The sequence below is a fragment of the Nitrosospira briensis genome, assembly GCF_900115125.1.
GTDB classification, from domain to species: domain Bacteria; phylum Pseudomonadota; class Gammaproteobacteria; order Burkholderiales; family Nitrosomonadaceae; genus Nitrosospira; species Nitrosospira briensis_A.
This window is the reverse complement of sequence record NZ_FOVJ01000001.1, coordinates 683039-740709: the sequence shown is the minus strand read 5'-3', so window position 1 is coordinate 740709 and position 57671 is coordinate 683039. Positions and strand designations below refer to the sequence as shown.

50 protein-coding genes (2 of these 50 running past the window's edge) are annotated in these 57671 nt (G+C 53.6%); 31 read left to right on the top strand and 19 right to left on the bottom strand.

Annotated elements, in window-relative coordinates; all coding sequences use genetic code 11:
- The 5 genes in view from BMZ14_RS03320 to BMZ14_RS03300 are tightly spaced (at most 14 nt apart) and all read left to right on the top strand, a layout consistent with a single transcriptional unit that may run on beyond the window.
- Positions 1-102, top strand: partial view of a hypothetical protein gene (locus BMZ14_RS03320; RefSeq protein WP_074794619.1) — the 3' portion only. It extends 336 nt beyond the left edge of the window; the window shows 102 of its 438 coding nt (coding positions 337-438); its start codon lies beyond the left edge, outside the window; its stop codon occupies positions 100-102.
- A gap of 14 nt (positions 103-116) precedes the next feature.
- Complete coding sequence (locus BMZ14_RS03315; protein ID WP_074794617.1) at positions 117-1640, top strand: hypothetical protein; 1524 nt, start codon at positions 117-119, stop codon at positions 1638-1640.
- Entirely contained in the window at positions 1641-2267 is a 627-nt protein-coding gene (locus tag BMZ14_RS03310) for a GNAT family N-acetyltransferase (RefSeq protein WP_074794614.1), read from the top strand.
- Positions 2245-3387 carry a hypothetical protein gene (locus tag BMZ14_RS03305; protein ID WP_074794612.1) on the top strand — a complete coding sequence of 381 codons (1143 nt, stop codon included), beginning with the start codon at positions 2245-2247 and terminating at the stop codon, positions 3385-3387. Before BMZ14_RS03310 ends, BMZ14_RS03305 begins: the two co-directional genes overlap by 23 nt.
- Positions 3380-4141 carry a hypothetical protein gene (locus tag BMZ14_RS03300; RefSeq protein WP_074794610.1) on the top strand — a complete coding sequence of 254 codons (762 nt, stop codon included), beginning with the start codon at positions 3380-3382 and terminating at the stop codon, positions 4139-4141. The genes BMZ14_RS03305 and BMZ14_RS03300 overlap by 8 nt, the downstream gene beginning before the upstream one ends.
- A gap of 182 nt (positions 4142-4323) precedes the next feature.
- Here BMZ14_RS03300 and BMZ14_RS03295 read toward each other — a convergent pair whose 3' ends face one another.
- The 3 genes from BMZ14_RS03295 to BMZ14_RS03285 all read right to left on the bottom strand — a co-directional run bounded on the left by BMZ14_RS03295 (position 4324) and on the right by BMZ14_RS03285 (position 8280).
- Positions 4324-5421 (bottom strand): hypothetical protein, encoded by a 1098-nt coding sequence (locus BMZ14_RS03295; protein ID WP_074794608.1) that lies wholly within the window; start codon positions 5419-5421, stop codon positions 4324-4326.
- Positions 5422-5869: 448 nt separating this feature from the next.
- Positions 5870-7027: a glycosyltransferase family 4 protein gene (locus BMZ14_RS03290; RefSeq protein ID WP_074794606.1), complete on the bottom strand. Its 1158-nt coding sequence runs from the start codon at positions 7025-7027 to the stop codon at positions 5870-5872.
- Positions 7027-8280 carry an O-antigen ligase family protein gene (locus BMZ14_RS03285; RefSeq protein ID WP_074794601.1) on the bottom strand — a complete coding sequence of 418 codons (1254 nt, stop codon included), beginning with the start codon at positions 8278-8280 and terminating at the stop codon, positions 7027-7029. The genes BMZ14_RS03290 and BMZ14_RS03285 overlap by 1 nt, the downstream gene beginning before the upstream one ends.
- A 163-nt stretch (positions 8281-8443) precedes the next feature.
- On the opposite strand from BMZ14_RS03285, the gene BMZ14_RS03280 reads away from it, so the two are divergent.
- Entirely contained in the window at positions 8444-8851 is a 408-nt protein-coding gene (locus tag BMZ14_RS03280; RefSeq protein ID WP_074794599.1) for a hypothetical protein, read from the top strand.
- A gap of 208 nt (positions 8852-9059) precedes the next feature.
- On the opposite strand, the gene BMZ14_RS03275 is transcribed toward BMZ14_RS03280, so the two are convergent.
- Positions 9060-9314, bottom strand: coding sequence for a hypothetical protein (locus BMZ14_RS03275; protein ID WP_074794597.1), 255 nt, complete (start codon positions 9312-9314; stop codon positions 9060-9062).
- 204 nt (positions 9315-9518) lie between these two features.
- Between BMZ14_RS03275 and BMZ14_RS03270 the strand changes: the two genes are divergently transcribed.
- On the top strand, positions 9519-11750 hold the full coding sequence (locus BMZ14_RS03270; protein WP_256208350.1) for a TonB-dependent receptor family protein: 2232 nt from the start codon (positions 9519-9521) through the stop codon (positions 11748-11750).
- A gap of 64 nt (positions 11751-11814) precedes the next feature.
- Here the strand turns inward: BMZ14_RS03270 and BMZ14_RS03265 are convergent, their stop codons facing one another.
- From BMZ14_RS03265 to BMZ14_RS03255, 3 genes are all read right to left on the bottom strand, one after another.
- The gene (locus BMZ14_RS03265) at positions 11815-12768 is read right to left on the bottom strand and encodes an aldo/keto reductase (protein ID WP_218144963.1); all 954 of its coding nucleotides are present in this window, start codon (positions 12766-12768) and stop codon (positions 11815-11817) included.
- 169 nt (positions 12769-12937) lie between these two features.
- Entirely contained in the window at positions 12938-15997 is a 3060-nt protein-coding gene (locus tag BMZ14_RS03260) for a choice-of-anchor D domain-containing protein (protein WP_074794591.1), read from the bottom strand.
- Positions 15998-16479: 482 nt separating this feature from the next.
- A complete protein-coding gene (locus BMZ14_RS03255) occupies positions 16480-16821 on the bottom strand; it encodes a putative signal transducing protein (RefSeq protein ID WP_074794584.1) in 342 nt (113 codons plus the stop codon).
- A 192-nt stretch (positions 16822-17013) separates the two neighbouring features.
- On the opposite strand from BMZ14_RS03255, the gene BMZ14_RS03250 reads away from it, so the two are divergent.
- Positions 17014-17820 (top strand): OBAP family protein, encoded by an 807-nt coding sequence (locus BMZ14_RS03250; protein WP_256208349.1) that lies wholly within the window; start codon positions 17014-17016, stop codon positions 17818-17820.
- Between the two features lie 373 nt (positions 17821-18193).
- Positions 18194-19117 carry a universal stress protein gene (locus BMZ14_RS03240; RefSeq protein WP_074794579.1) on the top strand — a complete coding sequence of 308 codons (924 nt, stop codon included), beginning with the start codon at positions 18194-18196 and terminating at the stop codon, positions 19115-19117.
- 61 nt (positions 19118-19178) lie between these two features.
- Here the strand turns inward: BMZ14_RS03240 and BMZ14_RS03235 are convergent, their stop codons facing one another.
- On the bottom strand, positions 19179-20357 hold the full coding sequence (locus tag BMZ14_RS03235) for an esterase-like activity of phytase family protein (protein ID WP_074794576.1): 1179 nt from the start codon (positions 20355-20357) through the stop codon (positions 19179-19181).
- Between the two features lie 78 nt (positions 20358-20435).
- Between BMZ14_RS03235 and BMZ14_RS03230 the strand changes: the two genes are divergently transcribed.
- The 7 genes from BMZ14_RS03230 to BMZ14_RS15230 all read left to right on the top strand — a co-directional run bounded on the left by BMZ14_RS03230 (position 20436) and on the right by BMZ14_RS15230 (position 26301).
- Positions 20436-21299, top strand: a complete 864-nt coding sequence (locus BMZ14_RS03230) for a hypothetical protein (protein WP_074794565.1) — start codon at positions 20436-20438, stop codon at positions 21297-21299.
- 3 nt (positions 21300-21302) lie between these two features.
- Entirely contained in the window at positions 21303-21722 is a 420-nt protein-coding gene (locus BMZ14_RS03225) for a hypothetical protein (protein ID WP_074794562.1), read from the top strand.
- 261 nt (positions 21723-21983) lie between these two features.
- Positions 21984-22727 carry a hypothetical protein gene (locus BMZ14_RS03220; RefSeq protein ID WP_074794559.1) on the top strand — a complete coding sequence of 248 codons (744 nt, stop codon included), beginning with the start codon at positions 21984-21986 and terminating at the stop codon, positions 22725-22727.
- 87 nt (positions 22728-22814) lie between these two features.
- Entirely contained in the window at positions 22815-23297 is a 483-nt protein-coding gene (locus BMZ14_RS03215) for a hypothetical protein (RefSeq protein WP_074794555.1), read from the top strand.
- Positions 23294-24196: a tyrosinase family protein gene (locus BMZ14_RS03210; RefSeq protein WP_074794552.1), complete on the top strand. Its 903-nt coding sequence runs from the start codon at positions 23294-23296 to the stop codon at positions 24194-24196. The genes BMZ14_RS03215 and BMZ14_RS03210 overlap by 4 nt, the downstream gene beginning before the upstream one ends.
- A gap of 104 nt (positions 24197-24300) precedes the next feature.
- Positions 24301-25461: an AMP-binding protein gene (locus BMZ14_RS15235; protein WP_218144962.1), complete on the top strand. Its 1161-nt coding sequence runs from the start codon at positions 24301-24303 to the stop codon at positions 25459-25461.
- 6 nt (positions 25462-25467) lie between these two features.
- Positions 25468-26301, top strand: coding sequence for an AMP-binding protein (locus BMZ14_RS15230; RefSeq protein WP_218144961.1), 834 nt, complete (start codon positions 25468-25470; stop codon positions 26299-26301).
- A 119-nt stretch (positions 26302-26420) separates the two neighbouring features.
- On the opposite strand, the gene BMZ14_RS03200 is transcribed toward BMZ14_RS15230, so the two are convergent.
- Complete coding sequence (locus BMZ14_RS03200; RefSeq protein ID WP_074794549.1) at positions 26421-26717, bottom strand: hypothetical protein; 297 nt, start codon at positions 26715-26717, stop codon at positions 26421-26423.
- A 341-nt stretch (positions 26718-27058) separates the two neighbouring features.
- Positions 27059-27679 carry a DVUA0089 family protein gene (locus BMZ14_RS15360; RefSeq protein ID WP_177186895.1) on the bottom strand — a complete coding sequence of 207 codons (621 nt, stop codon included), beginning with the start codon at positions 27677-27679 and terminating at the stop codon, positions 27059-27061.
- A gap of 485 nt (positions 27680-28164) precedes the next feature.
- Between BMZ14_RS15360 and BMZ14_RS03190 the strand changes: the two genes are divergently transcribed.
- A complete protein-coding gene (locus BMZ14_RS03190; RefSeq protein WP_074795524.1) occupies positions 28165-28398 on the top strand; it encodes a hypothetical protein in 234 nt (77 codons plus the stop codon).
- A 45-nt stretch (positions 28399-28443) separates the two neighbouring features.
- Here the strand turns inward: BMZ14_RS03190 and BMZ14_RS03185 are convergent, their stop codons facing one another.
- Together BMZ14_RS03185 and BMZ14_RS03180 are read right to left on the bottom strand one after the other, a co-directional pair.
- Positions 28444-29061, bottom strand: coding sequence for a DUF2238 domain-containing protein (locus tag BMZ14_RS03185; RefSeq protein ID WP_074794542.1), 618 nt, complete (start codon positions 29059-29061; stop codon positions 28444-28446).
- Entirely contained in the window at positions 29058-29690 is a 633-nt protein-coding gene (locus BMZ14_RS03180) for a DUF2238 domain-containing protein (RefSeq protein ID WP_083396597.1), read from the bottom strand. The genes BMZ14_RS03185 and BMZ14_RS03180 overlap by 4 nt, the downstream gene beginning before the upstream one ends.
- Before the next feature lie 522 nt (positions 29691-30212).
- Between BMZ14_RS03180 and BMZ14_RS03175 the strand changes: the two genes are divergently transcribed.
- Entirely contained in the window at positions 30213-32633 is a 2421-nt protein-coding gene (locus tag BMZ14_RS03175) for an Agd3-related carbohydrate deacetylase (protein ID WP_256208347.1), read from the top strand.
- A gap of 48 nt (positions 32634-32681) precedes the next feature.
- Here BMZ14_RS03175 and BMZ14_RS03170 read toward each other — a convergent pair whose 3' ends face one another.
- Complete coding sequence (locus tag BMZ14_RS03170) at positions 32682-33881, bottom strand: cupin-like domain-containing protein (protein WP_074794540.1); 1200 nt, start codon at positions 33879-33881, stop codon at positions 32682-32684.
- Between the two features lie 417 nt (positions 33882-34298).
- Entirely contained in the window at positions 34299-36257 is a 1959-nt protein-coding gene (locus BMZ14_RS03165) for a DNA repair helicase YoaA (RefSeq protein ID WP_074795520.1), read from the bottom strand.
- A 282-nt stretch (positions 36258-36539) separates the two neighbouring features.
- Between BMZ14_RS03165 and BMZ14_RS14990 the strand changes: the two genes are divergently transcribed.
- Positions 36540-36731 carry a hypothetical protein gene (locus tag BMZ14_RS14990; RefSeq protein ID WP_177186894.1) on the top strand — a complete coding sequence of 64 codons (192 nt, stop codon included), beginning with the start codon at positions 36540-36542 and terminating at the stop codon, positions 36729-36731.
- Positions 36732-36887: 156 nt separating this feature from the next.
- On the opposite strand, the gene BMZ14_RS03155 is transcribed toward BMZ14_RS14990, so the two are convergent.
- Together BMZ14_RS03155 and ppk2 are read right to left on the bottom strand one after the other, a co-directional pair.
- Positions 36888-37331, bottom strand: coding sequence for a hypothetical protein (locus tag BMZ14_RS03155; RefSeq protein ID WP_074795518.1), 444 nt, complete (start codon positions 37329-37331; stop codon positions 36888-36890).
- Between the two features lie 600 nt (positions 37332-37931).
- A complete protein-coding gene (gene ppk2, locus BMZ14_RS03150; protein ID WP_074794531.1) occupies positions 37932-38747 on the bottom strand; it encodes a polyphosphate kinase 2 in 816 nt (271 codons plus the stop codon).
- A gap of 138 nt (positions 38748-38885) precedes the next feature.
- On the opposite strand from ppk2, the gene BMZ14_RS03145 reads away from it, so the two are divergent.
- The 4 genes from BMZ14_RS03145 (at position 38886) to BMZ14_RS03130 (ending at position 45468) form a co-directional block, all read left to right on the top strand.
- On the top strand, positions 38886-39278 hold the full coding sequence (locus BMZ14_RS03145; protein WP_074794528.1) for a hypothetical protein: 393 nt from the start codon (positions 38886-38888) through the stop codon (positions 39276-39278).
- Positions 39279-39624: 346 nt separating this feature from the next.
- Positions 39625-41037: a TolC family protein gene (locus BMZ14_RS03140; RefSeq protein ID WP_256208346.1), complete on the top strand. Its 1413-nt coding sequence runs from the start codon at positions 39625-39627 to the stop codon at positions 41035-41037.
- A complete protein-coding gene (locus BMZ14_RS03135) occupies positions 41034-42323 on the top strand; it encodes an efflux RND transporter periplasmic adaptor subunit (protein ID WP_083396596.1) in 1290 nt (429 codons plus the stop codon). The genes BMZ14_RS03140 and BMZ14_RS03135 overlap by 4 nt, the downstream gene beginning before the upstream one ends.
- Position 42324: 1 nt before the next feature.
- Positions 42325-45468 carry an efflux RND transporter permease subunit gene (locus BMZ14_RS03130; protein WP_074794522.1) on the top strand — a complete coding sequence of 1048 codons (3144 nt, stop codon included), beginning with the start codon at positions 42325-42327 and terminating at the stop codon, positions 45466-45468.
- A gap of 25 nt (positions 45469-45493) precedes the next feature.
- Here BMZ14_RS03130 and BMZ14_RS03125 read toward each other — a convergent pair whose 3' ends face one another.
- Positions 45494-46510 carry a PstS family phosphate ABC transporter substrate-binding protein gene (locus BMZ14_RS03125; protein WP_074794519.1) on the bottom strand — a complete coding sequence of 339 codons (1017 nt, stop codon included), beginning with the start codon at positions 46508-46510 and terminating at the stop codon, positions 45494-45496.
- A gap of 369 nt (positions 46511-46879) precedes the next feature.
- Between BMZ14_RS03125 and BMZ14_RS03120 the strand changes: the two genes are divergently transcribed.
- The 3 genes from BMZ14_RS03120 to BMZ14_RS15355 all read left to right on the top strand — a co-directional run bounded on the left by BMZ14_RS03120 (position 46880) and on the right by BMZ14_RS15355 (position 49864).
- Positions 46880-49132, top strand: a complete 2253-nt coding sequence (locus BMZ14_RS03120) for a copper-transporting P-type ATPase (RefSeq protein WP_074794516.1) — start codon at positions 46880-46882, stop codon at positions 49130-49132.
- A 56-nt stretch (positions 49133-49188) separates the two neighbouring features.
- Positions 49189-49542: a hypothetical protein gene (locus BMZ14_RS03115; RefSeq protein ID WP_074794514.1), complete on the top strand. Its 354-nt coding sequence runs from the start codon at positions 49189-49191 to the stop codon at positions 49540-49542.
- Between the two features lie 94 nt (positions 49543-49636).
- Positions 49637-49864: a GDCCVxC domain-containing (seleno)protein gene (locus BMZ14_RS15355; RefSeq protein WP_074795516.1), complete on the top strand. Its 228-nt coding sequence runs from the start codon at positions 49637-49639 to the stop codon at positions 49862-49864.
- 44 nt (positions 49865-49908) lie between these two features.
- Here the strand turns inward: BMZ14_RS15355 and BMZ14_RS03105 are convergent, their stop codons facing one another.
- The gene (locus tag BMZ14_RS03105; RefSeq protein WP_074794511.1) at positions 49909-50487 is read right to left on the bottom strand and encodes a hypothetical protein; all 579 of its coding nucleotides are present in this window, start codon (positions 50485-50487) and stop codon (positions 49909-49911) included.
- A 360-nt stretch (positions 50488-50847) separates the two neighbouring features.
- Here BMZ14_RS03105 and BMZ14_RS03100 point away from each other — a divergent pair, with 360 nt between their 5' ends.
- The 4 genes from BMZ14_RS03100 (at position 50848) to BMZ14_RS03085 (ending at position 53482) form a co-directional block, all read left to right on the top strand.
- Positions 50848-51225, top strand: a complete 378-nt coding sequence (locus BMZ14_RS03100; protein ID WP_074794508.1) for a winged helix-turn-helix transcriptional regulator — start codon at positions 50848-50850, stop codon at positions 51223-51225.
- Between the two features lie 101 nt (positions 51226-51326).
- Positions 51327-51908, top strand: a complete 582-nt coding sequence (locus BMZ14_RS03095) for a sugar O-acetyltransferase (protein WP_256208345.1) — start codon at positions 51327-51329, stop codon at positions 51906-51908.
- Positions 51909-51955: 47 nt separating this feature from the next.
- A complete protein-coding gene (locus tag BMZ14_RS03090) occupies positions 51956-52393 on the top strand; it encodes a DUF3293 domain-containing protein (protein WP_074794502.1) in 438 nt (145 codons plus the stop codon).
- A 147-nt stretch (positions 52394-52540) separates the two neighbouring features.
- Positions 52541-53482 carry a D-hexose-6-phosphate mutarotase gene (locus tag BMZ14_RS03085; protein WP_074794499.1) on the top strand — a complete coding sequence of 314 codons (942 nt, stop codon included), beginning with the start codon at positions 52541-52543 and terminating at the stop codon, positions 53480-53482.
- A gap of 19 nt (positions 53483-53501) precedes the next feature.
- Here BMZ14_RS03085 and hrpA read toward each other — a convergent pair whose 3' ends face one another.
- Positions 53502-57383, bottom strand: coding sequence for an ATP-dependent RNA helicase HrpA (gene hrpA, locus BMZ14_RS03080; protein WP_074794496.1), 3882 nt, complete (start codon positions 57381-57383; stop codon positions 53502-53504).
- 265 nt (positions 57384-57648) lie between these two features.
- Between hrpA and BMZ14_RS03075 the strand changes: the two genes are divergently transcribed.
- A protein-coding gene (locus BMZ14_RS03075; protein WP_074794493.1) for a SpvB/TcaC N-terminal domain-containing protein crosses the window boundary here: on the top strand, positions 57649-57671 show its beginning. The gene runs 7777 nt beyond the window's last position; only the first 23 of its 7800 coding nucleotides appear in the window; the start codon lies at positions 57649-57651; the stop codon falls past the right edge of the window.

The following is a 57671-nucleotide window of genomic DNA, read 5'->3' as shown; positions in this document are numbered from 1 at the left end:
CCTATCACTCGCTACCTGAAGCTGGTCGTAAAAAATGATATGGGCGTGCCGCTGAGTTCAGGGAATATTTACATGGCGGATATTATCGGCGTTTCCAACTAAAAAACACGTAAAACATGGCCGTGATAACCCTGCCAAACCGGCTCAAAAACCAGCCTCAGTATGCGGCGCCAATCGATTATGCCGGACTTGCCAAAGGCGTACGGATACTGTGGAACCCCGCTGCAGGGCCGGTTGATCTCGTAACAGGCCGCGTCTGGATACCCGGAGGCAATGCCGCAATTGCAACCACCCAGAGGGGGCGCGCATTCTCATTCGACGGGGCTGACGACTATTACGGTTATACGGGCTACCCGGAGATTACCGGCAATACAGGCTCCTTCTTTATGTGGTGCCCCACTGTAGGTGCTGCTGACACCCATGGGCATGCTTTATTCGGCGCATCATCTCCTGTCGGATTCGCGCACCAGATCAATCCCGGTCTGCAAGTGCATATCAGTTCCACTCCAGCCAGTATCGGCACGCTACCGTCCTGGTTCAAAACTAAAAACCGGAGCATTGTATTGGCGTCCGGGGGCACCGCGGCAACATGCAAAGCCTTTCTCGACGGGACAGATAGCGGGTTAAAATGGGCCGGACCCCCCGTCGCATGGGGAGCGGGGAACAAGAATTTTAATCTTGGGCGGTACTCCGGTGGAACATTATGGGACTTTAGCGGGACGATACTGATAGCCGGATACACCGATACCGTTTGGGGTGAAGCTGAATCCAGGGCATTCCATGAAAATCCATGGCAGTTATTAAAGACCCGGGCAAGAAAGTTGTGGAGCAGCAGCGGATCGGCGCATATTTTAACTGGCGCAAGCTCAATTCAGCCAAATGAAAGCAACGCGATAACAATCGCCCAGCATCACGTTCTGGCTGGGTCTGTACCGGCCCAGGTTGGCGAGAGCAGTGTCGAGGCCATTACTCAAGATCAGATTCTCGCCGTTGTGCCGGGTTCTCAGGTCAACGCGTCGAGCGCTGGCGCTATTACAGCTGACCTTTCCTTTGCCGCCGAGCCGAGCCATCAGATCAATGCGTTTGAAACGGGCGCGATAAGGCAGGCTCATGGGTTGCTGGTTATAGGGCCAACGCAAGAGAGCATGTCCTCTGCATCCGGGGTAATTCAGGGACACGGTCTTGTTGCCCTGGCAACCGTCCAGGCGAACACAAGCGGTACAGGCCCCCTGTATATCGGCAAAGGAGGCCTGGCAGGGGCGCCATCCATACAAGCCAACACTGCCGGAAATGGATCTGTCGCTCAGACATATATTCTTGTTGCCGCCGCGTCGCGCCAGCTTAATAAAGCCGGCATCAGTACGATCAGCAATGCCATCGTAGTTGAGGCATCGCTGATTTCAGGCATTGTCGAAGCGTTTCGCATCAAGAAACCGGGCATACCGCCCGGAACACCGGAATGGCTCAAAACGATGATCGAGATACTGATTGGAAGGCGGGGAAACAAGGTAGCAGTACCCAAGTTCCAGGCGTTGACGTTTTCCGCTACACCCACCAGGGCAGAGTGCGAGGCGCTTTATCGCTACACAAACGCCGTGCGCGATTCGCTCGAGCAACTCATCACCAGAATGGACAGCTAATTGAATACCGAACTGATTGCCTTGCTCAAGGCAAATATTGGCTTGCCCTTATCGCCGGAGCTGGCTGCCGACCTCTGCATCGCGGCAGGGCGGCTCGAAACGCTGGTACAGGCAAGCGACATTGGGAAGATCGAGCCGGAACACCATGAAGGTTTTACATTCGCGATCGAGCGCATTGGAGACATCACGGACGAAATAAAACCCTTGCACCGAGCGCATTGGAATGAGACAGAAGTGCACCGGCATAACCTGCCTTTCAACCCTGATTACGAAACATTTTGCCGTTATGAGCGGGCCGGGCGCTACGTTCTCCTGACCCTGAGGCAGGACGGCAAGTTGCTGGGGAACTGCGCGATGTATCTCGATAAAAGCACGCATACGCGAACCATCATTGCCACGGAAGACACGCTCTACCTATTGCCCGAAGCCCGCAAGGGGAGGGCGGCAAGCCGTTTCGTTGCCTACGTCGAGAATGCGATGCGCGTACTGGGCGCAACAGAAATCAACATTACCGTGAAGACGGTAAACAAGGCCTGCCGGTTCTTCCGGTTGCTTGGCTATCGTCATGTTGAAAACGGATTGACCAAAATATTGGAGACAGAAGATGTGCAGCTCGAAACCGCCTAAACCCGATCCGTTGATCGGCCAGGCAGCAAAGCAGAATGCCGACATCGGGCAGCAGCAGCTTGACGTAGCGAAACAACAACTGGAATGGGAGAAGGACCGCGCCAGAGTACAGGACCCGCTGATTCAAAAGGTCATCGACCGGCAAATCGCATCCGGCGAGGCGAATGCCGCGCGGGCGGAGTCACAATGGCAGATTTATCGTGACCTGTTTGCGCCGGTTGAAGAGCGTATGGTCAAGGACGCCAACGAGTTTGACTCGCCGGAGCGAAAAGACCGGATGGCGGCGGAAGCGGGAGGCACCATTGCACGAGGGTATCAAGGCGCACTGGAATCGAACCAGCGGGCGATGGCCCGCATGGGAGTCAACCCGAATTCAGGCAGATTTCAGGCTTTGGCGCATGAGCTTAACCTGGGGCTTGCCAAGGATACGGCAGGCGCCATGAACAAGGCACGGTGGGATACGGAGCTGCAAGGCATGGCGATGCGGCAAGGCGCGGCGCAATTCGGACGCAGCATGCCCACCACCGGGATAGCAACCGATGCGGCGGCGTTAAATGCCGGTAACTCAGCCACAGGGAATTTCACCACCAAAGCGGGATTGCATAATGCCGGGATGAATGCGGCACAAAACTGGTTCGGTGGAGCTCTCACGTCAAATAACTCTGCCGGCAACATGATGCTGAATCAGTACCAGGGGCAGCTAGGGGCCTGGCAGCAACAACAGCAAAACCAGGCAGCGGCGCTTAGCGGATTGGGAAGTCTGGCTGGGACGCTGGGCGGGGCTTACCTGATGGGCCCGGGGCTCCGCGAAGGCGGCGTCATCAAGGACAGCAGTATTTATAGATTCCAACCCGGCCGTTGTGACTGCGGCTTGTCTTTCCTCAAACGAAAGGGCTACACGGAAGGGGGCATGATAGAAGGCCCTGGCACCGGCGACAGCGATTCTATCCAAGGAACCATCGAAGGTACCCGGCCAATCCGCTTATCCAATGGAGAAGCAGTGCTGAACAAGAAAGCGGTGGTGTTGGTGGGAGAGGATTTTATCCATCGAATCAATAGCGGGAGTCTGGCTACGTTAAAGCGTACCGACAAGAAAAATGAGGAGATTGAGCATGGCTAAGGGATTCAGCGGGCTCGGTGCGTTTGCGGGAGGGCTCGCAGAAGGACTGCGTACCGGCCAGGAAATGGGTTTGCGACGGCAATATGTCGGCAGGAAGGCAAAAGCCGATGAACGGGATGCAGAATTCCATCAGGCGAAAATGGACGAGATTGACTACAACAAAGAGAAGCGCGCCCGGCTGCGGGCCGCCAATGACGAGATAGTCGCCGGCTGGCTGAATGCCGGGCAGCGCCCTGGTCAATACAGCACGCAAGCCAAGCCTGTTCGGTTAGCTCCTGGGCTGAGCGCTATATCAGCGCAAACGCCCACAGTCGTGGACACAAGGGCGGCGGGGCTTGCCGGCGTGGACAAGCCAGTAGCGCAAGCGCAGCGGTCAACATCGTCTGACGAGATGATCGGCAAGCGCATGTTGATCGGCAATCTCCTGGAAGACCCGGATGAGCTTTCCCGCATGGCAAGCGTCTACCGGAAGCATGGCCTTCTGGAGGAGATGGCCCCATGGATGAGTCAGGCCTATACGGCAAAGAAAAAACGAATACCCGATGCGATGCATTTATTGCTAAATGGGGACGTAAAAGGAGCGAGAGCGATTTTGAGAAAAGGAGGGGTGAGCCTGGAGGATGACCCAGTGCAAGTGAAGCGTAATGATCGGCAACAAAATGTATGGAAATTCAGATTTGAGGATGGACGGGAAGAAGATATCAATTTGAGGGAATTTGCGACAAAATTTTTTCCCTCGTCAACACTCCGCTGAATAGACCAGTAACTTCCTTAACATGCCTTTCTTGCGCACAGGACTCGCTGCCCCAATACGGGCAGCCTCGTTTAACCTTCGATCAAACTCGGGTTTTTTATTCTGAGGCTACCAGTGTCATAATAAACAACATAATCCGAATTGATATCGATTGTTGGCTAGTGAGTGGAAGTATTCCGTTCCTACCCCAACTTTGCTGCTCGATCCAGCGCTTTTAATCGGGTTATGACTGTTAAACTCCAAATGAAGATTAAGGAAGCGGAAAAAACGAAAAACCGGAAATGACTTGTAGGGAATAGAAGCATATGCGCGGCAGTAAATACAAACGGCAGGCTAAAAAAACAGTAGAAATCCGCGTTGCACCACCTAAGCTGGTCTTGATCTTGATTTAGCCAAAATAAATAAGTAGCTAGCGCATAGACCACGATATGAGGATGGGAAATTAGACTACGCAACAGTAATACGTATGGCATCAAATAGTCTCTGGGCTGATCAGAAAAAACGATAGTTGCCGGGTATGGGTTAAGGGAACCGATAAAAGTAAAGTTAAAAAGCGTAAGGTAACCGTAGTTTCCGCTCACACTGTTAATTGCGATATAAATAGCAACAGCACTCAAAACTGAAAATAATGAAATAAACCTGTCCCCTTGACGATACGTGAATATCATTAAAAGCCCTGAAAGCAATATGAAATCGGTCCTAATCAACGGAAGGATAGCCGCTAAAACAAATACCCATTTTCGTTTTCTAATTAAACTATATATTGCTAGAAGCGAAAAAAAACAAGCCATTGCGTCGGGCGTGGAAAGCCTCGCTATTTCGTCGTATCCCGTTAACCCAACAACAAACGGGAGTATTCCAATGGGAACAGTAGTTTCTGAAATAATTAAGCTTAGTATTAGGACGGACAACGAAGCGAAGATAGCGCTGATCACATACGTTGCTTTCGTGTAACTCAAGCCGAAATGTTTAAACAACCGGATTAATTCGATATATCCAAATCTGATTGAATAGAATGGGATTTGTTGCTCCAAAGAGGACGGGGCGCTAAATACGGTTTCTCGATAGCCCCCTGTTACTAGTTTTGTAAATACTTTATTACTTACCTGCTTTTTTATTTCCCCATACGTTACCCGAGTTAGGTCTGAACCTCTATAACCGTCCCTGTGATATGCAGTGGCCACATACGCAACCATATCCCAGTTGTGCGCAGGCGCCATGATTCCATATATAAGGATCGCTATAGTAGTTGCAATAACGATTAAAAATTTAAATGCCATGAAAGGTTCCGAGAGGTTTTATCCACGTATCTTGAGTTAACATAACCGATACAGTCAAAAGTAATGCGTCTAGCTAAACCCGTTTCATCGCTTGAATGGCTCTTAGGTTTTCCGGTTGGTCGGCACGGAGCGAGAGGGATGTTTGTCTGCAGAAGGCACGCCCTTAACGTACTTTGCCTAGCGCTTAATTGCGTAGCGCGTTAGTAACGTTAACTACGCCAGATCTAAATACAGAATAAAGATATATAACAAGATAACGGGAAGCAGCGAAGGGATTAAGCAATCCTAACTGCATCTGATAATACAGAACGATCTGCTAAGCCTTTGGTAGCGAGACCGAGAAGAGGGAAGAGCAGGTTAATAGCACATCTGTTCGTGAAGACCGCACTGACCCAAAAGCTGGCAAGAAGTATATTCAATACTTGAGCCTGCTTAAAGACGTGAAAATTCATATTTTTTTTTCGTTAGCCAACACTTCTCTAAAAAGGCTAAGCACTTCCTTAGCATAGCGCTCTTGAGTAAAGCGGTCGGCTGCCCAGATACGCGCAGCGGTACCTAGCCTTGATCTTTCCTCTATGTTTTCATATAGATATTGTATTTTATCGGCAAGCTCAATATGACTACCAGCTTCGTACAGTAGACCCGTTCTTCCATCCTGGATCAATTCGGTCGTACCCCCGCTATTTGATGTGCCAATAACTGGCTTTCCCGCAAGCATCGCTTCTACTGTTGATCGCCCGAAAGCTTCCCAACGGGAACACACTAGCATGACATCGGCTATTCGAATAAATTGCGCTGGATTCTCTGCGTATCCGATAAATCTTACGCTCTGTTCCAACCGAAGGCTTTTTACTAGCTGGTGCAGTGTTTCGCGGAACCGCCTACTACCATCTCCTACGAGAAGGAGCTCAATATCAATTCCCCGACCCACTAATTCAGCCAGCGCACGAATGGCGTCATCCTGACCTTTTCCAACATGGAGAGAACCGACTATTACACAGCTGAAAACCGGGTTGATGCCGGGATATCGTTCTACATTCTCAAGCATACCGCGTAGTGTCACCGCTTGATAAATTTTACGCATCCTATGCTGGTTAATATACTGTGCGTAATCCTTAAATACGGCGTCGGAGTTGGCTATAAAAACGGTGGAAAGGCGATTTATCAAGTAGGTTGTTCGATGTTTCCCTAGATCGAAAAGTAGATTAGGATCGCGAAATCCGAATTCGTGCAAATGCCAGACATGCGGGAGATGTGCTACACGTGCCGCCAAGGCACCAGCACCGATGGCTATGGTATTGGAAATTACGATATCGCACTTCCATCTTGTAATAGTGCGCGCCATCGAAATTGCCATTAACACTGCTTTAGCTGTTCGTGTAATACGGCCTAGCATCCACCGATGACGGGAACCAACCATCCAGCGGGGGTAGTGGATTATTTTCCACTCGACGTTCAAGCGGTCGAGTGCTGCTAATATTGGTCCCTTCTTTGGAACGAGGACTCGGCACTCGATGCCTTCGGCAATCAATCCCTGTAACAACTCGAGCATGGCTAATTCCGCCCCGCCTCTACCCCCCGTATGAGATACGAAACAAACTCGCATTAGGCAGCTGTACGACATGTTTCTGTTTGCCGAATAACTGTTTTATGTGCCTTATGCCAACTTATACCGATGGCGGTAATGACAAGGAGCAGATAAAACGTTTGCCGGAAAAAAACGAGATTATCGGTCAGGCCCGAGAGAAAAATAAAACAGATCAATGCAGCTCCCAAGATTGCTAACCGATGTGCTTTGAAAGTTTGAAACCAACCCCATAACAAGAAAGCATAAGCCAAAAAGCCAAGCAAGCCGATGTGCATTCCGATTTCAATCCAATCGTTATGGTAATGGTAAGTTGGCGAAAAGCCTTGCAACTCCTTGTAGAGGCCACCCTTGTAGGTCTCGATGTTTTTATCGAAATAGGCTGCCGCCATACCCGTACCATGGCCTAAAAACGGGCGTTCCGCAATCCCGTGTATGCCTATGTCCCATAGGGCAAGACGATAACCCAGACTGGTGTCGTACCGCCCTAGTTTAGACATTTCCAAGTCGCGCTCAGCTTGCGCCAGCCTTTCATGGAAGCTAGTGCTATTGTATCCAAATACCCCAATTACGATGGCTAGGGACACCATAACGGCGAGAAGTGTTCGGATTTCTTTTTTATGAAGCAGCAAAAGTAAAAGCGTAGATGATAAAAGGGTGGCAATGAGAATTCCACGAGCATTCTGATTCAACTGGATGAACAGTAAAGAAACTACTAGTAGCCATAAGAATGACTGTGTTTTACGGTTTTCGCTTTTGCTAGAAAGATAAAGGGCCAGTAAAACTCCAATCCCAAGCATTGAGGAGAAATGCAGATAAGGCATTCCGAGAGGCGGAATACCTTGTACTCCCAAGATTTTCCACTGATAAACGCCCATTATCAGAGCGCCAAAATAACCAGTGAGCAAACCGCCAATTGCCCACAGTAATCGCTCTTTATTCAAAAGGGATAAATAAGGGATAAAAACCAGGAATGCGAAGTATCGCCGCCAAACCTTGAATCCAAGCTTAGGGGATTCGCTCCAGAGAATTCCCAAGGCAAGGACAAAACACAGAACAAGCAGGGCGACAACCAGCGGCTCATTCATTATCTGCCTGAACCGGCCCAAACCTCCGTCCAGAATCCAGGCTAATGGCAGGAGGTAGTAGCCGTAAAAGCTCAATCCCTTGTGCCACAGGGCAATGCCGAAAAAGAGCAGTGCGGATTTCGCCAGCAGGTCGCGCCATGTAAAGCCGCTTTGCGAAAGACCAGCCGAGGTGCGGAACGTAGACACGCTTTGGGAATGTGGTTTTGTAAACCGGCTATGTTAGCGTATATGTATTGATGGCGGATATTCCTTCTTGCTTGATCCGGACGCCAATAACTTGCTAAATTTCTGCTGCGGCATCTTCTGATCCTGTATTCAACAATATTCCCATAAACGGAGGCAATACCTTATGAAAGGAATCATTCTTCTCGCCGCTTCTGCCGCGCTCGCTACCACATTCACGGCAAGTGCCGGCATTCTGAAAGACGGCAGTTGGTCGGCCAGTGGATGCGGAACCATGCCTGAAGCGCCGGTTATCGACTCAAGTAGCGCAGAGGCCTTCAACCAGAGCATTGGCAAGTTAAACGATTGGCAGCAACAAATACAAACTTACCATGATTGTATGGTGAAAGAAGCCAATGCAGACAGCTCAGCCATTAACCAGGCAGCAACGCAAGAGCAGGCGAAAATAAACGAGGCGGTAGAAAAGATGAATAAGGAGGTTACCGCTGCAAAGAAAAAGGCAGAGCAACGCTCACCTTCTTCCCCTTCCATGGCTCCTCCGATTGGGTCCATGCCGGGTGGCGCAGGTTACTAATGAGGGCATTACCGTGTAGCGGGTCGATATAGCGAGTGGTATAGACCAGCAGCCCCAGGTCAGTTTTAATATTCGTACCCTGCGCCTTCTTATTCACCCCCCTCGCAAGGTGAATAAGAGGGCGAATAAGCGCCGGCAAAAAAATCAGACCGTTCGTGGCCTATGCGCTGTATCGGCGCCTTAGGCTCATTTGCGCAAGAGGCTGATATCAGCCAAAGGGCACTACTGTGCGCTCGATGGTTGCCTTCGTTGTAAGCAGCCTGACCTCGACAGTATGCGCAAGCTCGTCTATAAGCCCTGCCGATGCGCCGTGGCCGCTTCTTCTGGTGACGTTGGCAATAGCCTGAAGATCCGCATGGAGACGTACGGGGTCGATTTGCCAGCCCAGAGCAGTGACAAGGGCTTTCAATGCGTCTGTATGAGCTTCAGCGGTTTGGGTATCGTTAAGCGCCGGGGTTGTCATGGTTTTGTCTCCATTGCAAATGAGACTCGATCGTATCTTAACTGTGATTCGCTGTAAAGACTTTGGAGACAAGGTTATATAAGGTTTACATTCAGCTGTACGGGCGGTATCTCGATCCCTGCCCGTACCTGGCAGCGCAGGTTGATAGATGTGTGACAGTAGAGCTATTATGCCGTGATGTATCGGCGTGAAAAGCAAAAGACATTGAAAGCGCCGCCCCCGCTACCGGTTGCCGTTGTCGTTCTCCTGCCTGTCCTGGTTTCGGCATCGGGCTACGCCTTTGCACAGCCGGGCGCCGAGTTGACCGCTCCATCTGCCGCTCAGCAGGACCCATCCCCGGCAAGTGTTCTGCCGATCCTTGACCCTGTTGTCATTAGCGGCACCCGCATTGAACGATCGAGTTTTTCATTGCCCATGTCTGTTGATGTGGTGGAAGCGTTGGTTATCCAGGAAGCGCAGCCGCGAGTCAATTTATCTGAGGCACTATCTCGCGTTCCCGGCCTGGTCATCCAAAACCGGCAAAATTACGCACAGGATTTACAGGTTTCGAGCCGTGGCTTTGGCGCACGCTCCACGTTTGGCATTCGCGGCATACGCATCATCGTCGACGAAATTCCTGCCAGCATGCCGGACGGGCAGGGCCAGGCAGCCAACATCAATCTTGGTTCGGCTAAACGCATCGAAGTATTACGCGGCCCCTTCTCCGCTATCTATGGCAATGCCTCAGGCGGGGTGATACAGGCATTCACGGAGGATGGTCCCGCGGCAACGACGCTATCCGGTTCGGTGCTCGGGGGCAGCTATGGCACAATTCGCGGCGAGGTCAAGCTGGGCGGCTCGCTCGGCGGAACAGGCGGTGCGGATGGAGCACGCGGAACGGCAGGGCCGTTCAACTACGTAGTCGACGTTTCCCGTTTTCAGACAGATGGCTACCGAAGGCATAGTGCGGCCACCCGCTATCAGGCGAACGCAAAACTGACTTACCAATTTAATGATGACTCCAGACTTACCTTGATAGTCAACGAGCTGCATCAAGGCAATACACAGGATCCACTGGGCCTTACCCGCGCCCAGGTGCTCGCGAACCCTCGCCAGGTGGATTCAAGCGCTACCACCTTCAACACCCGTAAAAGCATCGACAATACGCAGGGCGGTCTTGTTTATGAATATAGATTTTCTGCCGCCAACACTATCAAGCTGATCGGGTATGGGGGAACGCGGCGAATCGAGCAGTTTCTTGCCGTACCGCTCGGGGCGCAAATCCCGGTTACCAGTTCCGGGGGCGTGATAGATCTGGATAGAGAATTTGGCGGGCTGGGCCTGCGATGGATGCATCGGAGTGGCGGTTCGCGGCCGCTGACGCTGAGTGCGGGTGTCGATTATGAGATATCCAGGGAGCGGCGCAAGGGATTCGAGAATTTCTCCGGCACAACATTGGGTGTGCGCGGTAATCTTCGCCGCAACGAGAATGATACGGTCACCAGTTTCAGTCAGTATGCGCAGGCCGAGTGGAAATTCACGCCATCCTGGTCACTCTCTGCGGGGGTGCGTCATACGGAAGTAAAATTCAAATCAGAAGATTTCTTTATTCGTACAGGCAACGGAGGCAACGGCGATGATAGCGGCAGCATGACCTTCCGCAATGTACTTCCGGTAATGGGGCTGCTGTACAGGGCGACGGACAGACTCAATCTGTACGTCAGCGGGGGAACGGGTTTCGAGACCCCTACATTTACCGAATTTGCCTACAGGCCCGACGGTGCATCCGGCCTGAATTTCGGACTTCGGCCGAGCAAGAGCCGCAATGTCGAAGCAGGTGTCAAGTGGCTGGCCACAGATAATACGCGTGTAAACCTTGCGCTTTTCGAGACCCATGTTACCGGTGAAATCCTGCCTGCAACCAATTCGGGAGGCCGCGCTACATTTCAAAACGCAGCCGACACCAGACGTCGCGGAGTAGAACTTTCAGCGGACCATCGTTTTAATGCTGACCTTTCCGCTTATTTATCCTACACCTATCTCGATGCCAAATTTCAGGATTCCTTCACCTATAGCCCAAGGGCGACGCTACCGCCGGTAACTGTCGCAGCAGGCAATTTTCTTCCAGGCGTTCCACGCAACACTGCCTATGGAGAAATTGCGTGGCGGCGCGGGTTGCCAGGTTTTTCGGCGGTAGTGGAAGCAATCTATCGAGACAAGATTTTCGTTAATGATGTCAACGCCGAGGCCGCCAAACAGTATGCCATGGCCAATGTCCGGCTCGTTTATTCTCATCAGATCGGGCGCTGGAAGTTCAGCGAATTCGTGCGCGTAGACAACGTAACCGGTACGCGGTATGTGGGGTCCGTGATCGTAAATGAAGGCAACGGCCGTTTTTATGAACCGGCGCCAGGGCGAAACTTCATCGTGGGTCTGAACGCGAGTTATGCTTTTTAGCGCGTGCTATGCGTGCAAATACCGTTGGGAAGATGCCTCACCGCTTAAAGTACCCTTGTGGCTTCTAGTCGCTTGCCGCAGTCAACAGTTCAATATCCGAAGCAGAGAGGGTGAGGTCCACAGCCCGGATAAGGCTTTCAAGCTGCTGAATATTCGTTGCACTGGCAATCGGTGCGGTAACGCCTTCGCGAGCTATCAACCAAGCCAGTGCCACTTCGGCCGGTGCTGCGTTATGAGCTTTCGCCACGTTATCGAGCGCGTCCAGGATGCGAAAGCCGCGATCATTCAGATATTTGCTTGCGCCTTGACCGCGAACACTTTTCCCGAGATCGTCATGGGAACGATATTTACCGGACAGGAAGCCGGATGCCAGACTGTAATAAGTGATAACTCCCAAGCCTTCTCCGATACACAAATCACGCAACTCCCTTTCGTAGCCACTGCGGTCATACAGGTTGTATTCTGGCTCCAGAACTTCATAGCGTGCGAATCCCTGATCCGCTGCAACCGTTAATGCTTCGTGCAACTGATTTGCGCTGTAGTTGGACGCGCCAATTGCTTTTACCTTGCCTTGCTGGATGAGTTTGTCGTAAGCACGCAATGTTTCCTCGATCGGCGTTTCGGTATCCGGTTTGTGGCTCAGGTAAAGATCGATGTAATCCGTTTGCAGCCGGCGCAAGGAATCTTCAACCGCTGTCATGATGTACTTGGCCGACAGGCCCTGCTTATCTTCCGCAAGCCTTGAGCCTACCTTGGTGATGATGATGATTTTCTCGCGGCGGGCTGGCAAGATTTTCAACCAGTTGCCTATTATCGTTTCCGATTCGCCGCCCTGATTGCCATGCACCCACGTGGAGTAGGCATCAGCGGTGTCGATGGCATTGAAACCTGCGTCGACGAAACGGTCAAGAAGTGCGAAAGATGTTTGTTGATCAACAGTCCAGCCAAACACATTGCCGCCAAAAACCAGCGGTGCGATTTCAAGGCCCGTTCGGCCGAGCATGCGTCTGTTCATCATGACCTCCTGCCGTGCCGTTCAAGAGCCGGCAATTCCAAGCAACCGGGAGAAAAACGCCGCAGTCCTGTTGCGCACGAGATAGGTATTGAGATCGAGCGTCATTTCAGCATTTCATCGGCAGGGGAGTGAGACCCGGCCGCAAGAGCTTTGTCTCGTGAGATACCTGGGGTTAATAATCATCCTCCCCTTCATGTCGACCGTTATCGTCATCGTCATCACAACAGTCCTCATAGCACTCTGGAGAGCAACATTCGGCATGGCGCTTTTCGCAGCATCCGTTGCGACACGCCTCACAGTGTTGCTTGCAGCTGCAATCGCTCCAAATTGTGTAAGCCATCACCTCCAGAATCTTGATGGGAGTAATGGGATCATCACTGGTAACGACCAGTTCGGAACACTTCGAACATTTTTCGGTGGCCTTGTAGCGAATGACGATGCCTAAGCAAGCGCCGGGGTGCAGGGTCGCTGGGAAGGGATTATTGACCAACTTCAAGTGGCGGCTCTTCCGCTTGAATGCAACGCTCGTCACGTGCAATTTGCAATCGCCGGTATTACAGATCGAGATGGTGCGCTCCGCAGTACAACAGGCCCTTACCGCGCCGAAACACAGCGATCCAGTAATTGCGAGCTTGCCAGCAGGTGCCTCGCCTGAGACGTCGATTGTGTGTGGACTGACTGGATCATCGCTGATCACTGTGAGCGTGGCAGACTTGGGACCGAAGCTGCCTGGCTCAAAGCGGATGGGTACAGGCAGAAAGTTTCCGGCTCCGATGGTTACCGGGTAGGACAACACTTGTGGGACGACGAACTCACCAGAGGAGGAAGTAATGCTGTTAACCGAGAGAGTGCATTTGCCGCTATTGCTCAAGATCAGCGGTTCATCCACGAAAGAGCCCACACAAACTCTCCCAAAGTTACCGGCGTTCGCGGCCACCAGAACCAGGCGAGGCGCCGGCGCATCCCCGGTGACGTCAATGGTGTGCGGACTGGCAGGGTCATCACTGATCACCGAAAGTGTGGCGGCTTTGGGTCCAAAGTTCGTCGGTTGAAAGCGGATGATTACATTAATGGAATCTTGGGGCCCGACAACGAGCGGATAAGAGATGACACTTGGCGTCAGGAAATCAGGCGAGGACGAGTTGATGCCGGATATTTCCAATGACGCAGACGAACTCCTGTTATTGATGGTCAGCATTTGGTCAGCAAACGACCCCAGACAGACATCGCCAAAATTACCATCGTCCGCAATGGCGGTTGCAAGTGGGTCGAGGATATCCGCGGTAACCACGACAGCGTAACCTTGCCCAGGGTTACCGACATTGACCTCCGTACCGATCACGCGGATCGCCCAGTCGCCGGTCGTCGGTGCGGTGATGAGCGCCATCTCCACATTGTTGAGAGTATCCGGCGCTCCGCCAGTGACTGACACCCCTCCTGCAAAGACATTGCCACGGAAGGTTTGAGTGCGGTCTGGTGACAGCACTTCCAGATCCAGGTTGTTGACGACCGGGCTGGCACTGGCTGCGGCGCCGGGTGGCTCGCTCCAAACCAGGGTTACCTTCAGGGGCTGGGTGCTGGTTGCGACGTCGACATGATATTCGTGCGTATCCCCGGTGAAGAGTCCACTGGCATGACGGATGTCCCATACACGGAGATCGCTCGCACTACCGGGAAAGGAAAGGGCGTTGTCAAGTTGCACCAGGCCCCAGCCTTCCAGATTACTGGGATATCCCGCGACGCCGGTCATGTCGATGGTTGAGTTGAGCAGCAGCGCTTTAAGCAGCGCCCCAGAAGGGACGAAGGCATGTTGTGGTTGAGGTGTCCCGGTGGGATACCAACCTTCGGCAAAGTACTGACGCGCCAAAATAGCGGCAGCTGCGGTGTGCGGCGTCGCGTAGCTCGTAGCGCATGCGGAGCGGGGACCAGTTCCACAAGCCGTACTTACAGTTGCCGACTGGATGCCACATCCCGGAGCCATCAAGTCCGGCTTGCTCCGCCCATCGGCTGTGGGTCCGGGGTTTCCGTCGCCAAAATTCATCTCGCTAGGGTCGGCCTGGCTTGCGCCAACGCAAATCGCATTCTTGGCTGTGCCTGGCGGTCCCTGTTCCTCACCGTTGTTACCCGCCGAACCAAGCACGAGGTGATCCTCGTTGTTCCAGGTAAAGGTATCAACGTCCGCTGCCGTTTGGTTGTATGTTGCCGGGTTGCCGCTACCAGCCGTGTTGTCGTGCCAACTGTTGGTATGAACAACAGCGCCCATGGTCGCAGCTGCGTTCAGCTCGGCCAGCATTGAATTGATGCCCGGGATATCGTTATTGTTCCCACAGACCAGTCGCGCTGCCCACGCGCCTCCGCGGCGGCCTGCAGCACCAGGATTGTTAAAATCATCCCCTGCTGCGCAGCCGGAAGTGAAGGTGGCGTGACCACCCGCGGCAGACCCGGAGGCGTTGCGAATCTGTAATATCTTGCGGTGAGCCAAACCCGGAGTGTTATTTACCGGGTCCTGGAAGAAGCAGTGGTTGATGTCAGGAGGAGCGCTGTCGATCAGACCAATAACCTGTCCTTCGCCGTGCAACCCTTGATTCCAGATTACGGGGTTATTCGCGGTTCCGGACTGGATCGTGCCGGCGGCATTGACGTTGTCCTCGATATGCTCTGCCACCTCCTCTATCCACCGGACCGAATCAAGCTGCGCGATCTTCGGCAGCAGATCCAGCGACTGCACGATGAAGAGCGCTTGCGCGGTTCCCCCGATCTTGCGATCGTCGATAATCCGTATTTGGGATGCCCCCAGCTTCTCCAGTGTCTCGGCTATGTTTTGGAGGTCCGCCTCGGGAAAGAGCAAGACATGCAGCCAATAGCCGGCGATTTCTTTACGCTCCGGGGTTCGAAAACCCCGTTCCCCTATGCCAGGTGCTATTTTGAACGCTGGATGAAAGGGAACGGATGCACGAAACAACGGGTCAGCTGACAGCTTTCCAAGGGTTTCGGCAGTCATCTCTTCCAGATACGCATACTTAGGAATATAGACAGTAAGTTTCAGCCCGTATCGATTCTGGATGTGAGTCCGCTCCTCGCGCGTCAGGGACTTCTTGAACTGCACGATGGTAGGGGCACAGCCTTTCGGTATCTTCTTGATTCGTAATTCTTCAGGGACATCAGGTTTCTCCGTGAGCGGGTCGAACGAGAAGCTTGTCAGCCGGACGGGTCGTCTCTCATGATCTTGCATGGTTTACCTCCTTAAGCATTCAACACTTACATACCGCTATCGGTGGCCACCTCGTAATACAGTGAAGGGCAACCTGACTCTATATCTGGAGACAGTCTTACGCCCTAACTCCCACACCTGCTCCCTGACCGGACGTTGGTGGATCGCGCCCAGAGTAATTTGCTGATTGGTTTTTCGACAACCACCAGTACGTTAACCAGAGCTGCGCTTCGAACTTGAATTCGAGCATTCTTTATAGACCGCCATGCGGGAAAAGCAAGTTTCTATGTTTTACGGCTTGCTTCCTTGAATTAATCCCGATTCCGTATAGATGGGCAAGCTTCATCAGTCGCACTTATTCCAGGTTCGATGCAGACCGCCAGAATAAATGCAGATGATTTGCGGTTAATCCAGGTTCATGGGGTTCGGGGGATGGATAGTTGCGGTTATTCTTGGATCAAAACCGTGTTGAAGACGGTCGTGATGGCTTGAAATGCAGGCTGTTACCCTAGGCTATGCCCGACATTCAATAACACGGCCTCAAGCCCTGCACCGCAATGCCAGCATAACTGAAAATTGCGTGGATTCTCCTCGCCGCATGAGCGGCAGAATACGACGCGGTTTTCAACCGGCGCCTTTTCAAAATTTCTTACTATCGCTTGGCCGCGTTCAAAATCGCCGTCTCGGATTACCCACACCTCTGGATAAGCATGGGTAAAAGGGATATCTCCAAGGCCTCCCTGTGCGTGCTCGTTAAACAGGCGGGCAGGTATATTCGCGTGCCCAAGAAGATCAAGCATGATTTGAGCTTCCATGAGATTAGTGGCCGAGCAGAGTTTTTTCATAGGCTCAAGTATCCCCAAACTCTTCCCTGTGTGCAATAGAGCCTTTTGATCGCCCCGTGAGCATCGCCCTACATACTTAAGCTTGCTCGCGATGCCGAAAAAAAAACGTTGACGCTTTTGTGCGTTGACGTACTTACCAAGGCGGTGGCGTCTTCCACAATGCAGCTTAAGGCTTAAATCCAGGAGGCAATAATGAGTAAACGGCGCAAAAACCTACAGGATGTTTTTTATACGGTCATGGTAGCGGCGTTTGCATCCGGGTGGGCATTGCCCGGCTCTGCACAGGAAGGCATGCAACCGGCCACTGCTCCCGCGGGCGATGCAAAAACGCCCAAAACAAAAATGCTTGAAGCCGGTGCAAAACTCCTGCAGAGCAGTTCGCCATTGAAGCCATTCGACATTTATCTGGTGGGTTTTCACCCCATGAAGGATTCGCCGGAAGACCAGATGGAGGCTCATCATTATTGCCATCAGGTTAACGAAGATTTTGCGCAGTGTGTGTTGTTCGACAGCAATACAAAGGATGCGAATCTGAATGGCATCGAATACATTATTTCCGAAAAACTCTTTACTGCCTTGCCTGAAGAGGAGAAAAAACATTGGCATCCCCATAACGGTGAAATTCTCTCCGGACAACTTGTTGCACCGGGGATCCCGGACGTGGCGGAAAAAGAATTGATGAAACAAAAAATGAACAGCTATGGCAAGACGTGGCACGTGTGGAATACGGGGTCTGAGGAAAAACCAGGCGATAATCTCCCCTTGGGCGAGCCTATGCTCGGCTGGTCATTCAGCCGAGACGGTGAAGCAGTTCCCGGACTGGTGGAAAAGCGGGATAGGAATATGAGAATAAACAGCGCGGAAAAGCGCAAGCAGCGGGCAGACCTGAAACAGTTCGCCAGGCCGCAATCAGGCGTTGATGACCTCAAAGGTCGCTTTGGCCGGTCTACCCAGGATATTCCGGGCGTTGTCGACCGAAAAAGCAAAGGTAGAGATTGAACAAATTTCTCTAACTGTAGATTACTGCTGCTCTTTCCCTTCACATAGCCGTTGCAGGCGTCAATCCGGCTGATGGTTTAGCTGGCGTATGGGAGCCATCGATCAGCGGTCAGCCAATCAGCCGCCATAATCCCGTAAGAATCCTTGCGATTGCATACAGTAGCTTGATATGCTCGCCTTTCCAGTTTCCATGCCAGGACGAAACCCGCCAATTGGAATGACAGGATGGTTTGGGGACCACGGCCTGTCCACTACTGATTGGCCATATTCGGCAGTATCCGCGTGAGCCTGGCTGCTCTTGTGTGTCATTCCAACGCTGGACAGGCTTGCGAGCCGGGCAATACCATTTTTTCCGAGCCTTTTGAGAGACGGCGTGTCAGCTATTAAGACCATTTTGGTGGCAACGGATCTTTCCGAATTTTCCCATCGCGCGGCGATACGCGCTGCCATGTTATGCGCCAGCCTGAATTGCAATAAGGTCGAGTTGCTGACGGTGAAGGAAGCGGGTTTACCCGATGCGATGGGACTTGTTCTCAAGAGTACGCCGACAGCAGCGGAAACCGTCCTGACCGATCGCGCCATGCGCGAATTGCGGCTGATTTCAGGACAGTTGCAGGACAATTATGGTATCCGCTGTACCACCAACGTCAGATTTGGGCAGACCGTGCAAGAAATTGTTGCCAGAGCGGATGAACTGGCGGCCGAATTAACGGTTATAGGCGCGCACGGGGGTAACTTCTTCACAGACCTTTTTCTCGGTAACACTGCCGACAAATTTGCGCGCATGAGCAAAAGTCCGGTGTTATTGGTAAAGAACCAGACTGCAAAAGCCTATCGACAGGTACTGGTTCCGGTCGATTTTTCGGAAAATTCCCTGCGCGCTGCGCACATGGCCATCAACGTGGCGCCTGATGCGCACATCACTTTTCTACACGTATTCGATGTCGTGGTGGAAGAGCAAATGCGGTACGTCAATGTCGCTCATGACATCATTCATGAATATCATGTTAAAGCGGGTGAGGACGCCCGGGCTGAATTAAATCAGTTTGTAGATAATCTTCAGGCAGGGAGCCATTCGTTTTCCCGCATAGTCAAATTCGGGCATCCCGGACATGCCATTTGCGATTACGCCAAGTCAATGAAACCTGATCTGATCGTAGTAGGAAAGCATGGAAAATCGCGTTTCGAAGAGTTGCTGCTGGGAAGTGCTTCGCGGCATGTAATGGAGCAATGCTTTTGCGATATCCTGATTGTGACGGCGCCGACCTGGGCGGAACGGGACGAAATAGGGTTATAAGTAAATGCTGGCCGAGCCATACCGGGCAAAGCACATCTGCGGCGTAATTATAAATATCAAATCAATCCTGGTTGATTTCCAATGCGATGAATTGGGTCAACTGTTTCTTGCTGAAATTGTTGTCGGCGACCAGGACAACGGTGTGTTTGCCGTTAAACCTTGGCCCCAGGGTGATGCCTTCGATATTACCGACCGCCAGCCTGGACCCATCCGTATTTTTCACTTCCGATAAATCAAGCAAGAGTGTCTTTGTTACCGGCTGAATGCTTTGACCTACGATAGATTTGATTTCTGAAATATCGGTTGCGTCACGGGCGTCCGCGTAATACAACTGGACGTTAAACCCGGTTGAACCGCCGGGTGCGACTGCACCCAGAGAAAAGGCGCGCTCTATGGTGATGAACTGACGGTCTCCAATGGCGACAAAACCTGTCAGCCCGTTGGTGGCGAAGCCTCCGAGTGATGTGGCAATGAAAGCAACAGGTTCAACCTCGTATATATATTCTGCGGCCGGTTTTCCGCTGGCAATATCGAAGGAGAGAATGCGCGCGCGGGAACCGGTGAGGATAGTGGCGGGAAGCGACTCCTGAGCCAAGCCATTTTCCGTGGCTGTGTATAAGGTGTCGCCGTCAATCGAGATCGCGAGGCTCTCGAATCCCAGGTTGTTGTATATGCCTTTATCGCCGGGGAATATCCCCATGTTGGAGCCGCGCGGATAGTAGCGCGGCGGTACGCTGAATTCACGGCTGTGAGTGCCGTCGGGATTCATCTCGCGCACCACAGGATTCCGGAAGGCAGAAATACTGCGCTGACCTTCGTCACACCAGTAGATTTTATTGCGAAACCGATCGAAGCGCATCCCTTCCGGGTCAACCGAATTTCTCTTGAAAGCGTCGCCATCTGGCCGTTGAATCGTTATAACGGCATGGAAAGTGACACCCTTCATACCCGGTGCGTCAGAGGGCTCGAATTGAGACAAGTCCAGGGATAGCTCGTAGAAGCGCGCCGGACTGGTTTTGCTACGGTCATCGCTGATTGCCAGATAGCGGCCTGTGGCAGGGTTGTAGTCCAGCGAAGACAAGCCCCCGATAGTGGTGCCGTTGAACCTGGTCTTGCCTGGCACAATCTGCTGTCCTATATAGCTCAGGCCGAAGCCAACGGAGCCGTCAGCGGCATGGACGGAAACGGTAATGCCGAAGCTTATCGCCAGAGCAATGCGCACCCACCTGATTATTCTCATGTGTGCGAGATTTTCACTATCATTAAAAACTGGAGTAACACATCGTGATTACGCGGAGAGTCGCCACAGGTATAACAAATGACCGGATCCCTCCTTATATGCCGGAGCTTCGCGTGGACATTAGCCTTGGTTTTTTTTGCGACGGCTGTATCCGGGTGTGTAAGTTTCAAGGAGATAAAAGCATTTGCCTCGGTTTCCGCGAATGCTGCCAGTCATGATGCGCTTACAAGGAACTATATAGAAGCGCCCGACAGACGCAAGCAGTACCAGCCGGAGAAATTTCATGGCGAGCTGGAAGCGCAGAAGGCGCGACGCGAGGCGCAGCGAGCAAGCCTGGATTTACTCCAGCAAACCGTGACAGACTACATGCAGGCGCTCGAGGGGCTTGCTACCGGTGACATCAGGCCATACGACAAGTCACTTACGAATCTCAGCTCCGACCTTAACGACGCAACGCTGCTGGACCGTAATGAAAAAGAGGCTGTTGAAGCGTTATCGACCATTCTTGCACGTACTGTCACGGCCACGTACCGGCTGCATGAACTCAAGAAGATAGTCGAGGAGAGCAATCAGCCGCTTCTGGATATTATCAGCGCTACCCGGAAGATTGTGAAAAAGGGGATCGCCCCGGATTTGCAGGTCGAATCCACGCTTGTGGAAAGATACTATGATAACTTCATGCTCGCGCCGGATAATCCTCCAGAGCCTGTCGCGATGGCGCTCGCAAAAGAGGTCAGGGCAGAAGCCTTGGGTCGTCTCGAAAACCGGCTCCGAAGTATTCAAGCCTATGGTGTCGTTCTGGAAAAAATCGCTGGGGGCCACCAGTACCTGTATGACCATCGGGACATGATCGGCGATGACGAGTTTGGCCGGCAGCTCAAGCAATATACCGGCGAGCTTCGGGCTGCTTACAAGAGCTTGCTTGATATTTCGCGGGAGTAGCACATGGACAAGCTGTCCCCGGATGATGCTTTTGAATTGGGTAATCAGTTCCGCGAGGCGGCGATAGCATTAGGAGACTGGCGACTCAGGAACCGGGCCGGTCTGAGCAAAGCACAGTGGGAAGAGCTCGATGATCAGGAAATTGCACTTCTGAATACTGCGTCCGGTATATTCACCAGTGCCATAGGGGCGATTCTGACCGACAGCCAGCCGGCACTCGCGGGCTTGAAATCCAGCGTAAAGAGCGCAAAGTCGGCAATAAAACATATCACTGGCTTCAAGGAGGCGCTTGACCTTGCATCTGCGCTACTCCTTCTAGCCGGTGCGGTGTATTCCGGCAATGCCGCTATAATCCCCGCCGGCATAGTCGCGCTGCAAGACGCCGCCGAAGCTATTCTTGCCTCAGATGAGCCGGATGCGTAATCGTGAAGTAATGGTATGCGGTCTGCACGATAGGTCTGCACCATGCCTGGCGCTAAGCGGTTATGCTCCTCTCTGCCGCATGTAATATTCGTAAAAAAAACCATTATCCAATTTCCCATCGGTTCGCCTGCGTAATTTTTACTTGACGCCATTCTTGCCTTTTCTGTTTTTCAATCTATAAAGATAAAGAAAGCCGGCAAACGGCGCAGAGACGGCAATGGATGCTGTTCAGCCATTGTAAATAACCAGGGGAAATTAATCATGGAAAAAATTCTTGAAGTTAAGGAAGTGGAACTGGCGGTTCTGGAAAGCTTTCCGCCCAAATTGCGAATCACTGCATACGGCACAGTGCCGACCGGTGGTTGGACCCATCCACGACTGGAGCCTTTTATTTTTATCCAACCGCCCCCGGACGGGATTTATGATTTCGATTTTGTTGCGGATCCCCCTGAAGGACCCGCCACCCAGGTGATTACCCCCATCGGGGTTGTTCACCTCTGGGACCCTTTACCCGAGGGTGTAAGGGGAGTGCGGATACATGCCGGACAAAATTCTGAAACAGCGTTACTGGATCACCCGGAGCATCCGGATCGAACACCTACCCGTTACACATTCGTTGATCAAGAAGGTGTCAAACGCGTCGTTTTTTTCCCCAGAGCGTTGGGGCCGTTGGGAACAAGCGAGAGGCCCGGTGAAGCCTCGCTCGAATATACCGGCCTGGAAGGCAACGTGATATTTCGTGGAGAAGAAATTAGGCAACAGAAAACTGTGCTGGGAAAGCTTATTTCCGTGGCGCTTAAGTCCAATATGGCTGACGAGGGCTTTCTGGATTTTGCGCTGGTTTTACCCCCAGTCAGGATGGAAAATGAGGTACAGGTCGAATTCAAAACCGTTGGAATACTGTCTCAGGGACCCTCGGGCTTTGGCGGGCTCCCTCCGGGCGCGCAACGTACATACGAGGTATTGGAACTCGAGGGCATCGCTGAATATATTCCTATTCTTTGAATACGGGGTATGGAAAAGGGCAGGGCTAATCAGTGCCACACACAATGACCCCGTTTAGCCTCTCGCGATCTTTGTGAAGGAGTAATCATGGAAGAGAAAAATGCCCCTGCCAAGGGAAGCATTGAGAAGGGCGATAAGTCGAAGACTACACGAAAGGAGCCGAAAGACTCGATCATCAATCCGGATCTCTCTGTTTTAGAGAACTACTCACCAACGGAAGGCGCAAAGTCCCACCCCGACTGGGTGAAGAAAAAGTTTCCCTCCTATATCGAGCCTCATGGAGAACACGGCGGGCCCGAGGCTACCAGTGTGCGGGAAATCACGCATAACGGGCACCACATCAAGATCATCACTACCTACTGCGTGGAGGTGGACGGAAAACCCGCGAATCTTCACCTTTCCGTCGATGAGGACGGGCAGGTTTATACTCATGCAACGCCGTTCGTAACTTATGGTTCCGCTGTGGACCTGATGAAACAAGTGATGGATGCTTACCCGGATGCATTCACTGAATCCGGTCCGAACGCCGATCACGGCCGTGATCACAATCAGGGCGGAGGTCATCAATGATCCGCCATAATTTCCTCAGTAACCCCGAAGCTGCCCAGAAGTATATCGAGGGGGTTAGAAGACTCAAGGACCCGGCGCAGTTTGCATGGGCAGGTCAGGACGGGCTATCGATCTATGACTCGTTCGTTTTCTGGCATCACCAGTCGATGATGTTGATGACCCCACCCAATCAAAATGACCGCAACGCGGCGCACTCCGGCCCTGGCTTCCTGCCCTGGCATCGATATTTTCTTATCACCCTGGAAGGATTATTACGCCAGGCGTTGAATGACAACGAATTCAGGATTCCCTACTGGGATTGGACTACGGATGCCGAGTTGCCCGAACCGGCCACATCCCCGATATGGAGCACTGCAAATCTCGGACAATTCGCCCTCTCCGACTGGCGGGTTCGCCTGGAGATGAGCCTGAGAACCGGGGATTTGAGGCCAGCGAACCGGTCGCTGCAACGCGAACTCGGCAATACAGGAAGACTCCCCACAAGAACCGGGGTGCGAATGATCATCCGCGACCAGGCGGCGTACGACACCTCGCCGTTCAGTTCGTCTTCGCCCGGCGGCATACGCAACCTCGTGGAGGGTTGGGTCGGGAACGAACGCATTCACAACAGCGTCCATGTCTGGATTGGCGGGGACATGGGGCGGTCCTCGTCGCCAAATGATCCCGTATTCTTTCTGCACCATTGCAACGTAGACCGAATCTGGGCTGCATGGCAGGAGAGACACCCGGATTCAACGTATCTGCCTGATATGACAGCGCCCGACACGCTCCAGTTTCACCGGATCGACGATGCGCTATACAGCATTTATGAGGACACCGTCACGCCAGGGGATATGGTCGATTACAAAACGTACTATGAGTACGATACGATTTCCGATCTTGCGGAACTACAGGTTTAGTTGGATTGCAGACAGTTTTGATCACCATCCCGGACGCTATGGTTCCTGCTATGTGCCCCATACCCGTGTCGGCAAGCTCACGCGAAGCATGATGAGCGTGGCTGATGCTGGTATCAATAGCTGCTGACCCCATGGGATCGCAAAATACAGACATCATTTCATCCGCGGAGGCGAAGACGCTCGCAGGGCTGTTTGCCTTGCGCATCGAGCGAACTCCGGATTCCCCAGCCTATTGGGAGTTTGACGCCGAGCTCAAAAAATGGCGAAGCTACACCTGGCAGGAAACGGGGGTGCTGGCGGAGCGCTGGAGGCGAGCCCTGGCGCTGGAAAATTTTGCTCCTGGTGACCGGGTGGCGATCCTGCTGCGCAATTCGCTGGAATGGGTATGTTTCGATCAGGCAGCGCTGGCGCTTGGGCTTGTCGTCGTGCCGCTATATCCGTCCGATGCACAGGATAATATCGCTTATATCCTGGCTGATTCAGGGACCCGGCTGCTCCTGGTCGGGACTCAAAGACGATGGGAAACGCTTGCCCAGCTGTGTTCCAATCTCGCTGATTTGCGGAAAGTAATATGTGTTGAGCATCCTTCGGAGGTTGCCGGTAACAAGATAGTGCTGGAAGGCGTGGACGACTGGCTCCAAAGACCGGATCAGGGTGCCAAAGATCAGCCTGCAGAAAAGCAGGCCGATGACCAGAGCGATGTTCACGCCGGGATCCGGCCCACTGAACCTGGTGAGTCGCGCCTTGCTGATCCTCGGACGATCGCAACACTCGCCTATACTTCCGGTACCACTGGCAAACCCAAAGGGGTCATGCTCTCCCACCATAATATCCTGTGGAATGCCGAGGCAGTGCTCAAGGCCATACCGGGCTATCGCGAAGACTTGTATCTTTCGTTACTGCCGCTCTCCCACATGTTCGAGCGCACTGTCGGCTACTATGTGCCTATCATGGCTGGCAGCAGCGTAGCGCACGCCCGTTCTCTCAAGGATCTGGCTGAGGATATGAAGGCGGTACGTCCCAGCATACTTGTCGGGGTGCCGCAAGTTTTTGCAGGTATCCGTATCAAGATACGCCAGCAAGTGGAGGAGAAAGGACAACTCGCCGGACTGTTATTCGGCTGGACAACGGCGGTTGGCTGGGAACGCTTCAGCAGCACGCAATACCGGCAGTCGTGGCACAGAGGGAAGCAGCAGGCGGAGGGGGATGGGCAGGAGAAGAGGACGGGCCAGACACAGCGCCACTGGTGGTATCAATTCACCTAGCCGATTTTGCGGCCATTGGTCGCGGACCGGATTCTGGCTCACTTCGGCGGCCGGTTACGGCTAGCAGTAAGCGGGGGAGGACCACTCAATGGCGACATTTCCAGATATTTCATCGGGTTGGGGCTGCCGGTAGTGCAGGGCTACGGCCTGACCGAGGCCTCACCTGTACTGACAGCCAATCGCCTCGACGATAATATCCCTGAGTCGGCGGGTATGGCATTGCCGGGGGTTGAAATTCTCATTGGTGATAAAGATGAACTCTTGGCTCGCAGTCCCGGCATCATGCTCGGTTACTGGAACAAGCCGGAGGAAACGCGGACCGCGATTGATTCCGAAGGCTGGCTTCATACCGGCGATCAGGCTCGCATCTCGGAAGATCACGTATTCATCTGCGGGCGGCTCAAGGAAATACTTGTCACTTCAACCGGCGAGAAAGTCCCACGCGGCGATCTGGAGATGGCTATTGTTCAGGATCCCTTATTCGAACAGGCGATGATAGTAGGCGAGGGCAAGCCATATCTAGCGGCACTGCTGGTACTGAACCAGCACGAGTGGGAAAATATTGCGGCCGGCCTCGGCGTGAAGGCCGGCGATCCGAGGTCGCTAACGCAATCAGCTGTGCGAGTCGCGGTTCTGAACAAGATCAAAACCGCACTTCGAAGTTTTCCGAAATACGCTCGGGTTCGTGCCGTGCATCTCGCACTCGAGCCGTGGACCGTGGAAAACGGTCTCCTGACGCCCACATTGAAGCTGAAGCGCCCGGAAGTGGAAAAACGTTTCGCGGAAAAGATCGCCGAACTGTACAAAAAGCAGGACGGCGCCGACCCCGAGTCTGAATAATTTTTCGGTTTCCCCTGAACGGATTGAGCGGAGTTACTAGCCGCGCACGTATCTTCCTCGCCAGCTTATGCCTGAGCCACTTGCCCTTGCTGCTGGATGATCGCCAGCCTGTTCAACCGTTACTTTTTTTCACGCTCAAGATCCGCCTTATCTTCGAGCTGATCGGCACGCTTCTCAGCCGTTTCACGTGCGGCGTCCGCAGTGCGGTCGGTTGTGTGGCTATCTATGCCGGGGTCCTGTTTTTCAATCCGGTCAGCTGTTGCTTCGCCTTGCTCGCGTACCGCATCGGCTCTATCTTCCATCTTGTCGGCTTTCTGTTCCAATGCTTCTTCCCGTTTGTCTTCTTGCTTTGATTCACACGCGGCAAGCGCAAATGTCAGCATTGCTGCGGTGAGAACAGGTTTCAAATAGTTCATGATAGTCATCTCCAAGTCGGTTTTTGAATAAACAGTGTAGATGCTGTGGAGGAGTCCTTCTGTACGGTGACACACGCAAAGCCTAAATGCATTAACTGTTTTTGCTGCCGAACCCGCTGGTATTTCCTGGCTGATCCCGTCTGATGTTTCGGTTACTCATTACCGAGGCTTTAATGAAAGGGAACAGGATATTTTTCCTCGGAACGAGATAACATATAGAGGATGTAATGAGGGAGCAGGCCATCAGCACAGCTCATTTCCCTCTGCGCTGAAACACCATCAACCGAAGCCACGCCAATTAAAGCCTCGGAGATTTATCGGCGTGGCTCATCACTGCGTGTTTACGATAGTTGCTCTTCATGCAACCGCCGCCGGGCCATGAAGGCGACGAGGCCAAGTCCTGCGAGTAGCAGGGCATAAGACTCGGGTTCTGGAATAGGAGCGGTGTGCGAAATATACGAAGCGCCAATCGAGGCAGTGTTGACATTCAAAATATCCAGAGCCCAATGTGGATCGCGGGAACCAAAGCTTGTGTTACCGCTGCCCATGAAGCCATCTGCCAATGAAGGGCCATTGGCAAAGCTGCTATATTGCGTGACAGTAGCCGTGTAAGCTCCAGCCGCGAGATTGGTCATCAGGAAAGAGTCGTATCTTAGGCCAGTAACTGAATCAGCGACCGGACTGCCGTCATCGCTCTCATCAATCCCGTCTCCTGTGGATGCATTGAAGAGCGTTACAACCGGATCAAACCCACCTCTGGCAATATCCATTCCCGCGGCATTGGTGCCTCCTGCATAAGACCAGGTACGCAGCATCACATCAGATGCTGCTCCCAATACCGTGAAGTTGAACTCCTGTACCTCATCGACGTCTTTAAATTCTCCGGTAAAAGAAAAATCAGCAGCGTTTGCGGTTCCAGTAACAAATCCGATAGCAAGAATACAGGCTTTAATTATTTTCATTTTTATATCTCCTGAAAAACTACGGGAATAATCCAAGCGTGCGTGAGTACGGCATAGCACTTGTTAGTGCTTATCACCTTATTCCTCACGTACTGCTCAGCCTATAGGAAAGATGCAAATATTCAAGCCCTGATGAGCCATTCGAGCTATTATTTTCGTTCCCGCCGCGGCTCTGGGGTCCAAGGCTGATGCTGGTCCCCAAGGGCGTAAGAAGTTGCGGGTCGCAGCTTCGAAGCTGGCGTATCAACCAGAAGCTATAAGCGAGTAGAAGCGCCGGTAGAAAGTCGCAGCCGGTCATGCCCTGTAACAGGAAGAAAATATGGCCTCTCTGTGCGATAGCGTACCGAACGTCCTGGGGATAAGAAGTATTTGTATGTAGTTATGCGTCCCATGGATCCGGTCAAATTCCACACGCGAATGGAGAGCTCCAGCGGTTAATGTATTTGGAGCAGGCTCGTTCTCGACAACTGACGGAGGAGAAATTCATGCCAAAATGTGATGGATGCGGGAACGACTACGACAAGTCATTCCAGGTGATCGCTTCAAACCAAACCTATACTTTCGATAGCTTCGAATGCGCGATCAACAAACTTGCGCCGAGCTGTGCACACTGCCGTGTGCGAATCATAGGCCATGGTCTGGAGAAAAACGGAGTAATGTTCTGCTGTAATCATTGTGCGGGACAGAAGGGCGTGACAGAACTACGCGACCGCTCTTGAACAAGCTGAGCTGCCGGCTTTGCACCGCATCCCATCCGCTCATCATCAAGGCGGTGCTTTCCGGTTTCCAGGGGTGAACGCACTCGCGCTTACCGTCAAAACTGCCCCGAGCACCGCAAGCCCCATGTCTTTCTGCGCGTCCCAAACATCCCCTTGGAGTCCGAGGTAAGCCGCCCCGAGTTCGGGATTGACAAGCATTGCGATGACCGCTTCGATGATTTCGAAAAAACCGCTGAACGATACGGTTATCGCAACCGGAAGGAGCCACACCCAAAACCCGCGTGCCCGCATCGCGCGCATCAGCACTTCCTGAATCGGATACGCCATGATGCCGAACGAGAAATGCACGATCCTGTCGAAATGATTTCGCTGCAGTTGAAACATGTCTTTGAGCCAGTAGCCCAGCGGCACTTCCGCGTATGTATAGTGGGCGCCTGCGGCATGCATGACGAGAAAGATAAAAATGAGGATGTACGAAACATCCGAAAGCGGTAGCCGGCGATAGGCGAAAATGAGCCCAGGCACAAAGACAAAAACCAGGAGATTTTCGAGTAGCCAGTCGCTGCGTTTTACGGGATCGAGTGCAGCAGTAATCCACACGATCGCATAACAAACGGAAAGGACGTGGAGCAGCCTGCGCTCCCGGAATGGCTTTTCGCTCATGGAGGCATGGCTCTGTTAGCCGCGGCACTCTCTTGCCAATACGTAAAAATCATTGCCGCCGTCGCTCCAAGGGTTGCTGAGGCCAGGTCTAGTTGCATATCCCATTCATCGCCCTGCGCGCCAAGCCATGCCGGACCGGCGCCAGGACTGACGATCTCCGCCACGAACGACTCCAGAACTTCAAAACCGACACTCGCCGCCAGGATCAGACTGACCGGCAACCAGTGTATTGCCGGGCCGCGAAGATTTGCCGTGCGGACCAGAAGTTCATGAAACGGATAGGCCAATAGCAAACCGAATCCGCAATGTATGACCCTATCATACGGATTCCTGCTGAGTCCGAACACCTCCTTGAGCCAAAAGCCGATAGGAGTCTGGGCATAACCTGTGTTCGTGCCGACCGCATGCAGGCTGAGGAAAAGCGCGATCAGCAGATAAGAGCTATTTGAGAAAGCAAACCGCCGGTAAGTCGCCATGAGGATAATGGCGAGGACGACGACGAGAATATTCTCAAGAACCCAGGTCAGCCAGTCCGTCGGATCGATCGCCGTACCGATCCAAACCAGCACATAAGCTGCCAGCACGGTTTGCAGGAAGCGATTTTGAGTAAATGATCGTGAAGCGGTCATAGGTATGCCAGGTGATCGGTTCCGTTCAGAAAAGGGCGGCTCCTGCGCGTCATTTCTGTTTGAGCCCGAACGGACAACAGCGGTTCGACAACAGAAAGCGCAAGAGTAAAAAACTGAATGAGCTAATGGAGATAACGGTCGCCTCCGAGTTTCTAATTTTTCCTTAGCTGAATCTGTACGATGGGTTACATTGGAAAGCTGACCAAATTCTCCGGGAATTGCCTGGCACGTGCGGAACGGAAATGGTCCTTCACTGCCCCGTGTATGAATTTCGAGATCAGTGAAGGACTCGTCTGCCGCTCGCAAGAATTTGACTCTGGAGGCGCAGTGGAAGGAAGATAGCCCGAAAATCACCTGCAACGCTGGCCGCGAGAGCTATATATGGAACTTTAAATGTGGCACGTCCGGTCTAATCTTTTCTGATCATCGCGTCAATATTGACTTTTCTTCGGGCTGGTGGGGTAGGCAAAAACCAGGGATTTGATAATCCTTTTTGTTTTGTTTGCGGTAAGGAGTTTATTAATGAAGCGGAAACTGGGCATAAAACGCGTACTGCTGGCTTCGGCTGCACTGTTCGTCGCTTTAGTTGCCGTGGCGCCGACCGCGTCAGCTGATAATGCCGTCAAACTGAGAATATTGCTCATCACGACAGGCGAGATAGCGGAAGATTTGGGATTCGCTTATATCAAGCCCGTCCTTGACGAAATGGGCGTGCCATATGATGTGTTGAATGCCCAGAAACAGGATTTGACGCTGGCAACACTCGCCTCTTCTCCGGCCGGAGCCATCTGCAAAGCCGAAGATCCAGGTTGTGTGGGCAACTACAACGGCATCATCCTCACCGATGCCGACCTGGTCCCCAACTTCACGCCGTCGGAATGGGACCTGCTGCACGACTACGAGAAAAACTTCGGGGTCCGCGAAGCCGTACTGTCAGGGTGGCCAGCCACATATTCGGATCCGAAGCCGCCTCATGGGGTTTACCTGGATTATGGCCTCGTCTATTCGACGAGCGGAAGCGACTATGATGCGAGGTGGACTGTACCTGCCGCGTACAGCAAGGAAATCTTCGAGTATGTGAATAAGGATAACCCATTTCCAATTACCTATTTTGCCTTTGCGTCCAATCCCCGAAATGACGGTAATGGCTTGCGGGACGGTTCTGTACCGTATGCTGAACCGGTTCTCGAAACCGGGAACGGGGAAGCACTGGTATCCATCGTGCGATACATGATGCCTGGGCGAATCACGCCGGTGCGCGAGGTCTTGATCTCCACGATCACAAATGCGCGATTCCTGGTCCATTCAGAGGTCCTGGCCTACGAATTCGTCAACTGGGCCACGCAGGGGCTATTCGTTGGTTCGCGCTTTATTCATATGGCCGCCCATGTGGACGACTTGTTTCGGCGTAACACTCTGTGGGATCCCGTTCTCAAGAAGGATAGCCCGACCCGCACCTATCGCTTGAACAGCCTTGATATCAACAATGCAGTGAGCAAACAGATCGCCCTTCGTGCCGCGCACCCCGCAGCCGATAATTTCAAGCTGGATTTTGCATTCAATGGTTCCGGGGCGGTTGTCGATCCCGAAGCGGAGCCGCTGACCGCAAATTTGACTGAGGACCTGGTGGCGGCAGTCGTGGCCAACAAAACCCATTTCCGCTTTATCAACCACACCTTCGCTCACGCGGATCTGGACAAGGCACCGGTCCCCGCTGGTGCCCCTTGCGATTACGCGACTTTTACCAACATTCAGGCAATCCGTGCGGAAATTATCAAGAACCGGACGGTCTGGGAGCTTCTGGATCTTCCTGAAAGAAATCAAAATGACCGGGTGCTCATAAGCGGAGGCCACTCTGGCCTGAGAGATCGCAAATGCACGAATGACCCTGCCTTGCACGCGCATATGTTCGATGTTCAGGCTGACGACATAGCACTCGATAAAGGTGGCGCCAATCCGCTATTCCTGAAAGCCGCCGCCAGCGTCAACGTGGACTATCTTGCCGCCGACTCATCGCAGCGTGCAGAGAACGCCGAGCAGTATATTGCTCAGTATGAGGATGGCAGCCGAACGGATCGACTTATACTGCCACGCTGGCCAACGAATATCTTCTATAACGTGACGAATCCGCCCCAGTTGGAAGACGAGTACAACTATATTTACCATGACAGATTCGTTAATGCCGGGCAAAATCCATGTGAAATACCCGGCGCCACCTGCTCTCCCCGGAGCTATGCCGAAATTCTCATGGTTGAAGCCGATATCGCATTGCGGCATATGCTCACCTTTAATAAGTGGCCTCATTTTTTCCATCAGGCGAACCTGGCCAGATACAATGAGAGCGGTAATACACTCGAATTCGACTGGCTCAATGCAGTCTTCACAGAATACGAGCGGCTGTCCACGCTACCAGTCAAGAATTTTCCCTATTATCTGATCGGCGACCTCACCGCAGAAAGCCTTAAGGCCAGATCCGCCGCCATTCAGGCGACATGGAATCGCACGACTAACGAGGTCACCCTGTCCGCAAGCAAAGCCATCCCTTATCTTCGTGCCACGGGTCTCTCTGGAGGAGAGCTGTACGGCGGGCAGCTTATCCGTGAAATTACCGTGGATACGAATTCCACCGGATACACAGTCGACCGGGGTTTGACGCAACCGGTACACGAAGCACGGGGAAAGGCTGCCGAGGCCGGCCAACCGCCCAATGATGAGTACAGAAAAAAGATACGAAAGGCGAATGACCTGAAGCTAAAGGCGCAGGAACCATTGTTCCCCGCCCAGGCAAAATGGCTGGCAAAGGGCTATAAAGAGACCGCGCAAATAGCGGCCCGGCAAGGTGCCGGGCCCCGGCCCATTCTTGATGCCGCGGCTTATTTCGAGAGCGAGTCTGAACCCAGTGCAAGACTTGGCCCGAATAACAGGCGCAGGGATGCACAGTGACGATGGATTCGAACTGAACATCTGGCGCCCTTCCATTAGGCGGTTCTTTCAATAAAGCGCGGTTTCCTGCTCGTTGTGCTCGGTGTCCGCCGCCAGATCGCTAATATTGCCGCGTATGCTGCAGCCGATGACTTCAACGCAGCTTTTCCAGAAGCCAGCCGAGAGTAGTTGCAGGCCGCGGAAATACCTGTTCGAGATCTGCGTCGGCGCGGTATAACGGCAGGTGATTCCCAGACCTTCCTCGTGGAGGTTGATTGTCTTGTGCCACATCCAAGCCGGGAAAAATAAAACGTCTCCCGGGTGCAGGTCGAACTCATAGCGTGGCGCATATTCCATAAGTGCATAAGCATCACGGTCACTCGGTTCGCCATGCTCATCGGCGCTGAATTCGGCAAATCGTCGCATCCCATTCCCCCGTGCTGCCGGGTACAACAACCATGAATATTCCGATTCAATCAATGTCCAGCGTTTGGATCCTGACACGGCCAGATACCAGTTTGGTCCTTCCTCACAGTGGTAGTTGGCGTTCAATCCCGCTCCCAAGCCGAGAATCAAAAAACTCAGAACAGGTTTCGACGGCCGGCCCATGACTGGAAAATATTGATGCGACCGTGGGATATTAAAATACTCGTAAAAACCCGGGTTTTGGTCGAGCAGCAATTGTTGCGGGATTAAATTGCTTCGGCGATCTTCCGCGATCTGGCGCAAAGTCGTATTGACCATTTTCTTGGTGCCCTTGTCCAGAGCCTGAACCACTGTCTCTGGAAATCTTCCCGCGAGTCTTGCGAGTGTCCAGTCCGCAGGTGCATTTTCTACAAATCCGCGCAGCACGCATGGAACGGACCGCTTGACATGCTCATGATAAAACCGGTGCGGCTCGATCTCGCCGCTCTTATACTCTGAAATTGCCAGAACCTGGCGGCGCGATACGCCTCGGCTTTGCAATCGCCGTAGTACCCGTTGCTCAGTCCGGCGGCGGACATCCCGCAAAAGGTCAGGGTTATTCGACAGGTGTTGACACAACATGATGGTCTTCAGTGCCAACACATTCCAATAGCCCAAGGGCAGTACCGGCACACCGCGTTTGCCCATTCGCTCTACAAGAAATGTGCGCAGGAAAAGTTGCTGCTCCACTACCAATTGCCAAATGACGTATAGAATCGTGACCGCGCCAGCCATCGGTGTAGCCACCAGGTTTCGTACCGACGCGAGCGCCGTTCTTTTTTGTGTCTCGCCTGCATTTTCCATTGGATGCCTCCTTTGGTTTCCACCTCAACGTTTAATTTCACCTTGAGAATCGAATTCATGCAAAAGCTTGTCACTTGCTCAGCCCCGGCTTTATTCCAGCGGAACGCTGGATAGATACAATTATAGTTACCGCCGGCGAATTTATTTGACTGTATAAATGCGGAAAATATGAATGTCCTTTCTTGTCGGGCTCCAATGGTTAAAAAGATTATCAAAATAGGCGGATTAAAAAAATACCTGCAATAAAAAGAAAACGGAATAAACGGGGGACAAAAACAAGGGGCCGACTACGGACGCGCTCTTGCTGTTGCGATCGCGGCCTTCTAATGCATCCGGCTACTGGCGCTTGACACTGCTACGGATCAAATACCGGTTACTACAAATCAAAAGGCTGAGAATCCAGCCCGTCTTTGTCCGTCAGACGAATTCGTCGATCCTGGCAAAAAATTCCTCCACTTCCACTAGCTCACGTGTGCGTTTCATGGGCGGCAGGCTTTGCCAGATCTTTCTCCCGTATGGTTTGGTGACAAGGCGCGAGTCGCAGATCATCAACACGCCGCGATCCGTCTCGTCCCGGATCAGTCTCCCGGCTCCCTGTTTCAGGTTGATCACCGCGCGCGGCAGTTGGTACTCCATGAAAGCATTGCGTCCTTCCTTGTTGATTTTGTCGATCCGCGCCGCAAGTACCGGGTCGTCGGGCGGAGCAAAGGGCAGCTTGTCAATGATAACTACCGACAGCGCTGCACCGCGCACGTCCACCCCCTCCCAGAAGGACTGGCTGCCGATGAGCACGGCGTTGCCCATTTTTCGAAAACGCTCCAGCATGTGGGAGCGCGAGCCCTGGCCTTGCAGCAAAACAGGATAGTCGAGTTGTTCCCGTTTGAATGCCTCCAGCAGCAATTCATGCACCCGCTGCATGGCCCGAAGGCTGGTGCACAGGAAAAAAGCCCGTCCGCCGCTAGCCTTCAGTACCGGCAGCGCTGCTTTTACCACTTCTTCCGTATATTTGAGATTGTTGGGTTCCGGCAAGCATGCCGGGACGTACAGCAGTGCCTGGTTGGGGAAGTCAAAAGGACTGTCCCAGCAGGCCGATCGGGCTGCATTCGGATCGATGCTCAAGCCCATTTCACTGTTGTAATGGGAAAAATCGCCTTTTACCGACAGGGTTGCGGAGGTGAATATCCATGCGCGTGGAGAGGCGCTCAACTGCTTGTTGAATATTTCCGCAATGGAAAGCGGAGTAGCATTAAGTTGCAACGCCTGGCTGAACACTTCTACCCATCGCACGAATCCTTCGGTTTCCGCCTGGTCACGCCAGCGTTTCATGCTGGCGGCGATTTCACGCGCTCGTTGCCAGCAGTTTTCCAATCCCTCCGAACGTTCCGCCTGGCTCTCCAGCAACTCAACCAGAGCGCCCAGCTTTTTTAGCAATTCATCCAGTCCAACGCCGAATTTCGCGTTTTTCATTATCGCAGCCAGCGGCATGCGGCTATTCTCGCCTTCGACGGTAAGACGGAAATCGCGCGCCGCCTTTTCCATCTCCATAATAGCCTGGGGCAGGGGGGTAAAATCCTTCGCTCCCCGCAGCGCTTCGACTTCGGCATCCCGCGCAAGCTCCAGCAACTGGCTGGTGCTGACGGACTCCCCAAAAAACAGGCTGGCGGTTTCAGGCAATTGGTGAGCCTCGTCGAATACAACCGTGTTGCAGGCGGGGAGCAGTTCGGCCAGTCCTTCATCCCGCAGCATGACGTCCGCAAAGAATAAATGATGATTGACCACCACCACATCCGCTGAAAGCGCCTGTTTACGGGCCTCCATCACAAAACAATTCTTGTAATGGGGACACTCGGAGCCAAGACAGTTGTCGCGAGTGGAAGTCACGTGCTGCCAGACCCCGGCATTTTCCGGGACTTCGCTCAAGCCGCTTTTATCGCCGCTTTTGCTGACATTCGCATAGCGCTCGATCAGCTTCAGATACTTCACCTCTTCACGGCTGGCAAGGTTGGGGCGACCATCCTGCACCGTTCGCTCGAGATGATAGTGGCAGACGTAATTGGCTCTTCCCTTTAATAACGCCACAGTGGCTGGCGCCTTCAGTGCTGTTCGCACCGTAGGAATGTCGCGGTTGAAAAGCTGATCCTGCAGGGTTTTGGTGCCCGTGGAAATGATCACCTTTCCGCCAGCCAGCAACGCGGGAACGAGATAGGCAAAGGTCTTGCCTGTACCGGTGCCCGCTTCCGCAACAAGAACGGAGTTCGCAATAATGGTTTCCGCGATGGCCTGCGCCATTTCCAACTGCTGCGAGCGAACACTGTAACCGGGCACGGCGCCGGCAAGAGGACCGGCAGCGGAAAAAAAGAAATCGATATCAGGCATGGAGGAAGCCGGGATGACTTCCTCCATGATAACGCAGTGCCTCGAATAAGGCACCGGTAAAAAGCTCAAACTGTGACGTTGATTCGTGGACTCTACCTGGCTGCTCATGCTGCCGGGAGGCAAGACAATATCCCCGTTCCTTAGGGAATAGCCGGGCTCGGGGCACAGCGTCTCGCCGAAACGAATAGCCGATTCCTGAAATTCTCGCTGAAAGGAGGGGGGCGGCACGCGCTACCTCTAACCGTTCTGGATTTTCTTGTTACCGGCCTTGCGAGGGGGCGCATGATGCCCGATCTGATGCGTTTTTTGCCAAACACGATTACACAGCGGATCGCTGAAAACATCCCTTTTTTGAATGATGTTTCGTGCCAGTCCGTTCAACGCAGCGATGCTGATTATCGTACAGATAACAAGAACGGTCAGCGGAAGCCGCTTTTTCGACACGAACAGCAGCGATACCTTCCTGAATATTAATCGAACGGATTTCATATCATCAATGAAGGGCATCCGCCGGTGGGCTGTCACTCGATCTCTGCCACCGGGCCCTCGCTTGTCGCGGGTCTAGGAATATAATAAAAATAAGTTACTTCGCTATAGTTACCTCGGCATTCCGGTTGTTATTCCGGTTTTTCAGTTATTTTTGGAACGCGCGCCGGCATGGGCTTCAGCTGTCTTATGGCCGGAATCGGTATTACCTTCCTGTTCAAGTTTGGCCGCAATCTCACGATGTAAAGCCGCCTTGCTCAGGCTTGTCTTTGCGGCCTGCTCGTACCTGACCATCAAAGCCCATGTATGGGATTGCTGATCCTGTGCTCGGCGGCCATACAGATAGCTTTTTTCCTGATAATGCTGAAGCAGTTTTTTCTGCTCCTCTGCCCTTTCTCCCATCTCTTTAGCCAGGTTTTCAAAATAGCTGGCCAAGACGTCGTGATCACTACGTGTTCTGGCATTCTGAACCGTTTTACGCAGTGCGGGACTATCGATTGTTTGATACGGGCTCATTGGTGCGCATGAAGTCATCAAACCCAGCATTGACCCCATCGATGCGATTGCCAGAAGCCTCTGTGTTTTCATGCGACACCTGCTGTAACTGCGGCTCACATGGGCTAATTCATTGGCCAAATACACCGCTGGATTATCGCCCATCAGGTGTAGATTACCAATTTTAACTCAACTTTGTCAACTTTCTTATGTGTAAAGTGTCTCAATGAATAAGAGCGAAAGAGCAGGAGGTAAGCCGGCGGTAGACAAGCGGCAGCTTTTTATTGCATTCACAGTTCATCCGGCTTATGGCGCATATGGTATGCGACAGGAAAGAATACCTGCCCGAGGCTGAACCGCCAGGAAGGCGAATGCTGCAGCCGGGCAGCAAATCGCAGGGTTAACGTTTCCGTAGCTGGTTCCGGTTTAATGTGCGTGGATTATACGAGGTCGACAGCGAAGAAGGACGATCACGGAAATCGCGCGAACGAATGCGGCGGCATCTTGACGTACGGGAAGGCAAAGTGTTATGGCGGAGGCAACGCATCCTCGGGGAGGTGGACGCGTCCCTTTACTGTATCGCTGGCCTCCCGGCTGAAAGATGTTGCCGCTCCACATTCGGGGATGCATGCGTCGCCCGCAGGGTAGGAACTGCGTGCCCATGGGTTGAGGCGGGGTGAAACCGACGCCCCGTTATGAAGCCAGCAGACCTTCCTCTATGAAGGAGGCTTCGAACGTCGTGGCTATTCGCGGGTCGGGCAGAATCAGCCGCTCGTCCCTGTCGTCATATTCCAGGCGGCTGAGCATGTTCTTGATGAGATTGATCCGCGCCAGCTGTTTGTCATCGGCATGCACAATTATCCAAGGTGTAATGAGGTTGTGGGTGTGAACCAGCATCTTGTCTCGCGCCAAAGTATATTCATCCCATTTCTTCAACGCATGCTCATCAAGCGCGCTGACTTTCCATTGCGCAAGCGGGTCTTTCTTGCGCTCATTCAGGCGTTTTTCCTGTTCCGGTTTACTGATGTCGAGGTAATACTTCAGGAGTTTGATGCCGGAACGTATCAGCATATGCTCGAATTCCACCACCGAGCTCATGAACTCATCATACTCGTCAGCAGTGCAGAAGCGCATGACATGCTCCACTCCCGCACGGTTGTACCAACTGCGGTTGAACAGCACAAGTTCCTGTGCGGCGGGTAGATATTGAACGTAACGCTGGAAATACCAGGAGCTGCGGTCCCGGTCCGATGGCTTGCCCAGCGCTATTACACGCGTTTCCCGCGGACTCAGGTGCTGGGTGATGCGTTTGATCGTTCCATCCTTTCCCGCCGCATCCCGACCCTCGAAGATTATCAGAATCCTGTCATCGAATTTGATGAGGTGCCGCTGCAGTTTGACAAGTTCGATCTGCAGTTTATAAAGCGTTCCCTCATAGACTTCTTTTGACAGTTGAGGCACCCGCCTGCCGGTTTCCCGTATCTCTTTCTTATGGTCTTTTTTTCTCATGGCTGATATTTATTAATGGATTTGAGCAGTGTACTTCACGCCATCTCTACCGGCATACGCTTTTATCTTATACCGATTGGAGACGTACTACACATAAGACTTGCCCGGCACAGGAGAAATGCGCATACTGGAAACATCATGTTGCGTATACGCACATTCGGATTGGTTCTAATCATGCTGGGGCTGCCACTGCAAGGCGTGCTTGCGGCTATCATGCCGCTATGCGCCCAGGCCAAAAACGTGGCAGCAGCAGGTCCAGGCACTCAGATTCCTTCAGTCATAATACCTTCGGCTGCCTGCACCCAGCATGACGGTGCCGGGCACGAACCGCCGGTTGATAACGATGGCACCCTCAATGAGGCGAACTTCAGCCTGTCCTGTGATGGGGTTGTCTGCCACATAAGCGGCAATGCGCTCCCTCCCTCGGCTTCATTGCTGAATCTCGCCGGTGGACACTCTTACGCTATCTCGTCCGACTGCCGCTTTACTTCATCCTTTCCTCATCAACCGCAGCGTCCTCCCCTCGCCTGAGTTCGCAGCAGGCGAAATCCGCCGGTTGCATTCGTAATCTTCCCTTTTTTTGTCAGGTTGCTCAGCAGTTGCCAGGGCGCTAACCGCAATGCCAACTGTTATGTTGCTAAATCAGCGACAGGCCGCCAGTAATTTCAAGGAGATCAGGATGCTTATCTCACTCTCTCCGCCATCGGATTGGCTATCGATAACACTTTGGGTGAACGTCAAAGGAAACCTTGCGCGCTGCCATCCGGATTTTCGTCGCCTATACTCAGACTCAGGGGAGTTTTTCCCCGGAAAACCTCTGCGAAGCCGCATATCCGGAAACTCCGGATTTGAAAACACCCAACCAACGGAAGCGAGAATGGCTGGAATGATCCGAAGCACGATTATCCTTACATTTTTTTTGATGGGTATATTTTCAGCAGATGCAAAACCTCAGGTTCCCGCCGGCGCGGCCCCGCAGGTGCGTACGTCAAATCCTCCTGAACTATTTTCCGCCGCCCCCGCGACCGCAGACATGGAAAGCGCCGCTCAGGTTCCCGTTCCATTGACTGTACTGGTAGCGGAAGCGTTGGAGAACAATCCGGAAATTCAAGCTGCGCTGCAGGAACGCGAGGCCGCGCGCCAGAGGATTTCACCTGCGGAAGCGCTTGACGATCCGGTTCTGGAGGCAGGCGTAATCAATGCTCCACTCGCCTCGCAGCCTTTCAACCGCGATGACATGACCATGAAAATGATTGGTCTGTCCCAGCGCCTGCCCTTTCCCGGTAAACGCGCGCTCCGCAAGGATGTCGCGGCAAAAGATGCGGAGGCCATCGATTACGGTTACGAGGAGACCGTGAACCGCGTCGTGCGCGACATTAAAAGCGCTTATTTCGATCTGGGCCTCACGCTCGAAATGGCCCGGCTGGTGGAGAAAAACAAGCTGGTTCTGGAAGAATTCCTCCACATCGCCGAGGATCACTATGAGGTAGGGCGTGGAAATCAGGCCGACGTACTGAAAGCGCAAACGCAAGTATCCAGGATGATGGACGAACTACTCCAGCTCGCGCGGGAACGGCCGGCAATCGAAGCCGAACTCATTCGCGCCCTTGGACGCAATGAAGAAGCGATTGCTGCGCCGATTCCAACACCCCCGCAATTGCAGGAAGAAAGCCTGAATCTGGAATCGTTGCGCGAGAACGCGCTGACGCAGCGCCCGCAGTTGCTTGCGCTGCAAAGTCTCGCTGCGCGAAACGAGAAAGCGCTGGAGCTGGCCCGCAAAAATTACTATCCCGACTTCGATGTGCGCATGTCCTATGGCCAGCGCGACAACATGCTGGACAACAGCCGGCGTCCGGACATGGTGAGCCTGACGGTAGCAATCAATCTGCCGGTATGGCACGGCAGCAAACTCGGACCGCGCGAAGCAGAGTCCCTGGCGATGCGCAATCAGGCTTTGAACCTTTATCAGGCACAACGCAATGAGGTCATTGCCAGACTGCGCCAGCAGGTCGCCATGGCCGAGCAGAGCCTGAAATCGATCCGGCTATACCAAACCGCGATCCTCCCCCAAGCCCGCCTCACTGTTGAGTCCGCCCAGGCAGCCTACCGTGTCAATCGGCTCGACTTCATGACGCTGCTCGATAACCGGATGACAGTATTCAATTACGAAATCAGCCTTGTGACGGCCATAGCCGCCTACAACAAGGCTCTCGCGGAAATCGATCTGCTTATCGGTAAATCACCGGCGAGAAAGGCTGGTTCCCTGCCGACCTCCGCGGAGTCCATGTGAAACACGTCTCCAGATTGACGGCTTTAATCGTCCTTGCCGCAATCGTCCTTGCTTTGGGTTATTGGTGGGGCGCCCGATCTTCCACCTCTGCTGTTGAATCGTCTGACGCCGTTTCGGCTAAAGGGGATACCAAGGGGAAGATTCTCTATTACCGCAATCCGATGGGCATGCCGGACACCTCCCCGGTGCCGAAGAAAGACTCCATGGGGATGGACTATCTCCCGGTTTATGAAGGCGAAGAACCTGGAGCCGGCAGTTCCATAGTAAAAATCAGCGCAGAGAAAATACAAAAGCTGGGGGTGAGAACCGAGGTGGTCGGGCATCGTGAACTCGTCCGCACGGTTCGCGCAGTATCCACGGTGCAGGTGGATGAGCGCCGCTTGCATGCAGTGGCGCCAAAATTCGAGGGCTGGATCCAGCGTCTCTACGTCAACACTACGGGTCAGCCGGTAAAAAAAGGCGATGCGTTGATGGATGTGTATAGCCCCGAACTGATCGCGGCGCAACATGAATATCTTATCGCAAGGAAAGGAATGCAGAGCGTCGAGAGCGGTGGCCTTGAGGCTCGGGAACGCATGGAACGCCTGGCGGCGAGTGCCTTGCAGAAGCTCCGCAATTGGGACATATCGGAGATTGACCTGCAGGCACTCCAGCAAGAAGGCCGGCCCAAACAGTACGTCACATTCCGTTCCCCGGCAAGCGGAGTTGTGATGGCCAAGGTTGCCATTCAAGGACAGCGCTTCATGCCTGGAGAGATGCTGTATCAGATCGCCGACCTTTCCAATATCTGGATGGTGGCAGACGTGTTTGAGCAGGACCTTGCCTTGGTGCGCCGCGGGCAGGCGGCCACCATCAAAATTGATTCGTATCCGGACACGGTATTCAACGGCAACGTGACCTTCATCTACCCCACGTTGAACCCCGAGACGCGGACCGCCAGGGTGCGCATCGAACTGCCCAACATGCAGGCACTACTCAAGCCCGCCATGTATGGAAGAGTAGAGTTCGCTTCGTCTTCGAGCAAGGACAAGGTGCTCGCGGTGCCCGATTCGGCGGTGCTCGACACCGGCACCCGGCAGTTGGTACTGGTGGATCTAGGCGAGGGCCGGTTTGAGCCGAGATTGGTAAAAATCGGCGTCCGTGCTGATGAATACGCGGAAGTGACAGACGGACTGAAGGCCGGGGAGAGGGTTGTGGTTAAAGCCAATTTCCTGATCGACGCGGAAAGCAACCTCAAGGCGGCATTGAGCGGAAGTCCTGCCGCCAACGCTATGGGACAGGACTAGGATGGTCGGCAACATTATCGAATGGTCGGTGCGGCACGTCTTCCTGGTGCTGCTCGGGACATTTTTTGTGGCGGCCTGGGGGATGTATTCGGTCTGGAAGACGCCGATCGACGCCATTCCGGATCTTTCGGACGTGCAGGTCATTATTTATACCGAATATCCTGGGCAGGCGCCGCAGGTGGTGGAGGATCAGATCACCTATCCGCTCACCACCGCCATGCTAAGCGTGCCCCGGTCGAAAGTTGTGCGGGGTCTCTCCAACTTCGGTGTGTCATTCGTATATGTCATTTTTGAGGATGGCACGGATATCTACTGGGCCCGCTCACGGGTATTGGAATACCTCAGTTTTGCAGCCAGCCGTCTACCAGGCAACGTCAAGCCTTCGCTCGGTCCGGACGCAACCGGAGTAGGGTGGGTTTATCAATATGTTGTCACCGCCGGGAACCGGACTCTCGATGAGTTGCGGGCTATTCAAGACTGGTTTCTGCGGTACCAGTTGACCGCGGCGGAGGGAGTGTCGGAAGTGGCCAGCGTAGGCGGATTCGTGAAAACCTACCAGGTCACTGTAGACCCTCGCCGCCTGCAGGCGTATGACATATCCCTCAAAAAAGTGAGCGAGGTTATCGCGGCCAGCAATCGTGACGTTGGCGGGCGGGTCATCGAGATGGCGGAGACCGAATACATGGTGCGCGGCAAGGGCTACTTGCGCGGTGTCGGCGATCTCGAAAATCTCGTTGTCAAGGCGGAAGGCGGCATACCGGTGCTGCTGCGCGATATCGCCCGCGTGGAGCTGGTTCCGGACGAGCGTCGCGGCATCGCCGAACTCGACGGTGAAGGAGAAGTTGTCTCGGGCATCGCGGTGGCCAGGCACGGCGAACATGCCCTCGACGTCACCCGCAACCTCGAAAAGAAAATCGGCGAGATCGCATCCGCCCTGCCGGAAGGCGTTTCGATTCAATCCCTCTACAACCGTTCCGAGTTGATTCAACGCGCCATTGCGACGCTGCAGGAGGTGTTCTTCGAGCAGATCATTATCGTGGCGCTGGTGTGCGCAGCCTTCCTCATGCATGTGCGAAGCGCGCTGGTAGCGATCATCATGCTTCCGATCGGGGTGATGGTCGCCTTTATTGCAATGCGATTCCTCGGCATCAATTCCAATATCATGAGCCTTGCGGGCATCGCCCTCGCGATTGCCGAGATGACAGACGCTGCCATCGTCATGGTCGAGAACGCTCACAAGCATCTTGCGCGCCTTAATCCCGATGCGCCCTGCACCCAGCGCACAGCGGCTGTCATTGCTGCATGCAGGGAAGTCGGTCCGTCCCTGTTCTTCAGCCTGCTGATCATCACGGTTTCGTTCCTGCCGGTGTTCACCCTGGAAGCGCAGGAAGGGCGCCTGTTTCAGCCTCTGGCCTATACCAAGACTTTTGCCATGGCCGGGGCTGCGATGCTCTCGATCACGCTGGTTCCAGCCCTGATCCTGCTTCTGATTCGCGGCCGCATCCCGCGTGAGCAGGATAACCCGCTGGGCCGTATCATGATCAGGACCTACCGCCCGATAATAGCCTGGGTGATGCGTTGGAAAAAAACGCTCATCGTGGCGGCACTCGCAGTGCTGGGGGTTACTGTCTATCCCGCGCTCAAATTGGGAACGGAATTCATGCCGACGTTGAACGAGGGGACCCTCTTGTACATGCCTGTGACACTGCCTGGCATTTCGGTTACCAAGGCAGCGGAAATCCTGCAGACGCAGGACAAGATCATTAAAAGCTTCCCGGAAGTGGCGTCGGTCCTTGGGAAAGCCGGGCGGGCGAATACCGCTACCGATCCCGCACCTCTTGAGATGGCCGAAACGATCGTCAACCTGAAACCACCTGACGAATGGCGCCCCGGCATGACGGTCGATAAACTGATTGCCGAAATGGACCAGGCACTACAGATGCCCGGCGTCAGCAATGCATGGACCATGCCGATCAAAAACCGTACCGACATGCTTGCGACGGGCATTCGCACACCGGTCGGCATCAAGGTGTTCGGCAGGGATCTGGAGGAAATCGAAACCCTTGCCAGGCAGATCGAAGCCGTTGTAAAAACGGTGCCCGGAACCACGAGTGCCTATGCGGAACGCATTACCGGAGGCTACTACCTTGATATCGAGCCCGACCGCATGGCGCTTGCGCGTCATGGATTGGCCATAGGCGATTTGCTGGAGGTGATTTCGGCGGCGCTTGGCGGCGAGACAGTGACAACCACGGTGGAAGGCCGCGAGCGCTTCGGCGTCACCGTGCGCTATCCACGCGAGCTGCGCAGCGATCCCCAGGCAATCGCCAGCCAGGTGCTGGTACCGGCGATGGGGGAAATAATGATTCCACTTGGCCAGCTCGCGCGCGTGAAACTTGTCAAAGGCCCGGCAAGTATCCGAACAGAAAACGCGCTTTTGTCGGCATATATCTTCGTCGATATTCGCGACCGCGACATCGGCAGCTATGTTGCGGATACACAGCAGGCAGTACGCGAGCAGGTTGGGTTTCCGCCCGGCTATTATGCCGCATGGAGCGGGCAGTTCGAGTATATGGAACGCGCGGCCGAAAAACTGAAAGTAGTTGTGCCGCTAACGATCCTGATTGTGTTCCTTCTTGTATATCTGAACTTCAATCGCCTCACCGAAACGCTGATAGTGATGCTGTCCGTTCCGTTCTCCCTGGTTGGTGGCATCTGGTTGATGTATATTCTCGACTACAACATGAGCGTCGCCGCGGCAGTCGGTTTTATCGGCCTCGCCGGCATTGCGACCGAAACGGGGATGGTGATGCTTACCTTCCTGGATCGGTCCCTGGCGGATATTGTGTCAGCACGAAAGGCCGCGGGGGAAAAAGTTAGTGTTGAGGATCTTTACCAGGCAGTTGTTCAGGGAGCGGTATATCGGATACGTCCCGTGATGATGACTATTGCAGGAAGCGTAATCGGCCTGCTTCCCGTGATGTTAAGCAGCGGCACCGGCTCCGAGGTGACGCGCCATATTGCCGCCCCGATGGTGGGTGGTATGATATCGGCAACCGTGCTCACGCTGATCGTTTTTCCTGCCGTCTTTGCGCTGGTCAAGGAAATTCCGATTCTGCACTCGCTTAAAACAGGAAGGCCGTAAGCGTACGGTCAGAAATCCTGCAGGATCAGTTTTCATAAAAACGGGCTTCTCGCCGGAGCAGATCGTCGATTGTAATGCCTACCGGCAAAAAGCCATCGAATACCGTTCCCAACCTCTTCATCTTGAAGAATTCCATGTCGGCCCTGTAAGCTCTGGGCGGCAGTGGAAAATATCGGGCTCCTCTCACGAGGGCGGAAGCGTTTTTGATATAGAACGTAACAAAGTCCCTGCCTACGGGTTTCTCTGCTTTCTTCATGTTCACGTAGATAAAAATGGGGCGGGACAAAGGTCGATAGCTCCCGTCTTCCACAGTTTCAACGGACGGATTGATTCCTTCGCCGCTACCGTCATCTATAGCGACAGCTCTGACTTTATCCTGATTTTCCACATAATATCCAAAACCGAAGAACCCCAACGCGTTCTTGTCGCTTGCCACACCCCGGACCAGCACGTTGTCGTCCTCGGATGCCGTAAAGTCACCACGGATGGATTTGGCTTTGCCGATGACGGCTTGCGTAAAATAATCATACGTACCGGAATTCGCGCCCGCGCCGTAGAGCTTGAACGCCTCATCTGGCCATGCCGGGTTTATCTGGCTCCATTTGGTGATTTTGCCCTGAGCGGCGGGCTCCCACATTTTCTTCAACTCGGCGAGGGTCATGGTTTTGATCCAGTCATTCTTCGGATTAACCGCCACTGTTATTGCATCAAATGCTATAGGCAATTCGACATATTCCACGCTGGCCTTATTGCAGGCCTTCATTTCCTTTCCCTGAATGGGACGGGAAGCATTGACGATGTCTATTTCGCCGCGGCAGAATTTCATGAAGCCGCCGCTGGTGCCGGAAACGCCTACGGCTACTTTGATTGGATCTTTTTGTGTTGTCTGAAAATTTTTAACCACCGCTTCCGTGATGGGATACATGGTGCTCGAACCGTCAATTTTTATAGCCGCGTCGGCGCTCGCAACGCCGGCAGCGCTGATTAATACACCTGATACAACAGTCATACCCAGCACTCTAACCATACGTGATACAAGCATTTTCTTCTCTCCTCGGTTAACCCGGATTAGTCGCCACACACCGCCTAAGGCCCTTGTTACTGTACCCAGCGTTCATACAGTTTCATGTAAAGGGATTACAGCTTCATGTAAAGGGTGAAACGTGTGAAATCGCTGGCAGGCGCTCCCAACCGATAAATATCAGCATGGCAGCGCATCATGGCAGCGTTCCAGCGAAACGTCGAGAAGTTCCCTCCTGCCCCGCCGCAGGCTCATCAGCATTGATAACTGCGGTCTCAACTGCCCGGCGCACGTAACCGGCAACACAATAATGCCCGCAAAATCGTCCAATATTAAAAAGTTGGCCTAAAATGAATCAGGGGCCGAGGAAAACCGGCTGGAGAATCAGTAATGAACACGGACCTGAAACATTCGCACCCGCCACACGCCCATGACCAGCATCATCAGGATCACAAGCATGTGCATTCTGCGCCTCCAGGCGCTGAAGCAGCAGTAGCGGGAGTCCAATGGACATGTCCGATGCACCCGGAGATCCTGCGGGATTCAGCGGGCGATTGCCCTATCTGCGGAATGGCGCTCGTCCCCATTGCGGGTACAGGTATGGGCGCGGGCTTGGGCGCCAGTCCGGACGAGGGTGCATCTGACGACTCAGAACTACGGGACCTGGCGCGCAGGCTGCGGGTGGGGATTGCACTGGCGATCCCGCTGGTAGTGGTGTCGATGTCGCCCATGGCCGGCATTCATGAGCCGCTCGGGCTAACGCCGCGCTTGCGCGGATGGGTCGAATTTTTGCTGGGCACGCCCCTTGTAATATATATCGGCTGGCCTATCCTGCGCAAATTCTGGTTCTCGCTTGTGCATCGCGCACTCAATATGTACACCCTGATCGGATTGGGAGTCGGATTTGCCTATCTGTACAGTCTCGCTGCCTTGCTTATCCCCGGCTGGTTCCCGCAAGAGTTCCGCGAGCACGACGATGCGGTGGGTACTTATTTCGAAGCCGCGGCTGTTATCGTTACTCTGGTGATACTTGGGGAATACCTTCAGATGCGGGCAATGGGGCAGACCAGCCGGGCCATTCAGCAATTGCTGAAGCTTGCACCCAATCAGGCATGGCGCTTGCGCGACGATGGAACAGAAGAACAAATACCCCTTCAGGCGGTGACAGCAGGCGACCGTCTGCGCGTGAAACCAGGGGAAAAAATTCCCGTGGATGGCGAAGTACTCGAAGGCGCAAGCCGAGTGGATGAGTCAATGATTACCGGCGAGCCGGTGCCGGTAGCCAAGGCCCCGGGCGATAAGGTCACCGGCGCCACCATGAACAGCAATGGCTCGCTGATTATCCGTGCGCAACGGGTGGGGGCGGATACCTTGCTGGCGCGTATCGTTCACATGGTCGGAGAAGCGCAACGCACACGTGCACCCGTGCAACGGCTCGTCGACATCATCGCCGCATACTTTGTCCAAAGCGTTATTGCCATCGCGATCATTACAGCGCTTGCCTGGTGGTTTATTGGCCCGGAGCCAAAATTCACTTACGCGTTTGTTAACGCTATTGCTGTTCTGATAATCGCCTGCCCATGCGCCCTCGGTCTGGCTACGCCCATCTCGATGACTGTCGCGATGGGGCAGGGTGCTCGAGCCGGCATCCTGTTTCGCAATGCCGAGGCTATAGAGCGAATGCGCGGCATCGACACAGTAGTTGTCGACAAAACCGGCACGCTGACACTGGGACGTCCTGCGTTGACAGACTTTTCCGCTGAAGGCATAGCCGATGATGAGGCTTTAGCGCTCGTCGCAGGGGTAGAGCAACTTTCCGAGCATCCGATAGCTCATGCAATCGTCGAGGGCGCTAAAGCCCGCAAAATAAAAATACCGGCCGCAGAAACTTTTGAGGTCATCAACGGCCTCGGAGTGCAAGCCGATGTGGACGGCAAGCACGTGCTGGTCGGCAGCCGTAATTTTCTGGCGCAGCATGGAATTGATACCAAACGCTGGGAAGAGCAGGGAGAAGCCTGGCGAACGGAAGCGAAAACGGTGGTGTATATCGGAGTGGACGGCAGCGTTGCTGGAATCGCAGCAGTCGCCGATCCCATCAAGGACAGCACACCCGAAGCGATTGCAACGCTTCAAGGCCTGGGGGTACGTATCGTGATGCTCACGGGAGACTCCCAACGCACAGCCGATGCAATCGCAGGGCAACTCGGCATCGATGAAGCTTTGGCCGAAGTACTTCCCGAGCACAAGGCAAATCACGTGAAACGGCTGCAGGCCGAGGGCCACAAGGTGGCGATGGCGGGCGATGGCATCAATGACGCGCCCGCGCTTGCGCAAGCCAATGTAGGGATGGCAATGGGTACCGGAACCGATGTGGCGATGGAAAGCGCGGATGTCACTCTCGTAAAGGGCGATCTGCGTGGAATTGAGAAGGCAATGGTGCTTTCGCGCGCCACAATGCGTAACATCCGGCAAAACCTGACCTTTGCATTTGGCTATAACGCACTTGGCATTCCGCTGGCTGCCGGTGTCTTTTATCCCACTTTTGGATTATTGCTTTCGCCGATGTTTGCCGGGGCCGCGATGGCGATGAGCTCGGTGTCCGTAGTCACCAATGCGCTGCGCCTGAACCGGGTGAAGTTATGAAATAACGGTTGCAACCTCCGATATTTTTTCATGTTAACCCATCACGGAGATACACCATGAAAGCTCGCATTTTTTTTGCCATTCTTGCTGTCCTCGGATTGCTGGCTTCCTGCGCACATATCGACCCGCATCCAATGGACATGACGAGCGCTATCCAGAGTGCCAAAACCGAAGCTGACCATAACGCGCTGGCGAGACACTACCAGACCGCCGCCAGAGCAATGCAGGCAAAAGCACGAGAACAGAAAAGAGCTGTCGCAGAATACCAAAAGCATGGATACTACTACGGCAGGCAAACGGAGGATTTGAAAGAGCACGCCCAGGCCCTGGTGCGTGTCTACGAAGAGGCCGCGGAGGCGAACATGAGTATTGCGGAATCCCATCGGCAGATGGCGGAGCAGGCCAGATGATAACTATCCGCTTCGCAATATTGTGGCCTGCCAGGAATGAATGAAGCACGGTTCACCCACCACCGATCGATACCTCAAGTTTTTGACTCATGATATGCCGACTCTGGAATCGATACTGACGTGTCCCCGCTGCGGGTATGCGAAAAGAGAGGCAATGCCTACCAATGCGTGCCTGTTTTATTACGAGTGCGAGGAATGCGGAACGCTGCTGCGTCCGCTTCCCGGCGATTGCTGTGTCTTTTGCTCCTTTGGATCGGTCAAATGCCCACCGGTTCAAATGGAATCAGGCTGTTGCGAACAGGGGGCCCCTGATACAGCCTGACGTATCACGCTGATCGTCAGGCCGCCGGTCCACTCGCCTATGGACTATGGACGCCGCGAAGACCTCCATTGCCGCACCCGCTTCGAGTTCATGATCTTATATGCCATGAAACTTAGCAGAAGCGCTGCGAGCAGCGGTCCGAGCGCGGCACGGAAGGTCTTCGCATAATTAATCATTTGTACCCGCAACGGATACTCATAGCGCACGGGAGGAACCGAATCTCCGGTTATGAACACAGTGTATTCCCCTTCATCCAGACTGGTCTCTCCGTTGATTACCCCGTCAGGATGATAACTCGGACGCAGATACGTCACCGTCTCATCATCTGCCTCACTGGTTCCTCTTACCACCCGCACCCCTATCGGTATATTACGCAGTGCAGGATCCACAAGGTCCACCACCAGAAACGTATTTCCCTCCTTGGGTATTTCAGTGCAATATTGGTCGCCCGGCTCATATTGAGGCTGGTAGGCGCTTAAGTGGACCATGCTGTTGTCGCCGAGCCGGCGCATGCATGTGTCTTCTTCCATTGCCACTTTTCCATGCGCCGCTGCTGCGCCACTGTAAAGCGCGGCGGCAAGGGCAAGAGCCACCGTTGCGGCCTGAATCACTTGCTTGATCATTTTCAGTTACTCCTCTTGATTTGGTTGCTTGCCTTCACTTGCCGCTGCAGGCTGCACTCATATCTTTGAGTTGCATCCAGCAGAACAAGGGTCACCCGTGATGGAAAACGCAACTTCCCGAACACCGGGCACACCAGCGTCTCTCCATGAAACAGTGAAAAAACAATATTCCTTTGACGCTTTTAGAGGCGTCTAGACCCCCTTGTCCTGTTTATGACGCCGTGTTTTCAAAATTCTGAACTACGAAAAATTCGACTGTCGACAATGTGATAGAGTTCATTCTATCCTCTTATTGGTTGCATAATAAAAGTATAATAAATTAATTGCATCCTACAATCAAAAATAATATCGTGGGGCCAAATGACTAGAGATCAATTTAAGCGCTCTTCCTGCCCGGTGAGCTGTGCGCTTGATGTCCTGGGAGACAAGTGGAGCCTGCTCGTTATCCGCGACATCATGTTCATGCGCAAGCAGTACTTCCGCGATTTCCTGACATCGCCCGAGAAAATCGCTTCAAATATACTTTCCGACAGGCTGAAAAAACTGGAGGAATCCAATATCGTTTTACGCCGGCGCGATCCCGGTAATGCCCGCAGGGTGATTTACACCCTCACAGAAAAGGGCCTTGACCTGTCGCCTGCCATCCACGAGTTGTTACGCTGGGGCGCGAAGCATGAGCCCGCAAGCGAAGTGCAGGAATTGCTGGCTCAACGCTTGAACAAGATTTCACAGGATTAATGGCAGGTTACGAGATATTGGGGTAGCGGCCATTCAAGCAATTTCTGCCAGGAAAACAACGTCCTTTTTTTGTCCGCCCATTTCTTCTGATTGCGTGAACCATGGGAATAGCGATGGTACATCAGACCGAAAAGCACAAAATGCTCACCGGGCAAATATACCGGTCCGGCGATGATCTGCTGCGCGAGGAAAGAAGGCAGGCAAAAAAGCTGTTGAAAGTGTTCAACGATACCGACCCCGGCGAGCTTGAAAAACGAGTCGCTATCCTGAACGAGTTGTTCGGCGCGGCAGGCTCCAACCTCGAAATCGAACCGCCTTTTTATTGCGATTATGGTTATAACATCAGCGTCGGCAACAACTTCTACGCCAACCATAACTGCATCGTCCTGGATTGCGCGCCCGTGGTTATAGGCGACGATGTGTTTCTGGGACCCAATGTTCAGCTCTATACGGCAACGCATCCACTGGAAGCGAAGGAGCGTGACAAGGGCTTGGAAGCTGCTATTCCAATCAGCATAGAAGACAGTGTCTGGATTGGCGGCAGCGCTGTTATCAACCCGGGCGTGACGATAGGGCGGGGAACAACCATTGGATCGGGAAGTGTGGTAACCAGGAACATGCCGGCCAATGTTTTCGCAGCGGGAAATCCATGCAAAGTGATACGAAATCTCGCTGATGTTTGATAGGACGTAAAGGCGCACTGCCAGAGAGTTAATAGCGGAGTTTTTGCTTGACCAAATCCTCGGTTGCCGAGAGCCTTATCATGGCTTACCGCTCGGCCTACTATCGGGCAGGGGCCGGCCGGGATGCCATCACGTTGCGTGTAGATGAATATTCCGAGCCGCTATCTCGGCTTTTTGCCGCTTCGGGCCATCGATGTGCCGCCTTCATCACTGCCTGTAATCCATACGGGGCAAAAGAGAGTCCTGAGGCGAACATGAGGGCTTGCGCGGCTCTTCGCGACAGGCTGGATCGCTACGTGGCGCAGCCGGATCAGATTATCGAGGGTATGGGTATCGACCCGTCCGGAGAGTGGCCGGCGGAGAGGAGTTTTCTTGCGCTCGGACTGGATCTTGAGACGTCGCGAGCATTAGGCCGGGAGTTCGGACAAAATGCTATAGTGTGGGCTGGAGCAGACGCTATTCCGAAGCTGATTTTGCTTTGCTGATACTCAAATGCCGCGCGGCTTGCATCTGCCATTGAATAGGGGCAATAAGATCATTTCATGCAACAAGTTAACGTTTTATCCTAATGTAACCTCTGAAGTCCAGGCTACGGAGCCTACACCGACTAAACCGGACAAAATAAAAAAGCCATGAACATCGAACAACTGAATAACGATTACGGGATCGCCGACCAGGTCAAATTTATCGAGGGCGCGGGTGGATTTCCGTTTATCAAGATCGATAATGCCAAAGCCGGCGCCGTAATTTCCGTCTATGGTGGGCAGGTGCTGTCTTTTCAGCCCGCCAATGAACCGCACAACCTGATGTTCCTCAGTGAATCGGCGTATTATCAGCCCGGCAAAAGCATCAAAGGCGGAACGCCGATCTGCTGGCCATGGTTCGGGCCGGACCCCGAGCAGCTAGGCCGTCCGTCGCATGGTTTTGTACGCACCCTTTTCTGGAACGTGGCAGGAACTGAGACAACCGCCGATGGCGACAGCAAAGTAACGTTGGGCCTGACAGACACCGCCGAGACAAGAGCTATCTGGCCGCATGGATTCAGCCTTTCCCTTGCAATTACGGTTGGAGACTCACTGAACCTGGAGTTGATCACCCGTAACACGACCTCCCAAACGTTTCATATAACCCAGGCGCTGCACACATACTTCAGGGTCGGGCATATCGATCAGGTAGCGATATCGGGGCTGGATGGAACTGAATACATAGATAAAGCCGACAATGCCCTTTTAAAACTTCAGACCGGTACTATAACGATCGGCACCGAGGTCGACCGTATCTACCGGGATGTAGATCGAGAACTGTTGATCGATGATGCCATGTTTGGCCGCCGGATCAGAATCAAATCCACAGGTAGCAAAACCGCGGTGGTGTGGAACCCGTGGGCAAAAATATCAACCGGAATGGGCGACTTGAAAGACGACGATTACGAACGCTTTGTTTGCGTCGAAACGGCAAATGCCGGTTCCGACATAGTAAAAGTGGGCCCTAACGCCGAATGCCGATTGGGGGCGAATTATCACATAGAGCGAACTTTGCCGGAACTGTCGAACGACTTTCCAACTGCCGCTTAGTCGGGTGAGTGAGTGAAAATCACGCGCTGACATCCTCCCATAATTTCTGCAGGCGTTTGGCGGAAACGGGGTAGGGCGTTTTCAATTCCTGGGCGAACAGCGAGATGCGCAGTTCTTCGATCTGCCAACGAAACTCGGCGAGAACAGTATCGCTGATTCCAGCCTTGCGGTGCTTTTCCAATCGTTGCTCATACTGGTTCCATAACCCGGCAATAACGGCGCCGTGTCGCGCATCACGCTCCGGGTTCGCCGGATATTTATCCAGGCGCAAAACCATCCCTTTCAAGTACCGTGGCAAATGTTGCAGGCGTTCCCATGAAGTAGCATTCAGGAACCCTGGATAGATCAGGTTGGCAAGCTGCTTGCGCAATTGCGCGCCCAGGCTGCCTTTCAGTTTGTCCGGTCCTGCGCCAGTTCGTTTTGGCGCGCCAGCGCCACTCGTTCCCTCGATCTCCGATATCCTGCTTATCAATGGCTGACATTCATTTGCGACGTTTTGTACGATCCGCATGACGCCTTCAGTTACGGCAGGCAGCCGCGCTCTTGCTCGCTGACGCTGGGTGATGAATTCCTTCTCGCTGCGAGGCAGCACATCGTCGCCGATAAAAGCACGATCGGCGATAGTGTTCAACATGTCTTCGCGAAGCGCCTCCAGGCCGATAAGCGTGTGTAATTGCAATAAAGCCGGACTCAGGTAACGGCCTTGCCCAGACAGATTTTTTTCCAGTTGCTTCATCTGTTCCTTGAGCTCGAAACGCAGCAGCTGGCGCACGCCGCTCCGCATATTCGCTTGCGCCGCCTCGTGGGTATCGAACAGGTGGATCGCTACTTTCTCCCCTCGACTGACAAGCGCCGGATAACCGATAAGCCTTTTCCCTGCACGGGTAAAAACGATTTCTTCGGGCAGGTCGCCAAAATCCCAGCGTTTCACATCGTCGCGCTCGATCGGCAGGCGCTCATCCGAATCCGGTTGGGCAAACGTCAACTGGGCGGCCTGGCCAAGCTGTCCCTGAAGTTGCGGGAGATCACGGCTCATCGCCAACTCCTGTCCCGCGTCATCCACAATCTTGTAATTCATCAGCAGATGCAGCGGCGGTTTTTCGTCTCGCCACACTTCCGGTGAAACCGCAACGCCCGTTTTCTCCCGAACAAACTTGGCCAATGCATCGGTTAATGGCACGAGTGGGGGCGGGTGCTGGGGTAGGTGTTGGCGCGCTGCACCTCCTGGCTCCAGATTTTCCAGAAACCGCGTTACAAACTCCGGTATAGGCACAACATGGCGACGGATCTGTTTGGGAAGCGCTTTCAGATACCAGGTCACCTTTTCACGAACCAGGCCCGGGACGAGGCCGTCGAATCGCGCGGTGTTCAGTTTGTTGAGCAGCGGCAGCGGCACGGTAACGGTGACACCATCCAGGACGTGTCCCGGATCGAATCGATAGGTGAGTGGCAGTCGAACGCTGTCCACGGCCACGCTATCCGGAAAGCGTTCTGCCGTTACGTTGTCGGCTTCGTGGCGCATCAGGTATTCCCTGGTGAGATAGAGCAGACGCGGGGTTTCCCTCTCCGCCTGCCTGCGCCACTTCTCGAACCCCGCGCCATTGCATATCCCGTCAGGAATAATGGAATCATAAAACGCAAAAATTTCCATTTCATCCACAAGCACATCCGGACGCCGTGTCTTGTGTTCCAGTGCCGCGATATCCGTGATGAGCTTGCGGTTATGCTCGAAGAACGGCGCCTGGGTCACATATTCACCCGCTACCAGCGCCGACCGGATAAAAATTTCGCGCGCCTCCGCCGGATTGATGCTTCCGTAATAAACACGCCGCTTCGGCACGACGGTAAGGCCATACAAGATCACCCGCTCAAATGCGGAGACCTGTGCCGTTTTTTTCTCCCAGTGTGGATCGAAATATTGCTTTTTGCATAGGCCGCCTGCGATTTTTTCCACCCAGAGGGGATCGATTTTTGCCATGCAACGCCCGTAGAGCTTGGCGGTTTCGGCCAATTCCGCAGCAACCACCCATTTAGCTTTGGCCTTTTTCAGGACTGAGCCGGGGAAAATGGAAAACTTGATTCCGCGCGCGCCCAGGTATTCGCCATCCTCGTCGGCCTTGAACCCGATGTTGCTGAGCAAGCCCGCGAGGAGCGCACGGTGAATCTCCTCATAGCTGGCAGGAACCTGATTGGGTCTCAGACCTGTTTCGACCACCAGTGTATGCAACTGCCCATGAATTTCCCGCCATTCGCGCATCCTGCGGTGAGACAAAAAATTTTCCTGGCATTGTTCCATCAGCTTGCGATTGGATTTTTTATGTTTTAATGATTCATCAAAGAAATCCCAAAGCTTCAGATAAGCAAGGAAATCAGATCGTTCATCCTGAAAGCGTTGATGCGCCCTGTCCGCGGCTTCCCGCCGCTCGAACGGTCGGTCTCGGGGGTCTTGCACACTAAGGGCAGAGGCAATGATGAGCATTTCACTCAGGCAGTTCTCCTCTTTGGCAGCCAGTATCATGCGCGCGATCTTCGGATCGATAGGATACTTCGCCAACTTCCAGCCTATGCTTGTCAAGGCATTGCTATCATCCACAGCGCCAAGTTCCGCCAGCAGCTGGTAGCCGTCTGCAATCATACGCGGCGCAGGGGGCTCCAGAAACGGAAAATTCTCCACCTCGCCAATCTTGAGGGACTTCATCCGCAAAATCACGGAAGCCAGCGACGAACGCAGAATTTCAGGGTCAGTAAACTCGGGCCGCGCAAGAAAATCTTCCTCGGAATAAAGCCGGATACAAACGCCGCTCATCACCCGGCCGCAACGTCCCGCCCGCTGGTTGGCGGAAGCGCGCGATATCTTTTCCACCTGCAGTTGCTCCACTTTGTTGCGGTAGCTGTATCGATTAAGCCGCGCCAACCCAGTATCGATCACATAGCGGATGCCGGGAACGGTAAGCGAGGTCTCCGCCACGTTGGTAGCCAGCACGATGCGCCGCACATTGCTGTCGGGCTTGAACACACGCTCCTGCTCTGCGTAGGACAGGCGCGCGAACAAGGGCAGAATCTGGGCGCCGGGAGCCCCAGGGCTGAGCCGGTCGAATGCATGCTTGCGCAGCGCCTCGGCGGTCTCCCGAATTTCCCGCTCGCCCGGGAGAAACACCAGCACATCGCCCACTCCGGAGCGGCTTGTTTCATCCACCGCATCGAGAATTGCCTGTTCGAGATCGCCTTCGTCCTTATCTTCATCCTCGGCTTTATTTCTGGTCTGTCCGGCAGGGTGATAGCGCACCTCTACCGGATACATCCGGCCCGATACTTCAATTATCGGCGCGTTGTGAAAATGCTCCGAAAAACGTTGCGCGTTAATGGTGGCGGAAGTGACCAGAAGTTTCAGGTCTGGCCGCCTGGGCAGCAACTGCTTGAGGTAGCCGAGTAGAAAGTCGATATTGAGACTACGCTCGTGGGCCTCGTCGATGATGATCGTATCGTAGGCAAGGAGAGAAGGGTCACCCTGCGTTTCGGCCAGCAGAATGCCGTCGGTCATGAGCTTGACATAAGTCCCCGAACCGACCTTGTCCGAGAAACGCACCTTGTAGCCCACCGCCTGCCCCAGCGGGCTTTTCAATTCCGAAGCGATTCGCGCCGCTACGGTGCGCGCTGCGATGCGCCGCGGCTGCGTATGTCCTATCATTCCCGCCACCCCGCGCCCGAGTTCAAGGCAGATTTTTGGCAACTGCGTCGTCTTGCCCGAGCCGGTCTCGCCGCACACAATCACCACCTGATTTTCGCGAATCGCCACAGCGATGTCGTCACGACGCCCAACCACGGGTAGATCCTCGGGATAGACTGGTTTGGGCAGATTTGCGAGGCGCCGTGCAATGTCAGCAGTGGAAAGATTGCTCATCAGCCAGTTGTACAAGAAAGGACGTGTATTTTACCGTAGTGGTGCGGTTGGGCGGGATACTCTCAAATTCAAAGTGGAAAGGAAATAACCTTGACTTCTCATTTTCATTACCTATAAACAAAAAACCGAGGCCGATGGGACCGGTTGCATCACCATCGTTCGTAGCCGGGAGTTCGTAGGATGGGTGGAGCATGGCGCAACCCATCGAAACAACGATGGGTTGCACTTCGCTTTACTACCCCACAACCAATAGTAGAGGCATCGTATGGCTCCGGAAGCCAAGCCTAC

What these genes read in the sequence shown, in the direction of transcription:
- BMZ14_RS03230 (WP_074794565.1), top strand. Translation starts at nt 20,436, where the DNA reads ATGACCGGATCCCTCCTTATATGCCGGAGCTTCGCGTGGACATTAGCC.
- BMZ14_RS03295 (WP_074794608.1), bottom strand. Translation starts at nt 5,421, where the DNA reads ATGGCATTTAAATTTTTAATCGTTATTGCAACTACTATAGCGATCCTT.
- BMZ14_RS03105 (WP_074794511.1), bottom strand. Translation starts at nt 50,487, where the DNA reads ATGATCAAGCAAGTGATTCAGGCCGCAACGGTGGCTCTTGCCCTTGCC.
- BMZ14_RS03265 (WP_218144963.1), bottom strand. Translation starts at nt 12,768, where the DNA reads ATGATGAACAGACGCATGCTCGGCCGAACGGGCCTTGAAATCGCACCG.
- BMZ14_RS03215 (WP_074794555.1), top strand. Translation starts at nt 22,815, where the DNA reads ATGGAAGAGAAAAATGCCCCTGCCAAGGGAAGCATTGAGAAGGGCGAT.
- BMZ14_RS03280 (WP_074794599.1), top strand. Translation starts at nt 8,444, where the DNA reads ATGAAAGGAATCATTCTTCTCGCCGCTTCTGCCGCGCTCGCTACCACA.
- BMZ14_RS03255 (WP_074794584.1), bottom strand. Translation starts at nt 16,821, where the DNA reads ATGAAAAAACTCTGCTCGGCCACTAATCTCATGGAAGCTCAAATCATG.
- BMZ14_RS03120 (WP_074794516.1), top strand. Translation starts at nt 46,880, where the DNA reads ATGAACACGGACCTGAAACATTCGCACCCGCCACACGCCCATGACCAG.
- BMZ14_RS03130 (WP_074794522.1), top strand. Translation starts at nt 42,325, where the DNA reads ATGGTCGGCAACATTATCGAATGGTCGGTGCGGCACGTCTTCCTGGTG.
- BMZ14_RS03140 (WP_256208346.1), top strand. Translation starts at nt 39,625, where the DNA reads ATGGCTGGAATGATCCGAAGCACGATTATCCTTACATTTTTTTTGATG.
- BMZ14_RS03095 (WP_256208345.1), top strand. Translation starts at nt 51,327, where the DNA reads ATGGGAATAGCGATGGTACATCAGACCGAAAAGCACAAAATGCTCACC.
- BMZ14_RS03200 (WP_074794549.1), bottom strand. Translation starts at nt 26,717, where the DNA reads ATGAACTATTTGAAACCTGTTCTCACCGCAGCAATGCTGACATTTGCG.
- BMZ14_RS03220 (WP_074794559.1), top strand. Translation starts at nt 21,984, where the DNA reads ATGGAAAAAATTCTTGAAGTTAAGGAAGTGGAACTGGCGGTTCTGGAA.
- BMZ14_RS03155 (WP_074795518.1), bottom strand. Translation starts at nt 37,331, where the DNA reads ATGAAAACACAGAGGCTTCTGGCAATCGCATCGATGGGGTCAATGCTG.
- BMZ14_RS03125 (WP_074794519.1), bottom strand. Translation starts at nt 46,510, where the DNA reads ATGCTTGTATCACGTATGGTTAGAGTGCTGGGTATGACTGTTGTATCA.
- BMZ14_RS15235 (WP_218144962.1), top strand. Translation starts at nt 24,301, where the DNA reads ATGCTGGTATCAATAGCTGCTGACCCCATGGGATCGCAAAATACAGAC.
- BMZ14_RS03100 (WP_074794508.1), top strand. Translation starts at nt 50,848, where the DNA reads ATGACTAGAGATCAATTTAAGCGCTCTTCCTGCCCGGTGAGCTGTGCG.
- BMZ14_RS03260 (WP_074794591.1), bottom strand. Translation starts at nt 15,997, where the DNA reads ATGCAAGATCATGAGAGACGACCCGTCCGGCTGACAAGCTTCTCGTTC.
- BMZ14_RS03300 (WP_074794610.1), top strand. Translation starts at nt 3,380, where the DNA reads ATGGCTAAGGGATTCAGCGGGCTCGGTGCGTTTGCGGGAGGGCTCGCA.
- BMZ14_RS03235 (WP_074794576.1), bottom strand. Translation starts at nt 20,357, where the DNA reads ATGAGAATAATCAGGTGGGTGCGCATTGCTCTGGCGATAAGCTTCGGC.
- BMZ14_RS03185 (WP_074794542.1), bottom strand. Translation starts at nt 29,061, where the DNA reads ATGAGCGAAAAGCCATTCCGGGAGCGCAGGCTGCTCCACGTCCTTTCC.
- ppk2 (WP_074794531.1), bottom strand. Translation starts at nt 38,747, where the DNA reads ATGAGAAAAAAAGACCATAAGAAAGAGATACGGGAAACCGGCAGGCGG.
- BMZ14_RS14990 (WP_177186894.1), top strand. Translation starts at nt 36,540, where the DNA reads ATGATGCCCGATCTGATGCGTTTTTTGCCAAACACGATTACACAGCGG.
- BMZ14_RS03275 (WP_074794597.1), bottom strand. Translation starts at nt 9,314, where the DNA reads ATGACAACCCCGGCGCTTAACGATACCCAAACCGCTGAAGCTCATACA.
- BMZ14_RS03315 (WP_074794617.1), top strand. Translation starts at nt 117, where the DNA reads ATGGCCGTGATAACCCTGCCAAACCGGCTCAAAAACCAGCCTCAGTAT.
- BMZ14_RS15355 (WP_074795516.1), top strand. Translation starts at nt 49,637, where the DNA reads ATGCCGACTCTGGAATCGATACTGACGTGTCCCCGCTGCGGGTATGCG.
- BMZ14_RS03115 (WP_074794514.1), top strand. Translation starts at nt 49,189, where the DNA reads ATGAAAGCTCGCATTTTTTTTGCCATTCTTGCTGTCCTCGGATTGCTG.
- BMZ14_RS03085 (WP_074794499.1), top strand. Translation starts at nt 52,541, where the DNA reads ATGAACATCGAACAACTGAATAACGATTACGGGATCGCCGACCAGGTC.
- BMZ14_RS03165 (WP_074795520.1), bottom strand. Translation starts at nt 36,257, where the DNA reads ATGCCTGATATCGATTTCTTTTTTTCCGCTGCCGGTCCTCTTGCCGGC.
- hrpA (WP_074794496.1), bottom strand. Translation starts at nt 57,383, where the DNA reads ATGAGCAATCTTTCCACTGCTGACATTGCACGGCGCCTCGCAAATCTG.
- BMZ14_RS03190 (WP_074795524.1), top strand. Translation starts at nt 28,165, where the DNA reads ATGCCAAAATGTGATGGATGCGGGAACGACTACGACAAGTCATTCCAG.
- BMZ14_RS03145 (WP_074794528.1), top strand. Translation starts at nt 38,886, where the DNA reads ATGTTGCGTATACGCACATTCGGATTGGTTCTAATCATGCTGGGGCTG.
- BMZ14_RS03225 (WP_074794562.1), top strand. Translation starts at nt 21,303, where the DNA reads ATGGACAAGCTGTCCCCGGATGATGCTTTTGAATTGGGTAATCAGTTC.
- BMZ14_RS03170 (WP_074794540.1), bottom strand. Translation starts at nt 33,881, where the DNA reads ATGGAAAATGCAGGCGAGACACAAAAAAGAACGGCGCTCGCGTCGGTA.
- BMZ14_RS03250 (WP_256208349.1), top strand. Translation starts at nt 17,014, where the DNA reads ATGAGTAAACGGCGCAAAAACCTACAGGATGTTTTTTATACGGTCATG.
- BMZ14_RS03290 (WP_074794606.1), bottom strand. Translation starts at nt 7,027, where the DNA reads ATGCGAGTTTGTTTCGTATCTCATACGGGGGGTAGAGGCGGGGCGGAA.
- BMZ14_RS03175 (WP_256208347.1), top strand. Translation starts at nt 30,213, where the DNA reads ATGAAGCGGAAACTGGGCATAAAACGCGTACTGCTGGCTTCGGCTGCA.
- BMZ14_RS03305 (WP_074794612.1), top strand. Translation starts at nt 2,245, where the DNA reads ATGTGCAGCTCGAAACCGCCTAAACCCGATCCGTTGATCGGCCAGGCA.
- BMZ14_RS15360 (WP_177186895.1), bottom strand. Translation starts at nt 27,679, where the DNA reads ATGAAAATAATTAAAGCCTGTATTCTTGCTATCGGATTTGTTACTGGA.
- BMZ14_RS03210 (WP_074794552.1), top strand. Translation starts at nt 23,294, where the DNA reads ATGATCCGCCATAATTTCCTCAGTAACCCCGAAGCTGCCCAGAAGTAT.
- BMZ14_RS03180 (WP_083396597.1), bottom strand. Translation starts at nt 29,690, where the DNA reads ATGACCGCTTCACGATCATTTACTCAAAATCGCTTCCTGCAAACCGTG.